The 56421-nt window shown below is 71.9% G+C and carries 49 protein-coding genes and 1 pseudogene (2 of these 50 only partly in view); 24 read left to right on the forward strand and 26 right to left on the reverse strand.

What is annotated here, in order from left to right; all coding sequences use genetic code 11:
* Positions 1-215 carry the final stretch of an outer membrane exchange protein TraA gene (gene traA, locus K8612_RS11215; RefSeq protein WP_223762270.1) on the forward strand. The gene continues 1810 nt to the left of window position 1, outside the view, so the window shows 215 of its 2025 coding nt (coding positions 1811-2025); its start codon lies off the left edge, out of view; the stop codon is at positions 213-215.
* Positions 212-1840 carry an outer membrane exchange protein TraB gene (traB, locus tag K8612_RS11220; RefSeq protein ID WP_223762271.1) on the forward strand — a complete coding sequence of 543 codons (1629 nt, stop codon included), beginning with the start codon at positions 212-214 and terminating at the stop codon, positions 1838-1840. Before traA ends, traB begins: the two co-directional genes overlap by 4 nt.
* 9 nt (positions 1841-1849) lie before the next feature.
* Here traB and K8612_RS11225 read toward each other — a convergent pair whose 3' ends face one another.
* The 3 genes from K8612_RS11225 to K8612_RS11235 form a co-directional block, all read right to left on the reverse strand.
* Positions 1850-2689 carry an Ig-like domain-containing protein gene (locus K8612_RS11225; protein WP_223740870.1) on the reverse strand — a complete coding sequence of 280 codons (840 nt, stop codon included), beginning with the start codon at positions 2687-2689 and terminating at the stop codon, positions 1850-1852.
* A 115-nt stretch (positions 2690-2804) separates the two neighbouring features.
* Positions 2805-6815, reverse strand: coding sequence for a protein kinase (locus tag K8612_RS11230; protein ID WP_223762272.1), 4011 nt, complete (start codon positions 6813-6815; stop codon positions 2805-2807).
* 109 nt (positions 6816-6924) lie between these two features.
* Positions 6925-8808 carry a lipase maturation factor family protein gene (locus K8612_RS11235; protein ID WP_223762273.1) on the reverse strand — a complete coding sequence of 628 codons (1884 nt, stop codon included), beginning with the start codon at positions 8806-8808 and terminating at the stop codon, positions 6925-6927.
* Positions 8809-8947: 139 nt separating this feature from the next.
* On the opposite strand from K8612_RS11235, the gene K8612_RS11240 reads away from it, so the two are divergent.
* Entirely contained in the window at positions 8948-9601 is a 654-nt protein-coding gene (locus tag K8612_RS11240) for an MBL fold metallo-hydrolase (RefSeq protein WP_223740868.1), read from the forward strand.
* 5 nt (positions 9602-9606) lie between these two features.
* Here K8612_RS11240 and K8612_RS11245 read toward each other — a convergent pair whose 3' ends face one another.
* Positions 9607-10401: a hypothetical protein gene (locus K8612_RS11245; RefSeq protein ID WP_223740867.1), complete on the reverse strand. Its 795-nt coding sequence runs from the start codon at positions 10399-10401 to the stop codon at positions 9607-9609.
* Positions 10391-11293 carry a dimethylarginine dimethylaminohydrolase family protein gene (locus K8612_RS11250; RefSeq protein WP_223740866.1) on the reverse strand — a complete coding sequence of 301 codons (903 nt, stop codon included), beginning with the start codon at positions 11291-11293 and terminating at the stop codon, positions 10391-10393. Before K8612_RS11250 ends, K8612_RS11245 begins: the two co-directional genes overlap by 11 nt.
* Before the next feature lie 183 nt (positions 11294-11476).
* Between K8612_RS11250 and K8612_RS11255 the strand changes: the two genes are divergently transcribed.
* On the forward strand, positions 11477-13087 hold the full coding sequence (locus K8612_RS11255; RefSeq protein ID WP_223762274.1) for a sodium:proton antiporter: 1611 nt from the start codon (positions 11477-11479) through the stop codon (positions 13085-13087).
* 22 nt (positions 13088-13109) lie between these two features.
* Here K8612_RS11255 and K8612_RS11260 read toward each other — a convergent pair whose 3' ends face one another.
* Both K8612_RS11260 and K8612_RS11265 read right to left on the reverse strand, forming a co-directional pair.
* Positions 13110-13772 (reverse strand): SRPBCC domain-containing protein, encoded by a 663-nt coding sequence (locus K8612_RS11260; protein ID WP_223762275.1) that lies wholly within the window; start codon positions 13770-13772, stop codon positions 13110-13112.
* Complete coding sequence (locus tag K8612_RS11265) at positions 13769-14419, reverse strand: 2OG-Fe(II) oxygenase (RefSeq protein WP_223740863.1); 651 nt, start codon at positions 14417-14419, stop codon at positions 13769-13771. Before K8612_RS11265 ends, K8612_RS11260 begins: the two co-directional genes overlap by 4 nt.
* Before the next feature lie 290 nt (positions 14420-14709).
* Between K8612_RS11265 and K8612_RS11270 the strand changes: the two genes are divergently transcribed.
* Entirely contained in the window at positions 14710-16989 is a 2280-nt protein-coding gene (locus tag K8612_RS11270; protein WP_223762276.1) for a di-heme oxidoredictase family protein, read from the forward strand.
* Between the two features lie 77 nt (positions 16990-17066).
* Here K8612_RS11270 and K8612_RS11275 read toward each other — a convergent pair whose 3' ends face one another.
* Entirely contained in the window at positions 17067-18386 is a 1320-nt protein-coding gene (locus K8612_RS11275) for a hypothetical protein (protein ID WP_223740861.1), read from the reverse strand.
* 313 nt (positions 18387-18699) lie between these two features.
* On the opposite strand from K8612_RS11275, the gene K8612_RS11280 reads away from it, so the two are divergent.
* Positions 18700-19407: a hypothetical protein gene (locus tag K8612_RS11280; protein ID WP_223740860.1), complete on the forward strand. Its 708-nt coding sequence runs from the start codon at positions 18700-18702 to the stop codon at positions 19405-19407.
* 79 nt (positions 19408-19486) lie between these two features.
* Positions 19487-21196 (forward strand): GTPase, encoded by a 1710-nt coding sequence (locus K8612_RS11285; RefSeq protein WP_223762277.1) that lies wholly within the window; start codon positions 19487-19489, stop codon positions 21194-21196.
* 222 nt (positions 21197-21418) lie between these two features.
* Here the strand turns inward: K8612_RS11285 and K8612_RS11290 are convergent.
* Positions 21419-21874: pseudogene (locus K8612_RS11290) on the reverse strand (M23 family metallopeptidase); the annotation flags it as partial.
* A 318-nt stretch (positions 21875-22192) separates the two neighbouring features.
* Here K8612_RS11290 and K8612_RS11295 point away from each other — a divergent pair.
* The 6 genes from K8612_RS11295 (at position 22193) to K8612_RS11320 (ending at position 27646) form a co-directional block, all read left to right on the forward strand.
* A complete protein-coding gene (locus K8612_RS11295; protein ID WP_223740858.1) occupies positions 22193-22840 on the forward strand; it encodes a TetR/AcrR family transcriptional regulator in 648 nt (215 codons plus the stop codon).
* A gap of 20 nt (positions 22841-22860) precedes the next feature.
* Complete coding sequence (locus tag K8612_RS11300) at positions 22861-23760, forward strand: sterol desaturase family protein (RefSeq protein ID WP_223762278.1); 900 nt, start codon at positions 22861-22863, stop codon at positions 23758-23760.
* Positions 23761-23922: 162 nt separating this feature from the next.
* Positions 23923-25512: a glucose-6-phosphate isomerase gene (locus K8612_RS11305; protein WP_223762279.1), complete on the forward strand. Its 1590-nt coding sequence runs from the start codon at positions 23923-23925 to the stop codon at positions 25510-25512.
* Between the two features lie 154 nt (positions 25513-25666).
* The gene (locus K8612_RS11310) at positions 25667-26248 is read left to right on the forward strand and encodes an SAM-dependent methyltransferase (RefSeq protein WP_223740855.1); all 582 of its coding nucleotides are present in this window, start codon (positions 25667-25669) and stop codon (positions 26246-26248) included.
* Between the two features lie 57 nt (positions 26249-26305).
* Positions 26306-27076: an SDR family NAD(P)-dependent oxidoreductase gene (locus K8612_RS11315; RefSeq protein WP_223740854.1), complete on the forward strand. Its 771-nt coding sequence runs from the start codon at positions 26306-26308 to the stop codon at positions 27074-27076.
* Positions 27077-27118: 42 nt separating this feature from the next.
* Positions 27119-27646 (forward strand): hypothetical protein, encoded by a 528-nt coding sequence (locus K8612_RS11320; RefSeq protein ID WP_223762280.1) that lies wholly within the window; start codon positions 27119-27121, stop codon positions 27644-27646.
* Here K8612_RS11320 and K8612_RS11325 read toward each other — a convergent pair.
* From K8612_RS11325 to atpG, 10 genes are all read right to left on the reverse strand, one after another.
* Positions 27636-28655 carry a cytochrome d ubiquinol oxidase subunit II gene (locus K8612_RS11325; RefSeq protein ID WP_223762281.1) on the reverse strand — a complete coding sequence of 340 codons (1020 nt, stop codon included), beginning with the start codon at positions 28653-28655 and terminating at the stop codon, positions 27636-27638. The genes K8612_RS11320 and K8612_RS11325 overlap by 11 nt on opposite strands.
* The gene (locus K8612_RS11330; RefSeq protein WP_223762316.1) at positions 28645-29991 is read right to left on the reverse strand and encodes a cytochrome ubiquinol oxidase subunit I; all 1347 of its coding nucleotides are present in this window, start codon (positions 29989-29991) and stop codon (positions 28645-28647) included. Before K8612_RS11330 ends, K8612_RS11325 begins: the two co-directional genes overlap by 11 nt.
* A 36-nt stretch (positions 29992-30027) precedes the next feature.
* Positions 30028-30525, reverse strand: a complete 498-nt coding sequence (locus K8612_RS11335; protein ID WP_223762282.1) for a hypothetical protein — start codon at positions 30523-30525, stop codon at positions 30028-30030.
* Positions 30522-30926 (reverse strand): phage holin family protein, encoded by a 405-nt coding sequence (locus tag K8612_RS11340; RefSeq protein WP_223740849.1) that lies wholly within the window; start codon positions 30924-30926, stop codon positions 30522-30524. Before K8612_RS11340 ends, K8612_RS11335 begins: the two co-directional genes overlap by 4 nt.
* Before the next feature lie 193 nt (positions 30927-31119).
* Entirely contained in the window at positions 31120-32151 is a 1032-nt protein-coding gene (locus K8612_RS11345; protein WP_223740848.1) for an ADP-ribosylglycohydrolase family protein, read from the reverse strand.
* A 414-nt stretch (positions 32152-32565) separates the two neighbouring features.
* Entirely contained in the window at positions 32566-32835 is a 270-nt protein-coding gene (locus K8612_RS11350; protein ID WP_206787250.1) for a hypothetical protein, read from the reverse strand.
* A 119-nt stretch (positions 32836-32954) separates the two neighbouring features.
* Complete coding sequence (locus K8612_RS11355; RefSeq protein ID WP_223762283.1) at positions 32955-33359, reverse strand: F0F1 ATP synthase subunit epsilon; 405 nt, start codon at positions 33357-33359, stop codon at positions 32955-32957.
* A gap of 29 nt (positions 33360-33388) precedes the next feature.
* Complete coding sequence (locus K8612_RS11360; protein WP_223740846.1) at positions 33389-33946, reverse strand: hypothetical protein; 558 nt, start codon at positions 33944-33946, stop codon at positions 33389-33391.
* 7 nt (positions 33947-33953) lie between these two features.
* Positions 33954-35399, reverse strand: coding sequence for a F0F1 ATP synthase subunit beta (atpD, locus tag K8612_RS11365; protein ID WP_120587022.1), 1446 nt, complete (start codon positions 35397-35399; stop codon positions 33954-33956).
* A 332-nt stretch (positions 35400-35731) separates the two neighbouring features.
* The gene (atpG, locus tag K8612_RS11370) at positions 35732-36628 is read right to left on the reverse strand and encodes an ATP synthase F1 subunit gamma (protein ID WP_223762284.1); all 897 of its coding nucleotides are present in this window, start codon (positions 36626-36628) and stop codon (positions 35732-35734) included.
* 286 nt (positions 36629-36914) lie between these two features.
* On the opposite strand from atpG, the gene K8612_RS11375 reads away from it, so the two are divergent.
* Complete coding sequence (locus tag K8612_RS11375) at positions 36915-37562, forward strand: vancomycin high temperature exclusion protein (protein WP_223740844.1); 648 nt, start codon at positions 36915-36917, stop codon at positions 37560-37562.
* A gap of 115 nt (positions 37563-37677) precedes the next feature.
* Positions 37678-37953: a hypothetical protein gene (locus tag K8612_RS11380; RefSeq protein WP_223740843.1), complete on the forward strand. Its 276-nt coding sequence runs from the start codon at positions 37678-37680 to the stop codon at positions 37951-37953.
* Between the two features lie 106 nt (positions 37954-38059).
* Here K8612_RS11380 and K8612_RS11385 read toward each other — a convergent pair whose 3' ends face one another.
* Positions 38060-39310 (reverse strand): SMI1/KNR4 family protein, encoded by a 1251-nt coding sequence (locus K8612_RS11385; protein ID WP_223762285.1) that lies wholly within the window; start codon positions 39308-39310, stop codon positions 38060-38062.
* A gap of 214 nt (positions 39311-39524) precedes the next feature.
* On the opposite strand from K8612_RS11385, the gene K8612_RS11390 reads away from it, so the two are divergent.
* Complete coding sequence (locus K8612_RS11390; RefSeq protein WP_120599536.1) at positions 39525-39884, forward strand: co-chaperone YbbN; 360 nt, start codon at positions 39525-39527, stop codon at positions 39882-39884.
* A gap of 7 nt (positions 39885-39891) precedes the next feature.
* On the opposite strand, the gene K8612_RS11395 is transcribed toward K8612_RS11390, so the two are convergent.
* Positions 39892-41757, reverse strand: a complete 1866-nt coding sequence (locus K8612_RS11395; RefSeq protein ID WP_223762286.1) for an ABC transporter ATP-binding protein — start codon at positions 41755-41757, stop codon at positions 39892-39894.
* Between the two features lie 37 nt (positions 41758-41794).
* Entirely contained in the window at positions 41795-42751 is a 957-nt protein-coding gene (locus tag K8612_RS11400; RefSeq protein WP_223762287.1) for a universal stress protein, read from the reverse strand.
* A 435-nt stretch (positions 42752-43186) separates the two neighbouring features.
* Here K8612_RS11400 and K8612_RS11405 point away from each other — a divergent pair, with 435 nt between their 5' ends.
* A complete protein-coding gene (locus K8612_RS11405; RefSeq protein ID WP_167548270.1) occupies positions 43187-43348 on the forward strand; it encodes a hypothetical protein in 162 nt (53 codons plus the stop codon).
* Positions 43349-43437: 89 nt separating this feature from the next.
* On the opposite strand, the gene K8612_RS11410 is transcribed toward K8612_RS11405, so the two are convergent.
* Positions 43438-43647: a CsbD family protein gene (locus K8612_RS11410; protein WP_223740838.1), complete on the reverse strand. Its 210-nt coding sequence runs from the start codon at positions 43645-43647 to the stop codon at positions 43438-43440.
* 304 nt (positions 43648-43951) lie between these two features.
* On the opposite strand from K8612_RS11410, the gene K8612_RS39230 reads away from it, so the two are divergent.
* Together K8612_RS39230 and K8612_RS11420 are read left to right on the forward strand one after the other, a co-directional pair.
* Positions 43952-45736, forward strand: coding sequence for a methyl-accepting chemotaxis protein (locus tag K8612_RS39230; RefSeq protein WP_304503971.1), 1785 nt, complete (start codon positions 43952-43954; stop codon positions 45734-45736).
* A gap of 166 nt (positions 45737-45902) precedes the next feature.
* Positions 45903-46262: a VOC family protein gene (locus K8612_RS11420; RefSeq protein ID WP_223740837.1), complete on the forward strand. Its 360-nt coding sequence runs from the start codon at positions 45903-45905 to the stop codon at positions 46260-46262.
* A 6-nt stretch (positions 46263-46268) separates the two neighbouring features.
* On the opposite strand, the gene K8612_RS11425 is transcribed toward K8612_RS11420, so the two are convergent.
* The 3 genes from K8612_RS11425 to K8612_RS11435 form a co-directional block, all read right to left on the reverse strand.
* The gene (locus tag K8612_RS11425; RefSeq protein WP_223740836.1) at positions 46269-47114 is read right to left on the reverse strand and encodes a hypothetical protein; all 846 of its coding nucleotides are present in this window, start codon (positions 47112-47114) and stop codon (positions 46269-46271) included.
* Positions 47115-47142: 28 nt separating this feature from the next.
* Positions 47143-48591 (reverse strand): dGTP triphosphohydrolase, encoded by a 1449-nt coding sequence (dgt, locus tag K8612_RS11430; protein ID WP_223762288.1) that lies wholly within the window; start codon positions 48589-48591, stop codon positions 47143-47145.
* Positions 48592-48667: 76 nt separating this feature from the next.
* Positions 48668-50251, reverse strand: a complete 1584-nt coding sequence (locus tag K8612_RS11435) for an NAD(P)/FAD-dependent oxidoreductase (RefSeq protein WP_223762289.1) — start codon at positions 50249-50251, stop codon at positions 48668-48670.
* Between the two features lie 214 nt (positions 50252-50465).
* Between K8612_RS11435 and K8612_RS11440 the strand changes: the two genes are divergently transcribed.
* The 5 genes in view from K8612_RS11440 to K8612_RS11460 are tightly spaced (at most 12 nt apart) and all read left to right on the forward strand, a layout consistent with a single transcriptional unit that may run on beyond the window.
* The gene (locus tag K8612_RS11440; RefSeq protein WP_171423634.1) at positions 50466-50951 is read left to right on the forward strand and encodes a chemotaxis protein CheW; all 486 of its coding nucleotides are present in this window, start codon (positions 50466-50468) and stop codon (positions 50949-50951) included.
* Positions 50948-52759: a protein-glutamate O-methyltransferase CheR gene (locus tag K8612_RS11445; protein WP_223762290.1), complete on the forward strand. Its 1812-nt coding sequence runs from the start codon at positions 50948-50950 to the stop codon at positions 52757-52759. Before K8612_RS11440 ends, K8612_RS11445 begins: the two co-directional genes overlap by 4 nt.
* 12 nt (positions 52760-52771) lie before the next feature.
* The gene (locus tag K8612_RS11450) at positions 52772-53386 is read left to right on the forward strand and encodes a chemotaxis protein CheW (protein ID WP_223762291.1); all 615 of its coding nucleotides are present in this window, start codon (positions 52772-52774) and stop codon (positions 53384-53386) included.
* Positions 53383-55026 (forward strand): methyl-accepting chemotaxis protein, encoded by a 1644-nt coding sequence (locus tag K8612_RS11455; RefSeq protein WP_223762292.1) that lies wholly within the window; start codon positions 53383-53385, stop codon positions 55024-55026. Before K8612_RS11450 ends, K8612_RS11455 begins: the two co-directional genes overlap by 4 nt.
* Positions 55027-55029: 3 nt before the next feature.
* A protein-coding gene (locus tag K8612_RS11460; protein ID WP_223762293.1) for a response regulator crosses the window boundary here: on the forward strand, positions 55030-56421 show its 5' portion. The gene runs 762 nt beyond the window's last position; the window shows 1392 of its 2154 coding nt (coding positions 1-1392); it begins with the start codon at positions 55030-55032; the stop codon falls past the right edge of the window.

A 56421-nucleotide genomic window follows, 5' to 3' on the forward strand; every position in this document is an offset into this window, starting at 1 on the left:
GCTGCGCCGACAGCGGCGACTGCCTGGGCGTCGAGTTCTGCTCCGCCGAGACCCAGCAGTGCGAGCGCGGCCGCCGCAAGCCCGGCACCGAGCCCCAGGGCGGCGCCTTCTGCTGCGGCACCACCGCCGAGGACACCCCCACCGGCAGCACCGCCATGCTGGTCACCCTCGCCCTGGGCTTCCTCTTCCTGCGCTCCGCCCGCCGCGTCCGATGAAGCCCTCCCGCTCGCCGCTGCTCCCGCTGCTGCTGGCCCTCGCGCTGTCCACCGCCGCCCACGCCGCGCCGGATCCGCGCTTCAACATCCAGGTCTTCCGCCCCTCCGGCGCGCCGCAGGACCTGGTGATGGTCACCCAGTCCCGGCCCCTGTCCCACCTGTCCGTCTCCGCCGGGCCCTACTTCAGCTACTCCCTCAACCCGCTCTCGCTCGTCCCCAGGGACGGGGACCTGGGCTCCATCAGCCTCGTGGGCAACCGGCTCCAACTGGACGTCATGGCCACGGTGGGCCTCTTCGACTGGTTCGAGGTCGGGGTGGACATGCCGCTCGTGCTCCTGCAGGGCGGCCAGAACCTGGAGGTCATCGGCACCGAAGGGCCCGTGGAGAGCTTCGCCCTGGGCGACCTGCGCCTCATGGGCAAGGTGGCCATCCCCGGCTTCCGCCGCTCCGCGGAGGGCCACGGCTGGGGCGCGGCGCTCACGCTCAACGTCAGCTTCCCCACCGGCGTGCAGGAGGCCTTCGCGGGCGACGGCGAGCTCACCTGGGCGCCGGGCCTGGTGCTCGACTACCGCTTCGAGTCCGGCATCCTGCTCGCCTTCAACGGCGGCTTCTGGAAGCGGCCGGACGTCATCTTCAGCGGCGTGCAGTTGGGGGACATGGCCCCGTTCGGCCTGGGCACGGAGGTGCCCCTGTTGCGCGGCAGCGGCATCACCGCGCTCGGCATGGTGAACGGCGCGTTCGGCCTCAAGAAGGCCCCCGGCCAGGAGCGGCAGATCCCCGCGGAGCTGCTCATCGGCCTGCGCTGGTACAGCTCGCTGGGCGTCACCTTCACCTTCGGCGGCGGCCTGGGCTGCGGCTGCTCGCTGGCGTCGCCGAACCTGAGCTTCTTCACGTCCATCCTCTGGGTGCCCGCCAAGACGCGCGAGTGGGAGGCCATCGAGCGCTTCAAGGAGCCGCCCGCGCCGCCCCCGCCGCCCGTGGACCCGGACTTCGACGGCGTCATCGGTGAGCGCGACCGCTGCCCCAATCTGGCGGGCCCGGTGGAGAACAGCGGCTGCCCGGACACCGACGCGGACTCCGACGGCGTGGTGGACCGCATCGACAAGTGCCCGGACGTGCCGCAGGGCAAGCGCGGGCGCGACGGCTGCCCGCTCGCGCGCACGTCGGGGAACAAGATCGTCATCCTGGAGCAGGTGAACTTCGCCACCGACCAGGACGTCATCCTCTCCGAGTCCTACCCGGTGCTGGAGGAGGTCGCGCGGGTGATGGAGGAGAACCCGAGGATGGACCGCATCCTCATCGAGGGTCACACCGACTCGCGCGCCAGCGACCAGTACAACCTGGACCTGTCCAAGCGCCGCGCCGCCAGCGTGAAGCGCTTCCTCATCGAGAGCGGCGTCGCCGCGGAGCGCGTGTGCTCGCAGGGCTTCGGGCGCAGCATGCCCGTGGCCGACAACGCCACGGAGGAGGGCATGGCCCTCAACCGCCGCGTGGAGTTCACCATCCAGCCGCCGAGCGACGGGCCCCGCCCGCCCTGCCCGGATGACGTGGAGGCCGCGTCCAAGAAGAAGGGCGGCAAGCGCCCCGCGCCGAAGTCCCCGGCGCCGCCCAGGAAGAAGCCGTAGAGGGCGGCGCTACTCGACGATGAAGTCCGCGGCCGTGCGGCGGCGGCCGGCCACCACCGACACCACCGCGCGGCCCTTGCCCACGGCCGTCACGCGGCCCTCGGGCGACACCGTCACCACGGCGCTGTTGGAGCTGAACCACTCCAGCGGCACCTTCTCCAGCGCCACGCCGTTGCGGTTGTACGCGCGGGCCTGGACCATCACCGACTGGCCCTTCTTCTTGAAGGTGTACGAGGTGAGGTTCAGCCCCAGGCGCGCGAAGTCCGGCGGCACCACCTGCACGGCGATGGCGCGGTGCAGGTGCCCCAGCGTCGCGGAGACGGTGGCCACGCCGGCCGACGCGGCGATGAGCTCGCCGTTCTCCACGCGCGCCACGGCCTCGTTGCTGGAGCGGAAGTCGGGCGCCGCGTCGGGGATGACGTGGCCCGCTTCATTGCGCGCCACCACGCGCAGCTTGATGGTGCGCCCCACCTCCACGAAGTCCGCGCCCGGCGCGCGCACGTCCAGGGACGCGAGGATGGTCAGCTCCAGCGGCAGCGCCGCCTTCGCCCGTCCGCCCTGCACGCCGATGATGGTCTTTCCGGACTTGCGCGCCACCACCGTGCCGTCCTCCAGCACGGAGGCCACCTCCGGCGCGGAGCTGGTCCAGCGCAGGCGCGTGTCCATCATCTTGCGCCCGTCCGCGTCCAACACCGTGTAGCTGAGCGGCAGGTTCTGCCCCTGCGTGCGCAGGTAGCGCAGCTCCGGCTGCTCCAGGGTGATGGTCGTGGGCGTCGGTCCACACGCGCCGAGCACCCCCAGCGCGAGGAAACCCAACAGGGAAAAGGAGACGGGACGTGAGGTCTTCACGAAGGCAGGCACGGGGCAGGTGGGGAATGGCCGAGTCTACCGGTGGATCACCCGGCGGGCGTGAAAACCGTGAGCGCCCGCGACGAAGTCCGCCCGCCCGCACGCCTGCTGACGACTACTGCCCACTTCCCCGGCGCGGGGCCCGGGCCTCCATCGCCCCCAGCACCTGCGCGGCCAGGGCCTCCCCCTCCCGCCAGCCCGCCACCCGGGCGCGCTCCCTCGCCTGCTCCAGCCGCTCGCGCGCCTCCGGCGCCCGGCCTCCCGCCACCAGCAGGCGCCCGGCGTTGTAGTGGATGCGCGCCACCTCCTGGGCGTCCCCGCCCTGCTCGGCCAGGGTGAGCGCGCGCTCCAGGTCCGACAGCGCCTGGGCCGGCTCGCCCGCGAGGACCCGCAGGCCCGCGAGCTGCGACAGCGCTCGCGCCTGGCCCACCGCGCTGCCCACCGACCGCGCCTGCTCCGCCGCGCGCGTGAAGGCCACCCGCGCCCGGTCCAACTGCCCCAGCCGCTGCTGCAGCCGGCCCAGGAGCAGGTAGTGCTCCCAGAAGAAGTCCGCGAGCTGCGGGGTCCGGCTCCCCATGCGCTGGAAGGCCCGCGCCAGCAGCTCCACCGCGGCCGTCGTCTCGCCCCGGGCCTCGCGCACGCGCGCGAGCTCGCCCAGCACCAGGGCCTCGGCCTCCGGCTCCGCGCCCGCCGGGCCCTGCGCCATGGTGAGGCGCACCTCCGCGTCGTCCACGCGCCCCAGCTTCAGCTCCGCGACGGCCAGGCGCCGCGCGGCCTCCGCCCACCGGCCGGGCGTCTGCATCACCGGCACGCGGTCCAGCCACGGCGTCACCAGCCCGTCCACGGCGGCGGGGTCCACCTGCGTGAGGCACCCCGCCGCGCGCGCGAGCACGTCCAACTGCCAGCGCACCACCGCCGCCGTGGCGCCGGGCGCCCGGCCCAGGGCCCAGCGGTAGAACTCCACCGCCGAGCGCCACTCGCCTCGCGCCGCGAACCAGTCCCCCGCCCGCTCGCACGCGGCCGGCGCGCCGGCGGCGTCCGCGCCCAGCAGGTGGTCCGCCACGCGCACCTCGCGGGCCGGCTCCTGCGCGAACGCCTCGTCCTCCAGCGTCTCCGCCAGCGACTGGTGCGCGCCGCGCAACTGCGAGGGCGACAGGCGCTCGCGCAGCACCTGCCGCGCCTCCTCGCTCATGAAGCGGAAGATGCCGGGCTGCCCGGGCACGGGCACCACCCACTCCGCGTCCTCCAGCACCCCGGCGCCCTCCGAGGCCGTCAGCGACGCGCGCACCAACTCCGCGCGGAAGAGCGAGCCCTCCACCGCGGCCCGCTGGAGGAAGCGCAGCGACGCGGCGGGCAGCAGCTCCAGCCGCGCGCCCAGGGCCTGCCCCAGGCCTTGCGGCAGCGCCGCGGGGGACAGCGGGCCGTTGGCCTGGAAGCCGCCCTCCGTGCGCTGCAACACGCCCACCGACACCAGCAGCCGCACCAGCGCCAGCGCATGCGCGGGATTGCCGCGCACCCGGTCCGCCACCGCCCGCTCCAACGGCGGCGACAGGGCCATGCCCAGGCTCGCGGTGAGCAGCGCGTTCAGCTCCGACGGCGACAGCCCCTCCAGCACCGTCACGGGCAGGGACGCCAGTGCCGTGGGCACCGCGTCCACGTCCCCCGTGGCCACCAGCGACACGCGGTCCTTCGCCGCGAGCAGCCCCGCGAGCAGCTCCAGCGAAGGGCCGTCCACGCGGTGCACGTCGTCCACCAGCAGCAGCAGGCCGGACGGCTTCGCCACGCGCTGGATGGCGTCCACCACCGCGCCGTCGCCCGCCGGCAGGTGCCCCCCGCCCGGCGGCGCGCCCCGCGCGAGCCTCCGCCAGAGCGCGGCGGCCTCCGTTTCGGAGAAGCCCAGGCCCGACAGCGGTGATGCGTCCGTCCCCGTGGCGGCCCGCGACAGCGCGGCGAACACCGTGCGCCACAGCCCCAGCGCTCCCGCGGAGCGGGGGTCTCCGCCCCACGCGTACACCACGCGCGGCGAGGCGCCCGTGGCCAGCTCCGCCACCGCCTCCAGGAAGCGGCTGCGTCCCACGCCCGAGGGCCCCACGAAGAGCCGCGCGCCGCCTTCGCCCCGGCACGCCGACTCCACCACCAGCGCCGCCTGGGTCAGCGCCTCGTCGCGCCCCACCAGCGCGTCCACGCGGGTCGCGGCGCCGGACTCCACCCGCCACGCCGTGCCGCCGGGCAGCTCGCGCGCCATGCCGATGCGCACCCCGCCCGCCTCCACCAGCAGCGCCTTCACCGACGCGCCCACGAGCAGCTCGCCGGGCACCGCCGCGTCCGCCAGCGCCCGCGCCCGCTCCAACCCCAGGCCGGACAGCCGGGCCGCCCCGGCCTCCGCGCTGGTGCGCACCACGCCGGACTCCAGGCCCCGCCGCAGGTTCAGACCGGCGCTCCCCAGCTCCTCCGCGCACCTGAGCGCCCGCGTCGCGTCCTCCGCGTGCGCCTGCGGCAGACCGAAAGGCAGACACCAGTGCGTGTCCGACAGCGCCACCGCCTCCACGTGGTGGCGCGCCGAGGCCTGCACCACCGCCTCGCGCAGCCGGGCCGCGTGGGCCGGCTCTCCCGCGACCACCAGCAGCGTGAGCCGGCTCATCCGCGCCTGCGCGTCCATCGCGCGGATCTTCACCGTGGGGCCCGGGGCCTCGTCTCCCAGGGCCGGGGGCCCGTCGTCGTCCGCGTCGGTGGCGGACGGCGGCCCGGCCAGCGCGGAGGCCAGCGGCGCGGGCACCTCCATCGTCGGGTCGGTGGGCGGCTCGTGCACGGCGCCGTCGCCTCGGCGCGCGGGGGCCTTCGCCGTCGGCGCGTCGGGGAGGTCCTCGTCGCCCAGGTGCACGGGCGGCTCGCGCAGCGCGGGCATCATCGGGAGCCGGGACGCGGCGCCTCCGGAGGCGGGCGTCCGCGCCAGCTTCGGCGCGTCATCTCCGGACACGGGCGTGAGCAGCTTCGGCCCGGCGTCGCCGGACGGGGGCGTGAGCGAGTTTCCGCACGCGGGGCAGAAGCGGCTGGTCGCGGGGGTGGACTGGCCACAGCGCGGGCACGACACGTTGGAGGGCTCGCGCACCTGGGGCAGCCCGGGCTCGCCGCTGCCCGCGTCGCGCAGCCGCGCCAGCACCACGTCGCCCACCAGCCGCGTCACCACCGCGGGGACGCTCTCCTCCGGGGCCTCCGGCGTCTCATCCAGGTAGGACTGGAGCGCGCGGGCCACTTCCGAACAGCGGGCGAAGCGCTGACCGGGCGCGCGGTGGAGCATGCGCAGGATGATCTGCTCCAGGAGCGGCGACAGCCCCTCCACGAACTGCGAGGGCCGGGGCACCGCCGCCAGCGCGATGCGCCGCATGGCCTCCGCGGGGTTGTCCGTGTCGATGAACGGCCGGCGCGTGCACAGCTCCCACAGCACCACGCCCAGCGCGAACTGGTCGCTGGTGCCGGAGACGGGCTCGTTGCGCACCTGCTCCGGCGACATGTAACGCAGCTTGCCCTTGAGCACGCCCGTGCGCGTGCGGCTGGCGCGGATGGTCGCCTTGGCCACGCCGAAGTCCACCACCTTCGTCAGGCCGTCCAGGCGCACCATGATGTTCTGCGGGCTGATGTCCCGGTGCACCAGCTCCAGCGACTGGCCCTGGCTGTCACGCGCGTGGTGCGCGTGGTCCAACCCCAGCGCCGCGTCGCGGATCATCTGCGCGCAGACGCGGTGGGGCAGCGGCGTGCCGGCCCGCTGCGCCGCCTTCGCCAGACGGCCCAGGTTCTCGCCCTCGATGTACTCCATGGCGATGTAGAACGTGCCCTGCCACGCGCCGACCTCGTACAGCGAGACGACGTTCGGGTGGTTCAGGTGCGCCGCGACCCGGGCCTCGTCGAGGAACATCTCCACCGAGCCGTCGTGCTCCAGCAGGTCCGGCAGCAGGCTCTTGAGGATGACGGGGCGCTCGAAGCCGCTCACGCCCACCTGACGTGCCAGGAAGATTTCCCCCATGCCCCCCACGGCCACGCGGCGCAGCACCGCATACCTGCCGAAGATGAGGGAAGACGGGGAAGCACCGGACACCATCGCCCTTGAACCGTACCCAGCGATCGCCATCCCCCGCCAGTCCCCGGCCCCTCGCTTTCGCACGGGGAGCCATTAGCCGCTCCTCCTCCGTGTGGGGTCCTGGCGTACCGCGCGCGAGTCACGTCGACCCGGCCCTGTTTCAGACGTACCAGGTCAGCCGTCCCGCCTGCTCGGACGACCCGGGCGCGAGGGTCAGCGGCGACACATACAGCCCGCGCCGCTCCCGCGTCCACCAGGCCCCGGTGCGCTGGCGCTCCGCCCGGGAGGTCATCCGGTAGTCGTGGAGCACCGCCCGCACGAGCCGGGGCGGATGCTCCGGGAAGGGATTGGACGCGAACAGGCGCAGCACCTCCGGCGAGCCCTCCAGCAGCCGCTCCATCAAGGCCAGGAACCACGACGGCGGCGACCCCAGCGCGGCGAACCACATCTGCCAGTCCAGCCGGGGCTGGTGCGGGGCCACCTGACGCGGTGGCCGGTCCACGCCCGACGTCTTGTAGCGGAACGGGTACTCCACCCAGTGCACGCCGTCGTTCGAGCCCTCCACCGTGATCTCCGGCCGGTCCACCGTCATCACCGCGAACAGGCCATAGGAGTTCACCGAGTGCAGCGGCATCAGCCGGTCCTCCAGCCAGTCCACCGCCCGCACCAGGCGCTCCGGGCCGCGCGGCCACCACCCCATCCGGCGAAGCTGCTCCATGGTGCCCAGCGTGAGCAGCGGCACCGCCGCGGCCACGGACAGCACGGTGCCCGGCACCGAGGGCCACCGCGCGAGACCGGCGTCGCGCCACAGCCGCTCCGGCAGCACGCGCCGCAGGGCCGCGTCGTCCAGCAGCCACAGCCCCAGGACCAGCGACTGGACGTTGAAGAAGCCGTAGTTGCCCGTGGCCATGATGGCCGCCTGCAACGCGGAGAAGGCGCCGAAGGCGGCCTGCCGCACGCGCCGGGGGCCGAAGGCCAGGAAGGGCACCACCGTCTCCGACGCCAGCACCGCCGCCGTGCCCGCGTGGCGCACCCGGCGCGGCAACTGGTGCGCGGCCCAGCCGCCGCGCGTGGGCAGGGGCGCGGTCTCGAAGTACACGTCGCACGCGCTCAGCTCGCGCCACGTCCGGTCGCCCGAGTGGAACTTGCTGATGCCCGACCCGAAGTAGAGCCGGAACACGAGCGCGCGGAAGAGGAACACCTCCAGCGCGGACACGTCCCGCTTCCCCAGCCCGGGCCTCACGCCGGCTGGCGCGGTGAGCGCGCCCAAGAGCCCCATCTCCAGGAGCAGCACGTCCCACTGGAACGACAGGAACTCGCGCCCCAGCGACACATAGGACAGGTACAGCGCCCACAGCGCGGCGGCGCTCGGGCGCGGCGCCACGTTGAGGAGCAGCGCCACCGACAGGGCCTGCCCCACGCGGCAGCCGCGCACCAGCGCCGCGTCCGACGCGTCCTTCCAGAACACGGAGGGGGGGCGCCAGCGGCCCTGCTCGGCCTGGCGCTCGGACTGCGCCACGTCGCGGATGGGACGGATGCCCTTCTCCCCGTAGAGCCCCAGCACCTGCCTCCCCAGCGACGTGAAGGCGACGAGGAACGTGCCACCCAACAGCCGCATGAAGGCCCAGCGCACCAGCCGGTGCTCCGCGGGCTCCGTCACGCGGCTGAACAACCACGTGTCCCAGCGCGACGCGCTCCGGCGGTGGTGCGCGATGACCGAGTACACCGCGCCCGCCACCTGCCGGACGCCGGGCGTGAGCCCCAGCCGCGCGGCGAGGCGCGTGCTCCAGCGGGGCGACCAGGCGAGCATTCGGAAGACGGCCTCCGCGCCGGACGAGCGGCGCCCCGACGGCTCCACCAACTGCATCGCCCGGCGCATGTCCTGCTTCGGGATGCCCAGCAGCTTGAGCAGCCATCCGCTCCCCCGCGCGAAGCGCACCCGGCCGCCGGTGTCCTGGCGCCAGCGCGCCACCCAGCGCTTGCAGAAGCCGCAGTCCCCATCGAACACCACCAGCGGTCGCATCTCGCGGCTCATCGCGCGCATCGGGTCGCTCCTTCGTCCAATGACAAAAGTGCGCGCGGAGGGCGGGATGCGAAGGGGCCAGGAGGGCTCGCTGGAGGGGCAGACGGGCGGCGGAGCGCGCCCCCCTGTCATCCGGGGACAGGTGCCTAGCTTTGTCCGCATGAGCGAGCCCAAGGCCCAGGCGAAGAAGACGGATGAAATCGTCCCCGGCGTGCACCACTGGACCGTCTCCGACGACCGGCTCGGCGGCATCCGCAGCGACGCCTACGCGGTGGTGGACGACGACGGCACCGTCACCCTCATCGACCCGCTGCCCATCGACGAGCAGGCCCTGCGCAAGCTGGGCGACATCGACGCCATCGTGCTCACCGCGGGCAACCACCAGCGCTCCGCGTGGCGCCTGCGCAAGGCGTTCGGCGTGCCCGTCTGGGCGCCCGAGGGCGCGCAGGGCCTGGAGGAGAAGCCGGACTTCGAATACGTGAACGGCACCACGCTGCCGGGCGGCCTCAACACCTTCCAGACGCCGGGGCCCACGGAGGCCATGTACACGCTGTGGCTCCAGAAGAGCCCGCACGCCGTGGTGTTCATCTCCGACCTGCTGTCACACGAGGGCCGGCGCACGCCCACCTTCGTCCCCGGCGAGTACCAGGACGAGCCGCTGCGCACGCGCACCAGCATCCAGCGCATCCTGGACCACCTGCCCATCCAGACCGTCTGCTTCGCGCACGGCGCGCCCATCCTCAAGGACGGCGCCAGCGCCCTGCGCAAGGCCCTGGAGCAGGACGACGAGTTCCCGCACGCCCCCGCGCCCTGAAGCCCTCAGCCCGGAGGCACCTCGCGCACCAGCACGTGGCCGTCGTCCTGGCCGGGCGGCACCAGCTCCAGCCGGGCCCCGGCCTCCGCGCGGTCCAGCAGCGTGCCCAGCGACAGCAGGTCGGTGACGGGGATGCGCACGGCGGGCAGGGCCGCGTCCCCCCGGAGCATCGCCCGGGCCACGCGGGCCTCGTCGGAGAGGTCCGTCTCGTAGACGAAGGTGCGCTCGTCGTACTCGTGTCCGCCGGGGACGCGCCCGACCAGCCGCATGGGCCCCAGCCGCGAGTGCACGCGCACGGCGGGGTTGTCCCACTGGGTGACGCCGCGCAGCCGCTTCGCGCGCACCATGCCCAGCGTGAGCAGCTTCACCCACGCGGACGCGCTGCGCCCCGGCAGGAAGCTGAACAGCGACACGCCCACGAACAGCCCCGGCGTCAGCGACGGCGCCACGTAGCAGGCCGCGCCAATGGCCGGCTCCTCGTCCGCCAGCAGCAGCCGCTCCCGCGCGGGCGCCTTGAGCAGCCGCGCCGGACAGCGCAGCAGCCCGATGGCGCCGGGCAGCAGGTACAGGTCCGACAGCACCCAACGCGGCACCCCGATGCCGCCGAACGCCAACTGGTTGAGCGTGAGGTACTGCCGCGCGAGCTCCGCGTTGTGCTCCGCCAGCAGGTGCTTCACCGGGATGCCGTACGGCGACAGGTCCAGCGACGGGACATGCACGCCGGAGCCCAGCGCCTGCAACGACAGCTCCGGGGCCGCGGCGAAGAACGCCTGGGCCAGCGACGCGAGCTCACCCGCCATCGGCTTCCAGGTCCTTCGCCACGACGTCCAGCCGGTACTCCGGCGGGAGCGTGACGCGCGAGGCGTCCACCGACGCGCGCGACACCAGACAACGCGACGAGCCGCCGCCCTTCTCCGTCAGCTCCGGCATGGGCATGGACACCACGCGCATGCCCAGGCGCTCGTAGGTCTCCGCGATGTGCGCGGGCATCACCGTGGGCGCGAGCAGGTCCCTGCCCAGCGGCAGCCCGTTCGTCGCGTAGCGGCGGATGTCCGCCTCCGTCACGCGCACCAGCCGGTCCGCGCCGAAGCGCTGCTCCAGGAGCGCCACCGACTCCGGCGCCATCACGTCCGGGCACACGACCAGCCGGTCCACCGCCGGCAGGGGGAGCACCGCCATGTTCCCGTGGAAGGCGGGCTCGCGCACCTGCACGCGCAGCACCTCACCGGGGAAGGACCGCTGCGCCGCCTCCAGCCCGTCGAGCGTCGTGCGCCCGCCCCAGAACAGCAGCGTCACGCCGTCGAACGTGGCCACGTCGCCGTGCGCCTCCCAGATGCCCACGCCGGGGTCCACGACCTCCAGGCCCAGGCGCTTCGCCAGCGGCGCCCAGTGGTCCCGCTCCGCGAAGCGATGCGCGCTCATCATCCGGGGCAGGAGGAACAGCGGGGCCTGGCCCTCGCGCGCCACCACCTGACCGCACTCGGCCGCGTAGGGCATGCCCGTCAGCGCGTCCGACGGCGAGGGCAGCGCCACCACCGTGCCACCCCGGGACTCGATGTGCCGGGCGAGCGTCAGCCACTCCCGCCGCGCGCCGCGCGCATCCGCCGGAGCGGCCTCTCGGCTGCGGAAGTTCGAGCGGCCTCGCAACGCCCAGCCCCGGCCCGGGGGCGACATCAGGAAGAGGTCCATCATCCCTCGCTTCTAGCCACCGCCCCACGGCCCCACAACGCATCCGTCTCCAGGCCCGGGAAAACAGTCTGGCAAAATGCAACGCCTGCCCGTCCCCTCTCATTTTCCCCCCGAAAGGGGGTTGCCCCACCGCCCCGCGCGCGTGGCATCCTCGCCATTTTTGAGCACAAACGGGGCTGGGGATTCATGCACTTCGAGTTGGCCTTCGTGCTGCTCTTCTCCATCGCGACAGCGGTGGCGATCGCGGCGCGCTACTTCAAGTTTCCGTACACGGTGGCGTTGGTGCTGGCGGGCCTGGGCCTGGGCATCGTGCAGGCCTTTGAACCGCCGCACCTGACGAAGGAGCTGCTGTTCGCGGTCATCCTGCCGGGGCTGCTGTTCGAGGCGGCGTTCCACGTGGACTTCCGCAAGTTCATGAAGAACAAGCTGGCCATCACCTCGCTGGCGATTCCGGGCCTGGTGGCGTCCATGGCGCTCACGGCGCTGTTCTTGTCCCCGGCCATGAGCGGGCTGAACGCGCTGGAGGGCTTCGGCCTCATCCACGCGATGGTGTTCGCGTCGCTCATCGTGTCCACGGACCCCATCGCGGTGGTGGGCCTGTTCAAGGCGCTGGGCGCGCCCAAGCGGCTGGCCATCCTGGTGGAGGGCGAGAGCCTGCTCAACGACGGCACCTCCGTGGTGCTCTTCACCCTGGTGGTGGGCGTGGCCGGTGGCCAGGCGTTCACCGCGGGCGGCGCGGTGATGGACTTCATCAAGGTGGCGGGCATGGGCGCCGTCATCGGCGCGGCGGTGGGCTTCGTGGTGGGCAAGGTCATCCTGCGCGTGGAGGACGCCATGGTGGAGATCACCTGCACGGTCATCGCCGCGTACGGGTCCTTCGTGGTGGCGGAGCACTTCCACTACTCGGGCGTCATCGCGGTGGTGGTGGCCGGCATGGTGTGCGGCAACTGGGCGGCCCAGGAGGGCATGGGCCCCACGGTGCGCATCGCGGTGGAGAGCTTCTGGGAGTACCTGGCGTTCGCGCTCAACTCGGTGGTGTTCCTGCTCATCGGCCTGGAGGTGCAGCTATCGTCGCTGCTCGACTCGTGGCTGCCCATCCTGCTGGCGTACGGGGCGGTGCTGCTGGGCCGCGCGGTGGTCGTCTACGGCGTGTCCGGCCTGTTGCGCTTCACGTCGGAGAAGCTGCCCTGGAAGTGGAGCGCGGTGCTCACCTGGAGCGGCCTGCGCGGCGCGGTGTCCATGGTGCTGGTGCTGGGCCTCCCGAACGACTTCGCCCACCGCGAGCTGCTGGTGAACATGACGTTCGGCGTGGTGGTGCTGTCCATCATCGTCCAGGGGCTCACCATGGCGCCCATGCTCAAGGCGCTGGGCATCACCGGCATCAAGGACGTCTACCAGGAGCAGTACGAGCTGGCCCGCGGCAGGCTGGGCGCCATCCACGCGGCGCTCGCGTCGCTGGAGGCCATGCGGCGCGGCCGCGAAATCCCGGTGGACACGCTGGAGCCCCTGGAGCGCGACTACCAGCAGAAGGCGCAGGCGGTGGAGCAGGAGCTCATCACGCTCAAGCAGCAGTCCAACCGCTTCCACGACGAGGAGAAGCAGGAGGCCATCCGCCGCGTCCTCGTCGTGGAGAAGGACGCCCTCTTCAGCGCCTACCAGCAGGGCACGCTCAACAAGGAGGTCTTCGAGCACCTCACCGCGGAGCTGGACGAGCGCATCGCCAAGGCGAAGGACGCGGAGTCCCACGTCCCGGAGGAGGAGGCCCGCACGCCTCCGCCGCAGGCCCTGGCCTCCTGAGCGCCCCCGGGGGGCGGCGGCGTCAGCTCGCGCCGCCCTCCACCCGCGACTGGAGCACCGCGCCCAGCACGTCCGCGGTGTCCTCGCGCAGCCGCGACAGGTGCGTGTAGAGCAGGTCCTCCACGTGGGCCACCGCCTCCTTCGGCGCGCCCGACTCGCGCAGCCCCGCCAGCACCGTGTACGCGGCCACCGCCAGCGGCCCCACGTAGCCGCGCGACTCCTCCCAGAACTCCTCGAAGCACGGCACCGCCTCGCCCGCCACCACGCGCCCGAGCCGCCCCAGGCACGCCTCCCAGTAGGCGCGGTGCGCGTCCCGGGCCGCGTCGTCCGCGAACGGGCCCTGGCGAAGCTGGAGCCGCGTGCCGTCTCCGGCCGGATGGAAGGTCAGCTCCGCCCGGGTGCGCCCCGGCGGCACCGGCCCGCCGCCCTCCCAGTCCATCTCCAGCGCCAGGAACCGCCCCGGCTCCACCTGCACGATGCAGCCCACCTGAGAGAACACCCGCCCCGCCGAGTCCCGCAGGCCCACCCGGTAGGGCTGGCCCAGCGCGCCGGGGTCCGGCGCGTGCGTGCGGTAGCAGCCCGGCGGCGCGCCGAACCAGCGGCGGATGAGCGCGGGCTCCGAGAAGGCGGGGAACACGGCGTCCGGCGGCGCGGGCAGCGTCCACTCCAGCGTCAGGTCGCTCACGCCCGCACCCCCGAGCGCGTGCGCAGCTCGAAGCGGGGCACGTTGGCCAGTTGCTCTTCCGGCGCGCGGTACTGCTCCACCACCAGGCTGATCCGCGACTCCCGCATCGACTCCGCGCCGGAGGTGATGGCCTCCACCTCATGCAGCAGGTCGCCCCGGAACATCACCAGCGCGTTCTCTTGCGGCGCGAGCTCCGCCACCCTGCCGCCCCGGTGGTACAGCCGCAGCGCCCCGCCCCGGAGTTCCTTCGGAACCTGGACATACAGCACGCTCACCGCCACCGGACAGCCGATGCTGGGGCCGTAGAACTCGAGGCTCCGGTCGATGTGCGCCGCGACGTTCCGGCCCTTGCCCACCAGCAGCGGGTTGAGCAGGAAGGCGTTGCACTCCGGCAGGAGCGTCCTGGCCAGGTACGGCGCGAACGCCGGGAAGCGCTCGTGGACCTCCGGCAGCGCGTCCCGGCGGAACGTCAGCGAGAAGCCGTACGTGCCGGAGAACTGCCCCGACAGGTTCGACTCCCCCAGCAGCGACGAGCCCAGGATGGCCGAGCGGATGGAGGCCATCGTCTCCTCGGGGAGGACGTCCGGAGTGCGGTGGAAGAAGGTGTCGAGCCGGAAGGCTCCACCCCACGGTGGCTGGAAGCGCATGGCCCCGGAGTCTACCCACCCACGCCGCGCCGCCCCATCCCCCGCCGTCACTCGGGGCCGGGCCCTTTCACGGCGTCTGGCAACACGACGCGTCAATCCCTGACAACACGGCGCGTCACGCTTTGCATCAATTTCGCTTATTTATCATTTATCACGTCTAAGTCGAATTCTCCGGACTCCCACCTTGCGGCTCCCAGGGCGTTCAGACTTTCTTCGGACAAGCTACGAAGTCCCCTTCGCAGCGCACGCCGTCCCACGCCCCATCCACCCCCACACCGGAGTTCGCAACCATGAGCCGAAGCAGACTCACGGGAATCGCGCTCGCATTCCTGGCCGTCAGTTGTCTGGCGGTGCAATCCGCAGAAGCCGCCACGTATGGCGTCACGCCATCGGGCTCCTCCGCCGTCTTCTACGTCGACACGACGGACTGGGCGGACATCCACTACGTGCTCAACGGCGGCGGACAGCAGAACATCCGCATGACGGTGACGGGAGGCCGCAACCAGTACACCGTCACCGGCCTGAGCACCGGCAACACCATCGACTATTTCTTCACGTACTGGGACGTGTCCTGTGCCTGCGCGCGGGACACGGCCTGGACGCGCTACACGCACACCGGCACGGGCGGCACGGACGCGGGCACGGGCACCGACGCGGGCACGGGCACGGACGCGGGCACCGGCGTGGACGCCGGCCCTCCGCCCAACGGCGACGCGGGCCCGGTGGTGCCGCTGTTCACGAGCAGCACGGCGCTGGAGGCGGCCACGGTGGAGAACACCTCCACGGCCCTCATCACCCGCGTGGGCGACCGCGTCCGCGACCGCCACATGCGCGAGGACCAGTACCAGGCCTACGACCACTACCTGAAGCTGTACTTCGAGAAGCGCACCCACTGGATTGAGATCGTGGACGAGGTCGCCAAGGGCGGCAGCGTCATCACGGTGAACCTGTACACGATTTATCCGTATGACTCGCCGGACTTCCGCGCGTTCTTCCGCGGCATCAACACGGTGGCCGAGTACTGGCACAACGCGGACTTCACCAAGGTCAACGACTACAAGTACACGGCGTCGGTGAACTTCAACGCCAAGGAAGGCCGCGCCATCCGCAACGGCGACCGGATGGAGCTGGAGGTGGGCGTGTTCCTCCAGCAGCCGGTGGAAGGCCGCTTCAACTACTACTCCACGGGCATGCTCTACATCGTGGGCCAGGGCGGCCTGGTGCCCTTCGAGGGCCAGGGCAGCCTGCGCGACTCCTTCCCGCTGCCGGAGAAGGCCTGGTCGGGCGGCCGCGGCACGCTGCACACGCCGTTCTCCAACGAGCCGGACAACCGCTTCCTGCAGATGCCCACGAACCTGGCGCCGGTGAACGCGCAGCCCTTCGTGGAGGGCCGCCGGCTGCACCACACGAACTTCCGCGACGGCAGCCACTCCGAGCCGGACAACCCCGTCTTCAGCGCGCAGGCGAACAAGCTGGGCAACAACTACGTCAACGTGTCCTGCGTCTCCTGCCACAAGCAGAACGGCCGCGGCCTGCCGCCCTCCACCACGAACACCACGCTGGACAACTACGTGGTGAAGGTGGGCAAGGTGAACAACGGCGTGGTGTCCGTGGATCCGGCGCTGGGCTTCCGCCTCCAGCCGCGCGCGGTGAGCGGCACGCCGGAGGCGGACGTGCGCATCTCCAGTTGGACGACGACGGCGAGCGGCACGCTGAACGGCGGCGCGACGTACAGCCTGCGCAAGCCCAACTACAGCTTCCTCAACGTGACGCCGACGAACTTCTCCGCGCGCATCACGCCGCAGTTGATTGGCATGGGCCTGCTGGAGGCGGTGCCGGAGTCGCAGATCGCGGGCCTCGCGGACCCCAACGACGCGAACGGCGACGGCATCTCCGGCCGCATGCAGACGGTGAAGGACCCGGAGACGGGCGTCACCCGCATGGGCCGCTTCGGCTGGAAGGCGGCGGCGGCGCGCGTGAAGCACCAGGTGGCCGAGGCGCTCAACAGCGACATGGGCGTGACGTCCAACGTGTTCAAGACGCAGGACTGCGGCACGTCGCAGCAGGGCTGCACGGGCACCAGCGCGGAGCTGTCCGACGCCGACCTGGACAAGCTCACCCGCTACATCGCGCTGCTGGGCGTCCCCGCGCGCCGCGACCACTCGGACGCGACGGCGCTCCAGGGTGAGACGGTGTTCACCAACGCGGGCTGCGCGAAGTGCCACGCGCCCACGCTGACCACCAGCCCCTACGCGGCGATGACCGAGTTCCGCGGCCAGACCATCCGCCCGTACACGGACCTGCTCCTGCACGACATGGGCGCGGGCCTGGCGGACAACCTGCCGGAAGGCCAGGCCTCCGGCGCCGAGTGGCGCACGCCGCCACTGTGGGGCATTGGCCTGACGGCGGGCGTGTCCGGCGGTGAGGCGTACCTGCACGACGGCCGCGCGCGCAACGTCACCGAGGCCATCCTCTGGCACGGCGGCGAGGGCGAGGCCGCCAAACAGGCCTTCGTGAACCTCAGCGCCTCCGACCGCAACGCGCTCCTGAAGTTCGTCAACTCGCTGTAAGGCGTCAGGCCGGCTTCAAACACAGACGCCGGGCGGGAGGGGCCAGCCGTGCCCCTCGCGTCCGGCGTCGTGTCGTCTCAGGGCGCGAGCGGCGACGCCTCGTAGCCCACGGTGCCGGCGGCATTGCCGTCGTAGGTGCTGGCGCTCTGGGTGAAGGTGGCGTTCTTGAAGACGAAGACGCCCCAGCCGGCGCCCTGCGACACGAGCGAGCTGGTCAACTGCAACTGTCCCCGCCCCAGGGCGCTCCCCACGGAGATGCTGGCCCGGATGTCACCGGTGCGCGTGAAGTAGTCACAGCAGAAGGGGTCCGAGCCGCCGTGGGTCACCCGCGCGTGGGCGAGGACGTTGTCCGGGTTCAGGGAGAGGATGGAGATGCCCTTCCAGTACCCCGGCGTCTCCGTCCTGCCCGTGAACACGATGGGCGCCTCCGCCGTCCCTCGCGCCACCAGGGAGCCCGTCTCCGTGATGCGGAGCCCGGACTCCGCCTCGAACTGGAGGCGCACCCCCGGCTCCAGGGTGAGCGCCCCCGCGTACTCCACGGTCGTGTCCGGAAGGCCGGTGGAGACGCCATAGGGCACGTCCAGCTTGCGCAGCGTCTGCGCCGTGGCGGTGTCCGCCTCCGGCGCCGCCACCAGGTGGACGGCGTTGTCGCCGTTGGCCTCCGGCTGGGTGGGGCTGTTCCCGGAGTAGAGGCTCTCCCCGTCCAGCGCGCCCGCGGTGGACACGCTCACGACCACGGGGGCGCCCACGTTGCCCCGGAAGAGGTTCCGCGAGAAGCCGGGCAGCCGCGCCTTGTTGAAGACGAACAACCCCAGCGTGCCGCTCTTCTCCACCGTCGTGTGGGCGATCCTCACCTGGCTGCCGGCGCCCAGGTTGGAGCCCACCACCACGGCCGCCCGGGCCTCCAGCCTGCCGCCCGGCCCGTAGAAGAAGTCACAGCAGAAGGATTGCTCGCTGCCCGCGTAGGAGATGACCACGTGCTCCAGCGCGTTTTCGGGGGTGTTGGACTTGAAGGCGAGCCCCTTCCAGAAGCCCGGCGTGGGCGTCGTCCCCGTGAAGGTGATGGGCGCGGCCTCGGTGCCCACCGCGTGGAGGGAGCCCGTCGCGGTGACGAGCAGTCCCGCGTCGGGGCCGAAGCGGACCACCGTGCCGGGGGCGAGGGTGAGCGCGCCGCTCACCTCCACGACGCCCGTCACCGCGTACGAGCACCGCTCCTCCCCCGGCGCCCAGGCCGTCGTGGAGGTCACGTCATTGGAGATGGTCCGGACACAGCCGCTGGGGGAGGGGTCCTCGCCGGGGTCCTCCCCCGGCCCGGCCGGGTCTCCGCCGCAGGCCGCCAGGACGGAGGCCACCGCGAAGGGAAGGAGGTGAGGAAGGCCGGTCAGGTATCGCGTCATGAATGCCACCCAGGAAGGAGCCAGCGGCGACGGCCGCGCTCGAGCAAGGGGGATACGCCGGCCCCGGCCGCTATTCTCACGAAGCGCGAAGCAGCTCCCCGGGCTCACGGTGCGCGCATGAACGCGCCCCCCTCCTCCACCGCGAGAACACATCCGCGGAGGCCGCCTGACACCCGGCTGGCCCAGGCGACTGCGCACGGGCGCACGCTCGGCGTCCGGGATGCGCGATGGCAGACAGGTGAGGGGGACTCCCCACTCCCAGCCTCGTGAAGCGTTCCGACCTTTCTGGCGTTCCTTTTCCCGGAGAACGCCCATGGCGCAGCATCCCGCCCCTCCGCCTCCCCTTTCCGACAGTGAGCTCCAGGTGGAGGCGGTGGCCTTCATGGAGGCCCGGGGACACTGGCTGACCGCCGTCGCGGCGCGGCGGGTGGCGGCGGTGCGCGAGTTCTTCCGGCAGCACGCCCACCTGCGGCGCGACTTCCTCCGGGAGCGGGCCGAGGAGGAGCGTCGGGAGGGGCGGCTCGCGCTGGAGCTGTTCTCCCGCGCGGTCCAGCGCGTCCGGTGGCTGCTCACCACCGGCGACGGGCCCACCACGCGCATCCACGGCGCGGAGGCCGGGCGCGACCTGGGCCTGCTGTTCGCGGGCACCGACTCCGGACTGGATGGCCTGACGTCGGAGCAGGAGCAGCGCTGGAACCTCAACCACCCGCACCCGCTCCCGCCCACCGGCTTTCGCACCCGCCGGCTCGACGACGACGGCCCTCGGGAGGATCCGACGCACCACCTGGCCTTCTACGCGATGTTCGGCGCCTCCAACGACAGCTCTCCCGAAGCGCAGTGGAACAAGCTGATGGGCACGCTCGGCGACCTGGGCCCTCCGGAGGATCAACACCTGGCCTGGGACGGCATCGACCTGGGGCGCCAGTTGGGCGACCCGCGCTTCGACGTGAATGCCTGGCTCTGGAAGACCGTGGGGGACACGGCCCAGGTCCCGCGGGCCGCGGAGGCGGTCGCGGGCTGAAGGGGGAATGCACGCTGGCGCACCGTCACCGCACATCCCGGTAGCCAGCACGCGCGCGCCACGCCACGCTGGCCCCTCCGTGGACGACACCCGCCTCCCCGACCCCGAAGCCCTCCGCCCGCTGCTCACCGACGCGCTGTCGCTGCCCGCGCTCCAGCCCCATGGCCCGCGCCTGGAGCGGCTCCTGGAGGACTACGCGCGGGGCGTGGCCCGGAAGGACGCGCCGCTCGTCGTCGCGCTGGTGGGCGCCACCGGCGCGGGCAAGTCCACCCTGCTCAACGCCCTCTCCGGGCAGAACCTCTCCCGCGAGGGCGTGGACCGCCCCACCAGCACCGCCTCCACCCTCTTCGCGCCGGAGGGCACGGCCACGGACGAGCTGGCCCGCACCGGCGCGCGCGTGGTGCGCTACACGCCCGGGCCCCAGGGGCTGTGGAGCGGCCAGGTCTTCATCGACACGCCGGACCTGAACAGCGTGGCCACCCAGCACCGCGACGTCGCGCGCGCCGCGCTGGACAAGGCGGACGTGGCGCTCGTGGTCATGCACCGGGGCAGCGTGGCGGAGGCCACCCAGGTGGAGTTCCTCACCGAGTTCGCCCGCCGCCGCGCGCTCGTCTTCATCCTCAACTTCGCGGACGAGCTGTCCGCCGAGTCGCGCGAAGCGCTGAAGTCCCAGGTCCGCCGCGTGGCCACCCAGCACTACGGCCTGGCCGCGGAGGACGTGCCCGTCTTCGCCATCAGCGCGAGGGCCGCGAAGGACGGCCAGGACGTCTCCGGCGAGTTCGGCCCGCTCCTCTTCCACCTGCGCGGGCTGGCCACCCAGGCCGTGGCCGCGCGCGTGCGCCACACCAACGCCCTGGGCGCGCTGGAGGAGCTGGCCTCCACCGTCCAGAAGGCGCTCGACGACACGGACGCGCTGCTCGCGAGGACGCGCACCGCGCTGGACGCGGGGCTCGCGCGCGCGGCGCAGGCGCTCCAGGCGGACTTCGACGCGCGGCTGTCCCTGGCCCACGGGCACCTGGCGTCGGAGGTCCGCAGGCAGGCCGCGGGCCGCTTCTGGGGCCCCGCCGCGTGGGGGCTGCGGCTGTCGTTGTGGGGGGCGTCCGGGATGGGCGTGGGGGCGCTCGTCGCGCGCCGCAGCCTGCCCGCGGGGCTCGCGGTGGCGGCGGCCTCCACGGTGGTGGACGCGGTGAGGGACCGCACCCGCGCCCGCGCCGCGGAGGTGGCCGTGGTGGAGCCCTTCGAGGACGACTTCCTCGCGGAGTCCGCCGCGCGCACCGCCCTGGCGGAGGCGCGCAGCGTGGCGCGCACGCAGGGCCTGGAGGCGGAAGCGCTGGGCGTGCCGGACGTGGAGGTGATGCTGGCGGAGCTGCGCGTGGCCCGCGCGGGCGCCTGGCGCTACACGGCCTCCACCGCCGTCGCGGAGGCCGTGGCCCGCTGGTGGCGCACGGCCCGGTGGCTGGTGCTGCCGCTCATCAACCTGCCCCTGCTGGCGCTGCTGGGGCACGTGGGCTACCGCGTGGTGCGCGGCTACGTCGAAGGCCCCCTGCTGCCGTTGGAGTACTTCGTCAACGCGGGGGCCTTCTTCGGGCTGCTCGCGGGCGCCGGAGCGCTGCTCGCGTCAGCGAGTCTCGTCGGAGCCGCTCGCCATGCGGGGCGCGCGGGCCGGAGCCGGTTTGTCGAGGCCCTCGCCGCCCTGGGCGGGAGGCTGGGAGAGGCCGTCGATGATGGACTTGGCACCGGGCGGCAGGCCGCGCGTCGCATCCTGGAGCGGATTCGCGCTGTCGGGTGACATGGACATGACGGCCTGGCCCGGGACGTGGACGCCGCCGTTGGAGGCCATCATCGGCTGCGCGGAGTCCTTGCACAGCGGCGCCGACACCAGCGTGTCACGCACCGGGTCGCCATAGCCCACGATGCGCGCGGGCACGGAGGGGTTGTTCCACCCGGCGCCCTGCTCCTTGGCGACCTTGAAGTGCAGGTGCGCGCCGCACGCCCAGCCCGTGGCGCCGGAGAAGCCGATGAGCTGGCCCTCCTTCACCTTCTCACCGGCCTTCACCACCACGGCGCTGAAGTGCAGGTACTGCGTCTCCAGCCCGTCGCCGTGGGAGATGACGACGTAGTTGGCCAGCGGCGCGAACTGCTCGCCGCACCCGCCCTGCCTGCTGTCACCGCGCGCCATGCGCACGACGCCGTCATGCGCCGCCACGATGGGCGTGCCTTCCGGCATCCGGAAGTCCCACGCGAACGTGTCGTTGTGCTGGTGGCTGCCCGTCTCATGGCCCTGGCTCACCGTGTAGATGCGGCCACACGCGAAGGGCACGCCCACCTCGGGCATGTTCGCGGCCGCCGTGGCGGAGGGAGGGAGAACAGGCGCCGAAGCGAGGAGGGAGCCGACGAAAAGAGCGGAGATGTTCATATCGGGGCGGGCGGACAACCAGCGCAAGTGCTTGCGGTATTTCCCAGACATTTTTGCCTGATCCCGAACGGATCACTAGCAGCCGAGCCGCGCCCCGCTCTGTCTCAAGGGGGCGATTCTTGACCACACTCCAGAGGGGAGATGTATCAAAAGCACAGGAGCGCCTGGCTCCCTGCCTGTCCAGTTGGCGGGCTTTGCGTCTCTCGAGCCTTGCCGCTCCAATGCCTGTCACCTGACCGGCCTTGAAGACAGACGCCCGCCTGCACGGACGCCCCACGGGCAGGCCTGGACGGCGGTGGTCCGGCACCCCGGAAGGCCCCTTCCAAAAAGTGACTGGTCACTTTTTAAGTTGGCGGTTATCGTCCCGGCATGTCCCCGAAGTCCGCCCCCAGGAAGGCCGCGGCCCCGGCGCGCCGCACGCAGGCGGAGCGCCGCGAGTCGACGCGCCGCAAGCTGCTGGACGCCACCATCGAGGCGCTGGTGGAGCAGGGCTACGCGCGGCTGACGACGGTGGAGGTGGCGAAGCGGGCGGGCGTGTCGCAGGGGGCGCTGTTCACGCACTTCGAGACGAAGGAGGAGCTGCTCGCGGTGGCGGTGGAGCACCTCTTCCCGCGCCTCATCCAGGACTTCCTCGCGGGCGTGGGCGCGCGTCCGTCCGGGAAGGACCGGGTGGGGGCGGCGGTGGACATGCTGTGGGCCGCGTACCAGCGGCCGGAGCTCCAGGCCGCCATCGAGCTGTACGTCGCGGCGCGCACCAGCCCGGAGCTGCAGAGGGCGCTGGCGGCGGTGGACGGTCCGCACCGCCAGAACATGCGCCGCGTGGCGCGCGAGCTGTTCCCGGACGTGGCCGCCACGCACCCGGACTTCGACGACGTGGTGGAGCTGGCGCTGGACGCGGTGCAGGGCGCGGCGGTGGGTGGGGCCGCCCGTCCGGAGGACCCGGCGCACCGCCGCATGCTGGACACGCTGGCGCGCTTCATGCGCGTCGCGTTCGCCCCACCGCACCCGAAGGTCTGATTCGCAGGAGGTCCGCAGCCATGGACATGTCGCACATCCCCGACCTCATCACCCCGGCCATCCCGGTGTTCGTCATCACCGTCATCGCCGAGGCGCTCTGGGTGCGAAAGCTGCGGCGGGAGCGCGGCGAGCACATCAAGGGCCACACGTGGAAGGACACGCTGGCCAGCCTCTCCATGGGGCTGGGCAACGTGGCGGTGAGCGTGTTCTGGAAGGGCGTGGCGTTCGCGGGCTACGCGGCGCTCTACCACCTGACGCCCCTGCGCCTGGGCCACGGGCTGGTGGCGTGGGTGCTGCTCTTCTTCCTGGAGGACCTCTGCTACTACGCGTTCCACCGCGTCCACCATGAGAGCCGCTTCTTCTGGGCGTCGCACGTGGTGCACCACTCCAGCCAGCACTACAACCTGTCCACGGCGCTGCGGCAGACGTGGACGCCGATGACGGGCTGGGTGTTCTGGGCGCCGCTGGCGCTGCTGGGCTTCTCCCCGGAGATGATCGTCACGCAGCAGGCGGTGAGCCTGCTGTACCAGTACTGGATCCACACGGAGGCCATCGACCGGCTGCCGCGTCCCATCGAGTGGCTGTTCAACACGCCCTCGCACCACCGCGCGCACCACGCGTCCAACGCGGCGTACATCGACGTGAACTACGCGGGCATCCTCATCCTCTGGGACCGGCTCTTCGGCACGTTCGTCCCGGAGACCGAGCGCCCCATCTACGGGCTGACGAAGAACCTGACCACGCACAACCCGGTGCGCATCGCGTTCCACGAGTTCGCCGCCATCGCGAGGGACGCGGCCCGCCCCGGACCGCTGAGCCAGCGGCTGGGCTACATCTTCCGCAACCCGGCCTGGAAGCCCAAGGGAGCCCTGCCGGCGCCGGAGCCCGCGTCCGTGGAGGCCGCGCACCCGGCACCGTAGGGACCGCGCGCCTCCGGGTGGAGGACAGAAGCGACGTCCAGGCAACGCGGCGCGCGACATCGTTGCGTCCGGGCCGTGCGGGCCTTGCTACGGTGCGCCGCGACGGTCGGTTCTGGCGGGCGCCGCGCATGAGGTCGGCGCCCCTTGCAAGGGAGTCGGATCATGACGGAGCGCGAGTTGTGGGAGCGGTACCAGCGGCACCTGTGCGTCGTCCCCTCCGTGGGGCTCACGCTGGACATCTCCCGCATGAACTTCGGCGCGGACTTCCTGGACGGGATGCGCCCGCGCATGGACGCGGCGTTCCAGGCCATGGACGCGCTGGAGAAGGGCGCCATCGCCAACCCGGATGAGAAGCGCCGCGTGGGCCACTACTGGCTGCGCGCCCCGGAGCTGGCGCCGGACGCGGAGCTGAAGACGGCCATCACGGACATGCAGGCCCAGGTGGCCGCGTTCGCGAAGGACGTGCACGCGGGCAAGGTGAAGCCCGCGAAGGCCGCGAGGTTCACGCAGGTGCTCATCGTCGGCATCGGCGGCTCCGCGCTGGGCCCGCAGTTGGTGGCGGACGCGCTGGGCAGCGGCCGGGACGCCATGCAGGTGCACTTCCTGGACAACACCGACCCGGACGGGATGGACCGGGTCCTCAACGGCCTGGGCGAGCGGCTGGCGGAGACGCTCACCGTCGTCATCAGCAAGTCCGGCGGCACCAAGGAGACGCGCAACGGCATGCTGGAGGCGCAGGCCGCCTACGAGCAGCGCGGCCTGGACTTCGGCGCGCACGCGGTCGCGGTGACGGGCGACGGCAGCGAGCTGGACACCTACGCCAGGGGCCACCAGTGGCTGCGCACCTTCCCCATGTGGGACTGGGTTGGCGGGCGCACGTCGGTGATGTCGGCGGTGGGGCTCTTGCCGGCCTGGTTGCAGGGGCTGGACGTGGACGGCTTCCTCGCGGGCGCGAAGGCCATGGACGCGGCGACGCGCGCGCGTGACGTGGCGGCGAACCCGGCGGCGCTGCTCGCGCTGATGTGGTTCCACGCGGGCGGCGGCAAGGGCCAGAAGGACATGGTCATCCTGCCGTACAAGGACCGGCTGATGCTGATGTCCAAGTACCTCCAGCAGTTGGTGATGGAGTCGCTGGGCAAGGAGCTGTCGCTGGACGGCCAGGTGGTGAACCAGGGCATCGCCGTCTACGGCAACAAGGGCTCCACGGATCAGCACGCCTACGTGCAGCAGTTGCGCGAGGGCGTGAACAACTTCTTCGTCACCTTCGTGGAGGTGCTGAAGGACCGGGACGGGAAGTCCCTGGCGGTGGAGGGTGACAACACCAGCGGCGACTACCTGCTGGGGTTCCTGCTGGGCACGCGCCGGGCGCTGTTCGAGAAGGGCCGCGAGTCGATGACGCTCACCGTGCCGGACGTGAGCGCGCGCACCGTGGGGGCGCTGATCGCCCTGTACGAGCGCGCGGTGGGCCTCTACGCGAGCCTGGTGAACATCAACGCCTATCACCAGCCGGGCGTGGAGGCGGGCAAGAAGGCCGCGGGGCGCGTGCTGGAGCTCCAGGGCAAGCTGCTCGCGAAGCTGAAGGCGGCGAAGGCGGAGGCGCGGTCGGCGGAGCAGTGGGCGCAGGACCTTGGCGCGGCGGACGAGGTGGAGACGGTGTTCAAGCTGCTGGAGCACCTGTCCGCGAACGGCGACCACGGCGTGAAGCGCTCGGGCGGCGCGCGTCCGGCGGAGGCCCGCTTCCAGGCCGGGTGACAAAGCCCTGCCCGCGGGGGCAGGCACCGCTCCCGCGTCCGGCGAGGCCCGGACTGCCCCGGGGTCGACACCTTCATGGCCCCGGGCGGACGGGATGTGGAGGGTCCGGGGGGGTTCCATCCTGAAGGCACGACATCCCCCAGGTGCCCTCTCGATGAAACCCTCCTCCGCCTTCCTGCTGGCCCCTCCCGTCCCCTCTCAAGAAGCCGAAGACCCGTGGCGCTTCGACGCGCTGGGCTGCGTGCGCAGCCGCTACGACGTCACCATCGACTCGCTCCCCCGCGCGCGCTACCGCTCCGGCCTGGAGATTGGGGGCGCCACCGGCCTGCTCACGGAGAAGCTCCAGGCGCGCTGTGAGGCCCTGCTCTCCCTGGAGACCTCCGAGTCCGCCCAGGCCCGCGCCATCCACCGCTGCCGCCACCTGTCCCACGTGCGCTTCGAGCGCATGAACGTGCCGGACCGCTACCCCGAGCAGACCTTCGACCTCACCCTCGTGTCCGGGCGCGGCGCCTACTGGAGCCTCCCGGAGCTGGCGCTCGCGCAGCAGCGCATCCTGGAGCACCTGGAGCCCGGCGGGCACCTGGTCCTGGTGCACTGGACCGGCCAGACGCGCGACATGCGCTGCGGCGGCCACGAGGTCCATGACGCCTTCCGCCAGCTCACCCCCAGGCACCTGCGCCACCTGCGCGGCGAGATGGAGGGCACCTGGCGCCTGGACATCTTCGAGCGGCTTTGAACGCCCCGGGTGAATCCCGTCCCCCACCCGGCCCTGGCCGGCGGTAGAAGGGGCGGCATGGAACTCGGAATCACGGGGAAGACGGCGCTCGTCACCGGCAGCAGCCGGGGCATCGGGCGGGCCATCGCCATGGTGCTGTCGCGCGAGGGCGCCCGGGTGTGCGTGTGCGCGCGCCACCCGGAGCAGTTGGATGCGCTCGCCAAGGAGCTGCGCTCCGAGGGCGCCCAGGTGGCCACGGTCGTCACCGACGTGGCCACGCAGGAGGGCGCGTACCTGGCGGTGGACTCCGCGGTGCGCGCCTTCGGTTCGCTGGACATCCTGGTGAACAACGTGGGCGGCAGCGGCGGCGCGGGCGCCTTCGACGCGGCCAGCACCCAGCAGTGGAACGACGTCTTCCAGCGCAACCTGATGTCCGCCGTGTGGTGCAGCCAGCGCGCGGTGAACATCATGCGCCAGCTTGGCGGCGGCAGCATCGTGCACATCAGCTCCATCTTCGGCCGCGAGTACGCCACCAGCGCGCCCTACAGCGCGGCCAAGGCGGGCCTCATCGCGCTCACCAAGGAGATGGCGGTGGACCTGGCGTCGCACCGCATCCGCGTCAACGCCGTGGCCCCGGGCTCCATCTTCTTCCCCGGCGGGAGCTGGGACCGGCGCCAGCAGCACGACCCGGAGGCGGTGGCCAAGATGGTGCGCGAGCAGATTCCCTGGGGCCGCTTCGGCACGCCCGAGGAGGTCGCGGACGTGGTCGCCTTCCTCTGCTCCGAGCGGGCGAAGTGGGTGACGGGCTCCACGCTCCCCGTGGACGGCGGCCAGGGCCGTGCCTACTGAGCCCGGTTGCGGTATGCAGTCCGCGCGAATGAGGCCAACGCATTGCTGAAGCTCTACAAGAAGGACGGCGACACCCTGCGCTACTGGGAGGCGTGGGAGCACGAGGGCGTCGTCACGGTGCACTGGGGCAGCGTCGGTGACGGCGGCGAGCAGAAGACCGTCCCCGTCCCCCCGGACGAGGACCCCGACATGGTCATCGCCCAGGAGGCCGAGCCCCAGGTGGACGCCGGCTACGACGAGCCCGAGCCGGACGCCATGGCCGTGCTGCTCGTCGAGTACACCGTGCAGGGCAAGGGCACCGGCCACGACTTCGAGCAGCGCAACGCCGTGGAGGAGCTGCTCACGGACGCGCTCGGCTGGACGGGCAACGGCGAGGTGGAGGGCGGCGAGACGGAAGAGGGCTGCATGCGCGTGCACTGCCGCGTGATGGACCCCGACACGGCCGCGCGCACCGTCGTGGAAGCGCTGGACGCGGAGGAGCTGCTCGAAGGGGCCCGCGTGCTGGTGGCGCGAGGCGACGAGAAGCCCCGCGTCGTGCACCCGCCGCTGTTCCCCGTGCTCAAGACCTAGACGTTGGCACCTGGCCCCGGGGCCCGAAGACGCGGAACAGCAGCACCAGCGAAGGCACCACCGTCACCAGCCCCACCCCGAGCGCCACCAGGAGCAGCCGCTGCACCACCGGCTGCGCCGCGGCGCCCTGGAGCGTCAGGTCCGGATAGACGAGGTACGGCGCCTGCGACACCGCCCACCCCAGCACGATGAGCCCGCCCTGCGTGGCCGCCGCCACCCGCGCGGCCCGGAAGCGCCGCGTCCACAGGAGCGCGAACGCCGCCACCGCCGCCACCGCCGTGCCCGCGTGCAGCGCCAGGGCGAACGGCGTCTGGAGCAGGCCCGTCCACACCCGGGGCGCGCCCTCGCGCGACAGCAGCAGGACGGCCAGGGCCAGCGGGAACAGCAGCCCGCCCGTCACCAGCGCCCGGCGCCGGAAGTCGTCCGCCAGCTCCGGCGTCCGCGCCTCGTGCGTGAGGTACACGGCCGCCAGGAACGCGAACAGCCCCAGCGTCAGCGCGCCCACGGACAGCGCGAAGGGCGACAGCCACGACGCGAAGAAGCCGCTCACCACCGCGTGCCCCCGCATGCGGATGGAGTCGCTGGCCACCGCGCCCACGCACATGCCCAGCAGCAGCGGCGCGACCACGCTCGCCACGCTGAACACCACGCCCCAGCGGCGCTCCACCGCGTCCCCGCGCGTGTCGTAGGCGCGGAAGGTGAACGCGGTGCCCCGGAACACGATGCCCAGCACCAGCAGCGTCAGGGGCACGTGCAGCGCCACGCTCAAGGCCGCGAAGGCCCGAGGGAAGCCGCTGAAGAGCAGCACCAGCCCCACGATGAGCCAGACGTGGTTCACCTCCCACACCGGGCCGATGGCGCGGGCGATGAGCGCGCGCTGCTCCGCCTTGCGGGGCCCGCGCGCCAGCAGGTCCCACACCCCGCCGCCGAAGTCCGCCCCGCCCAGCAGCGCGTACAGCACGAACGTGCCCGCCACCGCGAACCCCAGCACCGTCGTCTCAATGGGCATGGGCCGCCTCGCCGTCCACGTCCGCGCCGGGCTCCCGGGGCCTGGGCAGCGTGCCCGCCACCTGCCGCCAGAGCACGAAGAGCACCGTCACCCCCAGGAACAGGTACACCGCCGTGAAGGTGAAGAACGGCGCGGCCAGGTGCGGCACCGGCGTCACCGCCTCGCCCGTGCGCATCACGTCCCGGACGATCCACGGCTGCCGGCCCCACTCCGTGACGAGCCACCCCGCCTCCAGCGCCACCAGCCCCAGCGGCCCGGACAGCAGCCACGCGCGCATCATCCCCTTGCCGTGCGGCCACTCGCGGCCCCGCCACCGGCGCCACAGCGTCACCAGCGCGAGCAGCGCCATCAGGCTGCCCGTGCCCACCATCACCTGGAAGGCCAGGTGCACCTTGGCGACCGGCGGCCAGACGTCGCGGGGGAACTCCTTCAGGCCCTTCACCTCCGCGTCGGGGTCCGCGAACGCGAGGATGGAGAGCCCCTTCGGCAGGTCGATGGAGCCCGACACCGTGCCCTTCTCCGCGTCCGGCCAGCCGCCCACCCGCAGGGGCGCGCCCGCCTCCGTGTCGAAGTGCGCCTCCATCGCGGCCAGCTTCACCGGCTGCGCGCGCGCCACGTGCTTCGCGGACAAATCCCCCACCAGCGGCTGCGCGAGCGCGGTGACGCACGCGAGCGGCAGCGCGATGGACAGCGCCTTCTTGTGGAACGCGGCGCCCGGGTGCTTGAGCAGGATGAAGGCGTGGATGCCCGCCATCGCGAACGCGCTGGCCTGATAGCAGGACAGGAGCACGTGCGCCGTCTGGTACTGCCAGCCGGGGCTGAACATGGCCACCAGCGGCTGCACGTCCGTGGGCCCCGAAGGCGTGGGCGTGAAGCCGGACGGGTTGTTCATGAACGTGTTCACCAGCGTGACGAAGAACGCGCTCGCCGCGCCGCTCACCGCCACCATTACGCCGCTGAACAGGTGCAGGCCCGGCGACACGCGCTCGCGGCCGTACAGGTAGATGCCCAGGAAGATGGCCTCGGTGAAGAAGGCCACGCCCTCCAGGCTGAAGGGCAGGCCAATCACCTCTCCGTAGCGGCCCATGAACTCCGGCCACAGCAGGCCCAGCTCGAACGAGAGCACCGTCCCGCTCACCGCGCCCACCGCGAACAGGATGGCGGTGCCCTTGGCCAGCTTCTCGCTGAGCTTCCGGTAGTCCGCGTCTTTCGTGCGCCGGTGCTTCAGGTCGCTCAACACCATCAGCACCGGCAACGCCACGCCGGCCGCCGCGAACACGATGTGGAACGCGAGCGACAGTCCCATCTGCGCGCGCGCATAGAGCAGGTCCGTCATGAGCATCAGTCTGTTTTATGCGCGCATTTTGCGCATTCAGTAATTCTTATTCTTCTCCACAGGCACCTTGGTGACGGTGCGCGAGGGCACCAGGGTCTGGATGGAGTTGCGGGCCACGGCGGTGGCGAGCGAGGTGGCGAAGATCATGACCACCTTGCGGCCCAGCTCCGCGCCCAGCGGCTTGTCCTCGATGCTGGTGGCCACGCGGTCCGGGTGGGCCCAGGCGCGCTCCAGGGCCTTGCGGCGCTGGCGGCGCACGCGCTCGTCGTGGTGGCGGGCGCGGTAGATGGCGAGGCCCACGCCCAGGCCCACCACCACCAGGGCGGCGGCGCCCACGGTCATGAGCAGGTCCTTGTTCTGGTTGACGTGGTAGCGCACGTCCGTGGCGCGGGTGCGGCGGCGGTCCAGCTCCTCCAGGGTGAGGAGCAGCTCGTCGCGGATGCGGTCCGCGGTCTGCTCCACCTGCTCGCGGTCGCCCATGCGCCTGGTGATGGCGTGGTCCACGTGCGCTTCGGTCTCGGAGGCCTGGCTCATTGCAGCGTCTCCCGGGTCATCTGGAAGTCCGTCTTCAAGCGCTCCTGGGTGTGGACCAGCGGCTTCTTGGGAATCCGCTTCGTGCCCAGGAACAGGAGGAGTCCGGCCACGGCCAGCAGCACCGCGCCCACGATGAGCACGCCCACGGCGGCCCCCAGGGGCAGCGCCAGGCCCAGCGCGACGAAGAGCACCGCCAGGGACGTGAGGGCGAGCACGGCCCCCGCGCCCAGGAAGATGCCCGCCAGCCTGGCCGCCTGCAGCTCCTGCTTCAGCTCCTTCTTGGCGTGCATCACCTCCGCCTTCACCAACAGGCGGGTCTCCGACAGCGCGTGCCGGATGAGCTCCGGGGTGGAGAGCGTCTCCAGTTGGCTGCGCTCCAGGCGTTCCGATTCGAGGTCCACGACCGTGCCTCCGACAGGGTGACTCCCAGGGCATCACCGACGGCCGCCTGCCTGGCGTCCCGGCTGTCCCCGGTCTGTCCCTCAAGGTGGTCAGGAAGGGTGTGTGGGAGAAGTCCCGCCGCACACCCCGGCCGCGTCCGGCTGCCTGCCTGGTGCCCCCACCCCTCCGGGCGGGCCGGCTGGGGGCGGGCGGCTAGCGGCGGGTCTTCTGATGGGCGATCGCCGTGGCCAGCGTCTCGCGCACCTGGCGGGCGCGGAACAGGCGGTCCGCGGTGTCCAGCAGGTTCTCCGCGTACAGCACCTGCTTGCGCAGGCGGGCCGGGATGGCGCGGGTGCCCAGGTGCGCGCCCAGCAGGGCGCCAGTGAGGGCGGCGGCCACGTCCGCCTCGCCGCCGCAGCGCAGCGTGAGGACCACGGCCTCCCGGAAGTCGTGCGGCACCTTCAGCGTGGCGTACAGCGACGTGAGCAGCACCGGCACCACGTGGCACGGCAGGCCGTCCACGCCCTTCAGCTCGCTGGGGGGCACGCCCACCTTGCGCAACTGGTTGAGGGCGCGCTGGGTGTCCCAGGTGAGCAGGCGCGGCAGGTGGCGGATCTCCTCCGCCAGGTTCTTGTCGTGCACGGCGGCGGACAGCGCCAGGGCCTCGCAGAAGGCCGCGGGCGTGAGGGCCTCCTGCTCCATGCCCAGCGCCACGGCCTGCGCGAACGCGGCCGCGGCCGCGGCGCAGACGGGGTCCTTGTGCGTGATGACGGTGAGCACGCCCGCGTCGTGCGGCAGGCGGGCGCGCTGGCCGCTTTCGAAGAGCCCCACCACCAGCGCGCGGCTGAGCACCGACGGGCACTTCGTGCCCAGCGGAGCCCCCGCGCTCATCCACGGCGTGCCGCCCGCCAGCCGCTGCAGCGCTTCGGAGAGGCTGCGCGGCGGCTGGAGGATGATGCCCTCCTGCCACAGCCACGCCAGGTGCAGCGCCGCACTGCGGCCGTCCACCTTGCCCTCGCGGATGACGCTCTCCGCGGCGGCGAGCAGGAGCTGCGTGTCGTCGCTGAACTGGCCCTTGGCGAACTTGCCGCGCGGCCGGGGCGCGAAGTCCTCCGCCAGGCCGGGCAGCCGCGCCAGGCTCGCCGGGGGGATGCCCCTCAGCGGAAAGCCGAGCGCATCCCCGATGGCGAGCCCCAGGAATGCCGCATGAAAACGGTCCTGGCGGTCTGCGGGAGTCAGCGGCATCGGAGGGGCGGAGATTACCCGAGCCTCAGCCAAGGACGAGCACCGAGATGAACGCTGCGATGGCGCGCGACGCGACGGCGGATCGATCATGGGGCCTTGACGTGCACGAAGCGGGTGCGGTGGAGCGCTGGACAAGAAAGGTCCCGCTGGATTGCACCGCGCGCATCGCCACTGTCCGCCTCCTCCGCCGTCACCGCGGCGCAACCGGGGGCGCGGTAGCTATCGCATCCCGCTGCGTTTCAGCAAGCAGGCGAGCCCGTGGAAACGCGCGAGCCCGCATGCATGTCCAACTTCGAATGCTGCGCATGGACCGAAAGGGACGCACGGGTGGACTCGTGCGCGTGGAGTGCCCACGGGCTCAGGTGTTCACCTTGACGTGAGCGACTTCACTTCGTCCATGCGCGTGCGCGCGGATCACGCGTCGTCGCGGCCCAGGTTCACCACCGCCATCAGGCGCGCCACCACGGCCTCCGCGCCCTGGTGCAGCCGCGCGCCGTCCCACAGCGCGGGGGACGTGTGGCCGCCGCGCTCGCGCCAGTCCTGCTCCACCTCTTCGTAGGTGAGGTTGCGGAAGCGCACGCGGTCCTCCAGCGCGTGGTCCGTGACGAAGCGGCGCGCGGTGGCGGACGGAGGATCCGCGATGCGGTGGAACAGCTCCAGGACGGGCGAGTCGGGCGTGCTCATGACTTGCGCCGCATCATGCTTCGTCCGGGCCCTGGAACGCGAAAAGGGTGGAGCGCCGGCCCCCGTGGCTCGCGGGGCTTCGGAGCACCACCCTTCCCGGAGAACGCGCGGGGAAGCCCCTAGCGGGACTCGGAGGCGCTGATGCGCGCGGCCTCGCGGCGCACCGCGGCCTGCTCCAGCGCGTAGCGCGCGTCCGCGCTGCTCAGGTCCTTGAGGCGCGCCTGGGCCTCTTCCATGCGGCGGCGGGCGCTCGCCACGTCGATGCCGGTGACGTGCTCGGCGGCGTCCGCCAGCACCAGCACCTTGTCGTTGCTCACCTCCACGAAGCCGCCGGCCACGAAGTAGCGGTCCTGCTTGCCCGCCTCGATGAGGGTGAGCGTGCCCGGCTCCACCAGCGACAGGAACGGCGTGTGGCCGGGACGCACGCCGAACAGGCCCTCTCCGCCCGGCACGATGGCCTCGTCGGCCTGCACGGACAGGATGCGCTTCTCGGGGGTGACGATCTCGACAGTCAGCTTGGCCATGAAGGTCCTCGTGCTACCGCACTACCGCATCAGAAAGTCAGCCGCTGGGTCTTCACGCCCACCGGCTCGAACTCCAACACCCCGGCGTCCGTCAGGCGCGGGCCCTTGCCCGGGATGCCCAGCGTGCCCTCCAGCCACTTGAGGTGGTGGGCCAACTGCCGCACCTCCGACAACTGCTTCGTCGTCATCAGCTCCGTCAGCCGCCGCTCCTGGAGCTTCTGCCCGGTGCGGTCGAACTGGGCGGCCACCATCACCCGGGCCCACGCCAGGCTGTGGCCCTTCGTCTTCTTCCTGCTCATGCTGGGGGGCGCCTTGCCCTTCTCCACCAGCGGGTAGAGCACCCAGACCTTCTCCCCGTCATTGGACGCGAAGTAGAGGTCGTCCACCGTCCCCACGCACACGTCCGCCGACCAGAGGGGCCCGCTCTCCTTGAGCATCTCCAGCCGGCACTTCCCCACGCCCACGTCCACCAGGCGGACGCTGTAGAGGCCGTTCGCGCTCACCCGTGCCCGGCTGCCGCGCTCCCCCGCCAGGGCGGAAGGCGCGGCACCACACATGAGCAGGGCGAGCGCGACGGTCAGGCGCATGGGTGTCTTACGCCGCCGCCAGCTTGCGGGCCTTCTCCTGCGCCTCCTCGATGGAGCCGACCATGTAGAAGGCGGACTCCGGGAGGTCGTCGTGCTTGCCGTCCGCGATCTCCTTGAAGGAGCGGATGGTGTCCTGGAGCTTCACGTAGCGGCCGTCCAGGCCGGTGAAGACCTTGGCCACGAAGAACGGCTGGGACAGGAAGCGCTGGATCTTGCGGGCGCGCGCCACGGACAGCTTGTCCTCTTCCGACAGCTCGTCCATGCCGAGGATGGCGATGATGTCCTGGAGCTCCTTGTAGCGCTGCAGGATGCCCTGGATGCGGCGGGCCACGGCGTAGTGCTCGGCGCCCAGCACGTCCGCGGACAGGATGCGGCTGGTGGAGTCCAGCGGGTCCACGGCGGGGAAGATGGCGAGCTCCGCGATGGAGCGGTTGAGCACCGTGGTCGCGTCCAGGTGGGCGAACGCGGTGGCGGGGGCCGGGTCCGTCAGGTCGTCCGCGGGCACGTAGATGGCCTGCACGGAGGTGATGGAGCCCTTGGTGGTGGAGGTGATGCGCTCCTGCAGGCCGCCCATCTCCGTGGCGAGCGTGGGCTGGTAACCCACCGCGCTGGGGATGCGGCCCAGGAGGGCGGACACTTCCGAGCCGGCCTGGGTGAAGCGGAAGATGTTGTCCACGAAGAGGAGCACGTCACGGCCCTCCACGTCGCGGAAGTACTCCGCCATGGTCAGCGCGGAGAGGGCCACGCGGGCGCGGGCGCCGGGCGGCTCGTTCATCTGGCCGTACACGAGGACCGCCTGGCTCTTCTCCAGGTTGTCGGTCTGGATGACCTTGGTCTCCTGCATCTCGTGGTACAGGTCGTTGCCTTCGCGGGTGCGCTCACCGACGCCGGCGAACACGGAGAAGCCGCCGCGCTCCACGGCCACGTTGCGGATGAGCTCCTGCAGGAGCACCGTCTTGCCCACGCCGGCGCCGCCGAACAGGCCGATCTTGCCGCCACGGGTGTAGGGGGCGAGCAGGTCGATGACCTTGATGCCGGTCTCGAACATCTGCACGCGCACGTCCTGCTCCGTGAACGGCGGGGGCGCGCGGTGGATGGGCCAGTACTCGGTGGCGTTCACGGGGCCCATCTCGTCCACCGGCTCGCCGGTGACGTTCATGATGCGGCCCAGGGTGGCCTTGCCCACCGGCACCTGGATGGGGGCGCCCGTGTTGCTCACCGGCATGCCGCGGCCCAGGCCCTCCGTGGAGTCCATGGCGATGCAGCGCACGGTGTTCTCACCCAGGTGCTGCGCGACCTCGATGGTGAGGTTGTCCTTCTCCGCGCCCAGGTTGGGGTTGGTCACCTTGAGGGCGGCGTACACCTCAGGGAGCCCGCCGGGCGGGAACTCCACGTCGACCACGGGGCCGAGAACCTGCGTGATCTTGCCAGTCGTCGGGACTTGAGCGCTCATGGGACTCCTCTGCCTTGTCTCGTGTGGCGAGCGGCCGGGGCGCCGCCGCCCGTCAGGAAATCGAACCCCGAAGAGGGGTGTGGGCGGGCCCCCTTTACCGGGGGGTGCCCGGCAGGGTCAAGCCTCCCGGGTCCGCCTGCGTAAGTCCCGCTTAGCGGAGCGGTGTCCCCAGCGCCAGTCCCTTGCGCTTCCCCTGTGACGCGCCTGCTCGTTGGGGAGCCTCGAAGGGGGGAGTCTGGAACGACGAAGGGCCCGTGCCCGGCGCTCGTGGGAGCGGGGAGCAGCGGGCCCAGCGTCTGGAGCCGAGGGGGTGCGACCGGCCGGGAGGCGGACTACTTGAGGGCCTCGGCGCCGGAGACGATCTCCATGAGCTCCTTGGTGATGACCGCCTGGCGGGTGCGGTTGTAGAGCAGGGTGTAGCTGGAGATCATGTCCGTGGCGTTGTTGGTGGCGTTCTCCATGGCGCTCATGCGCGCGCCCTGCTCGCTGGCCACGCTCTCCAGCAGCGCCCGGTACAGCTTGATGTTCACCGCCTGGGGCACCAGCCGGTCCAGCACGGCCTGGCGGGACGGCTCGTACTTGAAGTCCACCAGGGCCGGGGCGGAGGTCACGGCCTCCGGGGCGGGGGTGGCGGGCTTCGCCGCCGTGGCGGGCTGCAGCGGGAGGAGCTGCGACACGACCACGTTCTGGGTGATGGCGGAGACGAACTCGTTGTAGACGACGTAGACCGCGTCGACCTCGTCGTTGAGGAAGGCGGCGGCCAGCTCCTCCGCGACGTTGGCGGCGGAGCGGTAGTTCAGCGTCGCGTACAGGCCGGCGAAGTCCTTGCGGATGGACTGGCCGCGGTTGCGGAAGAAGTCGTTGCCCTTGCGGCCCACCGTGGAGACGCGCACCTGGAGGTTGCTGTTCTCGTACAGGTAGCGGTTGGCGCGGCGGATGACGTTGGAGTTGAAGCCGCCGGCGAGGCCGCGGTCGGACGTGAGGAGCAGCAGCTCCACGCGGCGGATGGGGCGGGTGGCGAGCAGCGGGTGCGCCAGCTCCTGGTCGGCGGAGCGCACGGCCAGCTCGGAGATGATCTGCTCCAGCGTCTGCGCGTACGGACGGGCCGCGAGGATGGCGTCCTGCGCCTTCCGCAGCTTCGCGGCGGAGACCATCTTCATGGCCTTGGTGATCTGCCGCGTGTTCTTCACCGAGCGGATGCGCTTGCGGATGTCGCGAAGGGACGCCATGGACCGGAAACTCCTCGTAAGACGTGCGGCGCGTGCCCCGTGACAGCCCGGGCTGGCCTTCAGGGACGGCGGGCCCCCTATATAGGCGGGGCGGAGGCCGGTCAACGGCGGGGTGCCCGGACCCGGGGCCCCTGCCTGCCACCAGGGCCCGTGCCCGGAGCCCGCCGCCACCGCCGTCCGGGGGCCGGGCGGGCGTGACCAGTTCCCGCCAGAGGGCCGCCCGTGGTGCTTTCCGACCGGGGGGCGCCGGAAGAGAATGGCCCCTTCCGACTGTTGCGCGAGGTCCATGAAGGCTGGCGGCACGACCAGGGTGTGGGTACGCAGGGGCCTGGGGCTGCTCGGGTTGGCCCTGGCCGTCCTGCTGGGTCTGTCGCACTTCGTGCGCCTGCGCTACCAGGGCCGCATCGTGCCGCTGGCGGTCGCGCCGGAGGCCCCCATCGCCCTGGTGTTCGGGGCGGGGCTGGCGCCGGGCGCGGTGCCGTCGCCGGTGCTGGCGCAGCGGCTGGACGCGGCCATCGCGCTCTGGCGGCAGGGCAAGGTGCGGTCGCTGCTGGTGAGCGGGGACAACTCCGCGCCCTTCCACAACGAGACGCGGGCCATGCGGCGCTACCTGCTGGAGCGCGGGGTGCCGGAGGACGCGGTGGTGGGGGACGAGGCGGGGCTGTCCACCTACGACAGTTGCCTGCGGGCGCACTCGGTGTTCGGCGCGGACCGGGCGGTGCTCGTCACACAGCGCTTCCACCTGTCGCGGGCGCTCTTCATCGCCAACTCGGTGGGCATCGACGCGTGGGGCGTGGCGGCGGACGAGGGACGGGCGACTCCCTGGCGCTACACGGTGCGCGAGACGCTCTCCCGGGTGCTGGCGCTGGGGATGGTGCTGCTGGAGGTGGAGCCCGGCAGCCCTGACGGCCAGCCGCCGACGGCTCCCCGCTGACGAGCGGTTGGGCCCGGCAGGCAGGCGGGCGGCGTCCATTGCCGCTCCTGTCCGGGGGTCCCATTTTCGTGGGGACACGGAAGCTTTTCTCAACCGTCCCTGTCGAGGAGACCCCATGAAGTTCAACAAGCTCGGAGACGAGGATGTGGGCGAGTCCACCTCGCTGCGCCACCGCAACCCGGAGACTGGAGAGGACGAGATCAACATCTCGGACCAGGACCTGGCGCTGTCGCCGCCCATGGAGGAGGAGGCGGATGCGCGGGACATCCTGCCGGATCAGATCCAGCGCTTCGGCCGGGCTGATGAGGAGGAAGAGGAGCGCGAGCTGACCGCGCAGCCTGACGAACCCGGACCGCGCGCCCAGTCGCCGGACCTGCTGCCCGAGGGGTAGCCGGGCCGACCACCGGATGCGGCTGTGAACAGGGCGCGCCCCAGTGCATGGGACGCGCCCTTTGTTTTCAGTCGAGGCCTCGACGGGAGGCCCCGCGCGGCCAGGGCTAACGGCGCGAGGACTTCTTCGCGGCGGCCTTGCCCGTGGCCTTCTTGGTGGCCCCGCGCTTCTGGGCAGCGCCCTTCTTCGAGGCGGCGCCCTTCTTCGAGGCGGCGCCACGCTTCTGGGCCACACCCTTCGCGGCAGAGCCACGCTTCTGGGCAGCGCCCTTCGCAGCGGCCTTGCCCGTGGCCTTCTTCGCGGCAGCGCCGCGCTTCTGGCTCGCCCCCTTCGCGGCGGACTTCTTCGCGGTGGCACCCTTCTTCGCAGCAGCCCCCTTCGCAGCGGACTTCTTCGCGGCAGCCTTGCCCGTGGACTTCTTCGCGGCGGCGCCCTTCTTCACGGCGGCCTTGCCCGTGGCCTCCTTCGCGGCGGCAGCCTTCTTCGCGGCAGCCTTGCCCGCGGCCTTCTTCGCGGGGGCGGACGGCGTCTCGGTGACGGCCTTCTCGCGGCGGGCCTTCTTCACGGCGGGGCGCTCGGGCTCCTCGAACAGCTCCTCCTGCTCGGGGGCCTCCTCACCGGTGTCCTCGGCCATCTCCGCCTCCAGTTCCTCCTCGCCGGACACCTCGGCCTCCCCGGCTTCGAGCTCGTCGGCGGCCTCCGCGGCTTCGAACTCCTCGTCCTCGCCCGCGTCACGGGCCAGGGCGGCCAGGTCGCTCGAGTAGTCGCCGCCACGTCCGGCGGGGGCCTCCTCCTCGTCCTCCGCCTGCGCGGCCGCTCCGGACAGCGCTCCCTGGAGCACGGCGTTCATGGCCCGCGCGAACGTCCGCTCCCCGAAGCTCTCCACCTCCTCCACGGGCGGAATCAGCACCTCGAGCATGTCCTTGAGCCGGCGGTACAGCCGCATCTCCCGCTTTTCGCCGTCCCAGGTGCCGAAGACCCAGGTGTCCCCGTCCAGCGCGTCCACCCAGCCGGGCAGCGGCCCACCGTCCCCCTGCTCCACCATCGCGGACTTGCGCGCGACGAACAGGTGCCGGTGCGCCCCCTTCAGCCCGAAGCGCCAGACGCCCGCGGCGGGCAGACCCACCACCATCAGCCGGCTCTTCTCCAGGACGCTGGGCGCTCCCTCGCCGCCGTGCAGCGGGAACAGCCGCACCTCGCCCTGGAACTCACCGCCGTTGAGCGCCTGGTACAGGTCCGCCAGGTCCTCGGGGAACGGGACGCCGCACTCCGTCTCCGCGCGGCGGACCTCCTCCGCCTGCACACCCTCCGAGGTCGCCTTCGCCGACTTGCGCAGTGCCTCCAACCACTCGTGCATGACCCCTCCACGACATCGACAGCCACCAGGGCTCGCACCTTATGGCGCCTTGGGCCCCCGTGAGCAGTGTGCATGTCGGGTTTCGTCCACCCGACGCCTGTAGACATACCTGGACAACCTGACACGCCCGCCCCCTCCATCCCTCCTGGCCGCCCGCCCCGGGTCCAGGCAGCCCGGATGGAAGGCCCGCCCCCCGGGCGTTAGGAAGGCCCCCATGGCGCATCCCGTAAGCATCGAGGCGACGACCGAGACCTTCGACTCGCTCGTCATGGAACCCCGCGACGAGCTGGTGGTGGTGGACTTCTGGGGGCCCGGCTGCCCGAACTGCGACATCTACGCGGCCGCCGAACCGGAGCTCCTAAAGGAGCTGGACGGCGCCCCCATGCGCGTCGTCAAGGTCAACGCCTACGAGCACGAGGCCCTGGCCACCCGCTTCGGCCTGTACGGCATCCCCACCTTCCTGCTGTTCCGCAACGGGAAGCTGCTGGGGAAGATGAGCCAGTACTACGGCAAGCCGTACTTCCTGGGCGTCATCCGGGACCACCTGCCCGGCGGCGCCAAGGCCCAGGCTTGAGAAGCCCTCAGTCCCGGTAGCCGCGCGCCTGGAGCCGGAACAGGTGCGCGTAGCGCCCGTCCAGCGCCATCAGCTCGTCGTGGCTGCCCAGCTCCTGCACCGTGCCGTTGTGGAGCACGGCGATCTGATCCGCCATGCGCACCGTGGAGAAGCGGTGCGAAATCACGATGGCGATGCGGTCCGCGGCCAGCGCCTGGAAGCGCTCGAAGAGGGCGTGCTCCGCCTCCGCGTCGATGCTGGCCGTGGGCTCGTCCAGGATGAGCACCTCCGCGTCGTCGCGCATGAAGGCGCGCGACACCGCCAGCTTCTGCCACTGGCCGCTGGACAGCTCCTGGCCCTTCTCGAACCAGCCGCCCAGCATCGTGTCGTACTGCGCCGGCAGCGCCGCGATGACCGTGTTCGCCCCGCCCTGCTCCGCCGCCCGTTCGATGCGCGGCCGGTCCTCCAGCGCGGGCACGTGGCCCAGGCCGATGTTCTCCGACACGCTGAACTGGTAGCGCACGAAGTCCTGGAACACCGCCCCGAAGCGGCCGCGCAGGTCGTCCGCGTCCATGCGCGCCGTGTCCACGCCGCCGTACAGAATCTGTCCCTCGGTGGGCTCGTACATGCGCAGGAGCAGCTTCACCAGCGTGCTCTTCCCCGCGCCGTTCTCCCCCACCAGCGCCAGCTTCTGGCCGGGCTTGAGCGTGAGGTTCACGTTGCGCAGCGCCCACGCGTCCTTGCCCGCGTAGCGGAAGGACACGTCCTTCAGCTCGATGGCGTTGGCCCTGCCGCGCGGCGGTGAGACGGCGGGCAGCAGCCGCGGCGTGTTCTCCACCGTGGGGATGTCCAGGTAGGCGAAGAGGTTGCTCATGAAGAGCGCGTCCTCGTACATGGAGCCCACGCTGGTGAGGATGCCCTGGAACGCGGCCTGCCCCTGCCGGAAGACGGCCAGGTACAGCACCATGTCACCCACGGAGATGCCGCCGGCCGCCGCGCGGCTGGCCACGAAGAGATAGCAGCCGTAGAAGGCCGCCAGCGACAGCAGGCCCAGGCCCAGGCCCCACACCATGCGCTTGCGCGCGAGCGCCCGGTCCTCCGCGAAGAACTTCTGGAACAGGTCGCGGTATCTCCCCATCACCAGCGGCCCCAACCCGAAGAGCTTCACCTCCTTCACGGTGCTGTCGCGCGTGAGGATCCACTCCAGGTAGTTGAGCTTGCGGCCCTCGGGCGCGCGCCACGAGTACAGCCGGAAGCCCTCCGCCGCCAGCCGCGCCTCCGCGATGAACGCGGGGATGGACGCGGCGAGCAGCACCACCACGCTCCACGGCGACAGCGCCACGAGCAGCACCGCGTAGGTGGACAGGGTGATGACGTTGCGCACGATGCTGAACGCCTGCATCACCAGCGACAGCGGGCGCGCGTTCGCCTCCCGCCGCGCGTTCTGCATCTTGTCGTAGGTGTCCGAGTCCTCGAAGTGCTTGAGCTCCAGGTCCAGCGCCTTCTGGAGGATGCGTTCGTTGAGCAGGTTGCCCAGGTGCGCGCGCAGCAGGTCCTTCGTGAGCGTCAGCCCCCGGTCCACCACCGCGGAGGCCACCATCAGCGCGAACTCCGTGGCGACGAGCCCCACCACGCGCGAGCCCGCCGCCGCGTCGCCCTTCGCCGCGGCCACCACCGTGTCGACGATGAGCTTGCCCACCCACGCGATGCCCGCCGGCAGCACCGCCGCCACCAGCGTGAGCGCGCCCAGCACCACCGCGCCCCGGGGGCTCGCCCGCCAGAAGAGGTGGAAGGTGCCCGGGAGCTGCTTGAAGAGGACGCCCGCGTTCTTCAGGCGGGCCCGGAGCGTAGGCGGCGGTGTCGGCAGGGGGCGTGACAAGGTGCCGCCCCTCATAACGCTCCAGCGCCCGCCGCGCTGGACTTCCCTGCCTTCAGGAGGCCGGCGTGCCCCCGCCGTCCGGCAGGGGGGTGGGCGGGGCGGCGTGCCGTGAGATGAGCACGTCGCAGCGCGAGTGCCGCAGCACGCCCTCGGTCACCGCGGTGGGCGGGTTCGCGGAGGACATGCCCAGCGTGAGCAGGTCCGCGTCACCCTCCCGGGCCTGCGCGAGGATGCACTCGCACGGGTCCCCGAAGCGCACGTGGCTCTCCATCACCCGGCCCGTCTCCCGGTACGGCGCCAGGAAGCGCCCGAGCGCCCTTCGCGCCGCGTCCTCGCGCTCCTGCCGCAGCCGCAGTCGAGACGTCAGGGAGGTGTCCTCGTGGAGCAGGGCCGCCTCCTCCTGGCGCAGGTCCACCACGTGCAGCACCTCGATGGGGGTCGAGACCGGACACAGGCGCATGGTGAGCTCCAGCGCGCGGCGGGACTCGCGCGAGAAGTTCACCGCGACCAGGGGCCGGTGGTAGACGCGGCCCGGGCGCGGCATCACCACCAGCACGGACGCGTCCACCTCCCGCACCAGCCGCATCACCATGGCGTCCTCGGGCAGCGGCTTCACCGGCTGGGTCGGGTGCGGCCGGCCCACCACCAGCACCTCCACGCCCTGGTCCTTCGCCAGCTCCGCCGCCTCGTGCGGGGCGTCCCCGGTGCGCAGCTCCTCGCGCACGTCCACGTCCGGCCGCTGCCGCAGCCGCTTCACGGCGGACGACACCGACCGGCGCAGGCACCGCTCGCCGTCCACCGTCCCGTCCGGGCCGGCGTGGCCATCCAACGGCGGGCTCACGTGCAGCACGCTGAAGGCCGCCCCGTGCGCGAGCGGGAGCCGCAGCGCGCGGGCCAGCGCGAACTCGGACTGCAGGGAGAAGTCCAACCCCACCGCCACCCGCCGCAGCCCCCGCTGGGCGCGCAGGAGTCCGTCGGGCAGCAGCGGCTGGCTCCTCCTGGAAGACACGTTTGGCCTCATCTCGACTCCCTTCCCCTTCACCACTGGGACGCACCGCGGAAGAGCCCCCCGCCTGACGCGGGCCCTCATGGACATACATTCAGACCCGTTGGTGGATGTGCCACCCGTCCTTCGCGGCGACGCTGCGTCCGCAGCCGGGCGGAGGGGCACGCGAGCGGCGGGGGCAGGCGGACAGGCCTTCCATCCCCTGGACGCCATCCTGTTTCTGTAACGTTTTCAGGGCGCCGCACCGCTTCGTTCAAGGACTCCAGGGCAGGCGTGCGTCCAGGGCCGCTGTTTCAACGGTTTGAGACGTTCACCGCAGGACCCTGGGGAAGGGGGGCGCTTTCGGAGGCTCGGCCAGCCCTTTGCAAAGACCTCTGCCCGGCCTCTCACGAGGCCATGGGCGGCGGGTCGGACGGCAGGACGCAAGGGAGCGGGAACATGCGAGGGGTCATCACCGGACGTGAGGTGGTTTCCAACCTGGGACTCATCTACCGGGAGTTCGGAACAGCCTGTGTGTTGCGCTGTCTCTGGGTGATGCTCAGCGGGAAGTCCACCACCTTCCTGGAGGTGGCGTGTCCCTGCGAGAAGATGCGGCAGTGAGCACGCGCCGCTGAAGACAGCCCGGGCCGCGGGAAGCACGAAGGCTTCCGCGGCCCGAACGGTTTCAACGGGGTTTCAGCGAGGTATCGCTAGCGCTGATACGGATCCGCGTCACCGCGACGCACTTCCTCGCGCTCGTCGGCCTTGTCCTTGATGGCGTGCTTCACGTCCTCGACCACGCCCTTGATCTTTCCCTTGAGCGTGTCCGCCTTGCCCTCGGCTTCCAGCGAGCGGTCGCCGGTCGCCACGCCCACGGTCTCCTTCACCTTGCCCTTGGTCTTGTCAGTCCACTCGCCCATGGCGTCCTCCTGACGTCGGTGTGTGAAGCGTTGTGGAGGACAATGTGCTCACGTCACGGGCGCGCGCCAGGGTGCTGCCGGCTCGTCCGCACGGCCGCCCTCCTCGGGGTCGGGACAGGCCGGAATGTCAGGCAATGGACAGCGCGCGGCGCGCGGTGAAACGACACGCGCCCTGCCCTCCCTACCCGCTGCGTCCCTGTTATCCACGGAGACCCGGGAGTCTGTGTCACAAGACGGCGGCGTTGCATTGACGCATCCGCGCTTCGCCCTCAGGCTTGAGCCGTTCAACCGGATCCGTCACCCGATGACACTGCCATCCCCCTCTTCGACCCAGGCGCTGCTCTTCAAGCTGCTCTTGCTGCGCACGCTGGTCGTCACGGTGGCGGTGGCGCCGGCCATCTACGTCGACATGCAGTTGCTGGAGGTGGACGCGAGCAACGTCGGGTTCGTGCTGGGCGTCGTCACGCCCATCGTGATTGGCGGGCTGGCGTTGGTGGTGCCCATTGGCGCGGTGGGCGCGCTGCTGCGGCACGCGGTGGAGGCGGAGGTGGGCCCCGCGGAGCGGCTGGGGCGGCTGTTGCGGCTGCCGGGCGTGCTCACGTTCGTGGAGGCGCAGTCGGGCTGGTTCCTGGGGGGCATCTTCTTCAACGGCGCCATTGGCCTGGCGCTGGACCGGCCGCCGCGCGTCATCCTGGTGGGCGTGGCGGTGGCGATGAGCGCGGGGCTCTTCAGCGCGCCCATCCTGTACATGCTCTACGAGAAGGCGCTGGCGGCGGTGACGCTGGAGGCGTTCCGCCGCGCGCCGCACGAGCGCCCCGTTGGCGAGGGGCTGTTCCTGCCCCGGCAGAGCTGGTTCCTGCCGGCCATCGTCGTGTCCGCGCTGTTGATTACGTGCATCACGAGCATCGCCACGTTGCAGTTGCGGCTGGAGAAGAACCTGTCCTCGCTGGCGGACGACCTGGAGCTGTCGGGCGAGTACCGGGGCGCGGCGCGGGTGCGCTCGCGCATCCAGCCGTTGCAGCGGGACCTGACGCTGCCGGTGGCGTTCCTGGGCGGGTTCGCGGCGCTGGGGGCCATCTTCACGGCGGCGTGGGCGGCGCGCCGGCTGGCGCAGGGGGCGCGGGCGGTGGGGGCGTCGCTGGACGCGCTGGTGGAGGGCCGCGCGGCGCCGCCGCAGTGGGTGTCCACGGATGAGTTGGGTGATTTGTCCGCGCGCACGTGGCTGCTCTACGAGCAGTTGCAGGAGCTGCCCCGGGCGCTGAGCTCGTCCGCGGGGCACCTGGCGAAGGCGGGCACGCGGCTGACGGAGGCGAGCGACCAGCAGAACCAGACGCTGTCGCGGCAGGCGTCCGCCATCCACCAGGCGCGCACGACAGCGCAGGAGATCCAGCAGATGTCGAAGCTGGCGGCGAGCCGCGCGGGGAGCGTCCTGCAGGTGGCGGAGCGCGCCGCGGCGATGGGCAAGCTGGGCGAGGAGTCGCTGGCGGGCACGGAGCAGGGGCTCGACGACATCCGGGGCCTGACGCACGGCTTGAACCGGCAGGTGGTGGACCTGGGCACGCGCGCCCGCGAGGTGGGCCGGGTGTCGGAGGTGGTGAAGTCGCTGGCGGACCAGTCGCACATGCTGGCCATCAACGCGGCCATCGAGGCGAGCCGCGCGGGCGAGCAGGGCCGGGGCTTCGCGGTGGTGGCGCGGCAGATGCGCGAGCTGGCGGACCAGTCCATCAAGGCCACGGGCCAGGTGCGCGGGCTGCTGGAGGGCATGGAGACCGCCACGGGCGAGGCGGTGGTGACGGCGGACAAGAGCTCCGCGGGCGTGGAGGCGGCGCTGGTGCCGCTGCGCAAGAGCGGCGAGCGGCTGCGGGAGCTGATCAAGCTGACGCACGAGTCCGCGTCGGCGGTGCGGCAGATCGCCGAAGCGGTGGCGCAGCAGCACGCGGGCGTGGATCAGTTGTTCAGCGCGGTGAGCGAGATGGACGAGCTGATGGCCGCGACGCTGCGGCAGTTGGGCACGACGCAGGAAGCGGCGACGGCGGTGGCGCAGGCGACGGGGCAGGTGTCGGAGCTGGCGGAGCGCTACGTTTCGTAGGCTGGCCTTCCGTCTGTCATTGCGTTAGCCTTCACGCCGGTCGGAAAACGGCGGACCGGTTCGGTGAGCCCCGGTCACTTCCATGGTGGAAGCACTTGTCCGTCTCCCTCGGGAGTCAGGACCCACGGCCCTTCGAAGGCACTCGTGTGCCTTCGCGAGGTCCACCATGAAGCTGAACCACCTTGATCTCCAGGTCCCCGACGTCCAGGCCACCGCCCGCTTCTTCACGCGCTACTGCGGCTTCACGTCGCACGCGAAGAACCCTGACTCGCCCGCCATCGCCATGCTCGGCGGGACGGATGGCTTCGTGCTCATCCTCCAGCGCCGCAAGCGCGACGCCGACGTCTTCCCCGAGGACTTCCACGTCGGCTTCCTCCAGGACTCCGAGGCCCCCGTCCTCGCCTTCCATGAGCGCGTGAAGGCGGACGGCCTGGAGGTGTCCGACGTCATCCGCAACAACCGGGGCACCCTCGTCTACTGCCGCGCCCCGGGCGGCATCCTCGTGGAGGTGAGCTGCCGCCCCTGAAAAGGATCAGCCGGTGCTCTGCGAGGTGGGCCCTCCCCGGGACGTGGACCTCCACTCCCGGGAGTGCCAGTCGAGTTGCTGGGGACGCGGCAGCTTCCATTCGAGCTGACGCACCCGGGGCAGTTCGACGGGCCTCGGTCGCGTGGCCGTCACCTTCCGGCTCACGATCCGGGTCAGGCGCATCAACTGGTCCCGGTCGAGCCGGACGCGGCCGTAGTGGGAGCGCTGGATGGCTTCCAGTTCGGCCGCGTCGATGCGGGAGCCATGATGGGCGATGTACTGCGCCAGCCGAGGCCCCAGCGCGTAGTGGAGCTTCCTCGCCGTGAGCAGGGACCGGACCACACAGAGGCCCTCGTAGGGGTTCTCCTCCAGGTTGATTTCGAGCACCTGCTCGCGCACCGCACGGAAGAAAGCGTCTCCGTATACCTGGCGAGCACGCCCCTTCCGGGTGTCCAACTCCGCGGTGACGGCCTCCACGTTGAGGAAGGTCGTCCTCGGCAGGTGCGCGAAGTCCCCTCCGGGAACGAGCCGCTGCTGGAAGGCCCACGTGGACTCCAGGGTCCAGACGTCCACCGGGAGCTTCTGGACCTGGAGTCGCAGCCCCCCGAACCGGTTGACCCGGACCAGCTCCCGGGAGAACACCTGCCGGAGCGCATCCCCCGTCGCTCCCGCCACCACCAGGTCGACGTCCCGGGGCGCCGCCGTCGCCGACACAGCGAGCAGGTCCCGCAGCGTGCCGCCGAAGACGAAGACCTGCCAGTCATGCTCCCGGAAGACGTCCAGGAGCGTCCGCATCGCGCCGTGCCAGGGATGGGGCACACGGGTGACGAAGTCGCTCAGACGCCTGCGCAAGACGCCGACAGGATCGTGGATGACCGCGCTATCCGTGGGTGAGCCGCGCATGGAGGTCGCAAGCGAAGGTGTCTGTCATTCCACAGACGTAGTCCGTCACCAACTGGTAGCGGTGGTACAGCGGAGGAAGGCTTGAGCTCTTGGAAGCGGATTCGAACGCGGTCCGGTAGTTCCTCGACAGCAGATTGTAGACCTTGCCTTCAGGGCTCTTGTTGAACTTCTTCCAGGCTTTGCTCGTGGTGTCCACCGGGTCCGGACAGCCATGGGCCCCCTCCCAGAAGATGTCCATCAATCCATGGATGACGCGGCGGCCCAGCGTCTCCAGGCGGAGCGTCTCCGGAGCGTTGTAGACGTGCTCGCGCCCGAACTTCTTGCACACCTCGATGAGGCGGGCCGCTCCACTGGCACTGATGAGGTCGCCCTGTGTCAGCGCCTCTCCCTGCATGAGCCGGGCGTAGTGCCGCCGGAAGGCCGCGAGGACCTCCTTCTTGGCCTCGCCAATGACCAGCGTCCGGAAGTGCTGCGCGAGGGCTTCGTCCCGAGCCCGCCCCGCCAGCGGCGTGTCCGCTTTCTCGATGTACTCATGGACACTCTTGAGGATGCGCTTCGCCAGGCCCGAGTCGTCGTTCCCCTCCAGGAAGGCTTCGACCTCATGCCAGCTCACGATGCCCTTCTTCACCCCATCCTCGAGGTCCACGGTCGCGTAGACCATGTCGTCACAGGCTTCGACGAGGTACGCGATGGGGTTGCGCGCAGTGCCCGTCCCGGTGAGCGACCGGATCCGGTCCACGAGGGGCTGCTCCGAGGCGAAATAACCGGGCTTCTTCCTGTCGGCGGGCCCCGTGTCGGACGTCTCATCCGAAGCGGCCGTGTACTTCATCGCCGCCGACAGCGTGCCCACCGTCAGGTTCAGCCCGTAGGAGTCCGCGAGCAGTTGAAGGCGCGACACGATGCGGAGCGTCTGGGCGTTTCCTTCGAACCGCAAGAAATCATTCCGGAGCTGGCCGTCACGCGCAGGAGCCGTCTCCGCCCCGGGGTAGAGCCCCTTCCCCGTCTCCCCGAAGCTCTTCTTGAACCAACTGCTGATGGCCTCCTCGCCCGCATGACCGAATGGAGGATTTCCCAGGTCGTGAATGAGGCCGCACGTCGCCGCGATGGCTTCGATGTCGAGGACCCGTTGGCTGGAATCGATGTGGCCCTCGCGCCACATCCAACGGGCCGCGCCACGCGCGAGCCCTCGGGCCAGCGTCGAGACCTCCATGGAATGCGTCAGGCGCGTCCGGACCGCGTCGTTCGGATCCAGCGGAAACACCTGGGTCTTGTCCTTCAGGCGCCGGACCGGCGTCGAGAAGACCGTCCGGTCATAATCCCTATCGAACTCGGTCCGCCCATCGTCCTCCAGCGGCGCGGAGGCCCGTCCCCCCATGGCCTCGCGGATCCGCGTGTCACACAGCAAGGTCTTCCAATCCAACGCCATGGTGTCCCCCCCGTTTCGACGACGGCGCCGAACCTACCGGGGAGGTCTGACATGGAGTGAAGGCCGGCGCGCCCCCTCAGCCGCTCCGGGCCATCCGGAGCGGCGCCTCTTCTCCGGCGTCCTCCATGGGCGGCACGTACGGCCAGCCCTTCAGCGGGCCCTTGCCGGCTTCACGCGTGAGGTAGTCCGCCGCGATGTTCGCGCTCTCCATGATGGTCAGGAGCCCGCTGCCCGGGTGCGTGCCTCCGCCCACGAAGTACAGCCCGTCCACCTGCGCGTTCTTCACGCGGGGCCGCAGCGGGCCCAGTTGCATCCAGGTGTGCGACAGGTTGAACACCGCGCCGCGGAACACGTTGAAGTCGTCCCTCCACGTCTCCGCCGTGAAGTAGCGCTCCGCCTTCACGTGCTCGCGCAGCCCCTTGATGCCCACCTTCTCCAGCATCTTCGGGATGCGCTCGCGCAGCGTCGCCTCCGTCTTCGCCCAGTCCACCGGGCGCGCCGTGTTGGGCGTGGGCACCAGCACGTACAACGTCGAGTGCCCCTTCGGCGCTCCCGTGCCGTCCGTCACCCCCGGGTTGCACACGTAGAAGGGCGGGTCGTCCACGTCCACCGTGCGGTCCTCCAGCGCGTCCTTGTCCGTGCGCCTCGCGCTCTCCGACAGGTAGATGAGGTGGTGCGGCAGGTCCGCGTACGTGGTGTCCAGCCCGTAGTACGCCATGAACGTGCTGCACGAATACTTCGCCCGCTCCAGCGCCCCGTCCGACAGGCGCGTGCCCTCGCGCAGCTCCGGGGCCAGCAGCTTCTGGGCCGCGTAGGCGAGGTCCGCGTTCACCACCACCGCGTCCGCGTCCAGCACCTCGCCGCTCGCGAGCTTCACGCCCACCGCGCGCCCGGCCTCCGTGCGAACCTGCTCCACCGCCGTGCCCATCCGGAACGTCGCGCCCAGGTCCTGGGCGCACTTCATCATCCCTCGGGACAGCTCCCGGAACCCGCCCTGCACGTGCCACACGCCGAAGCACAGCTCGATGAACGGAATCACGCTGAACACCGAGGAGCACGTCGTCGGGTGCAGCCCCAGGTACTTCGACGGATACGCCAGCGCGTACGTCATCCGGTCGTCGTGGAAGAACGAGTCCAACTGCTTGTACAGCGTCTGCCACGGCTTGAAGCGCAGCGTGGGCGCGAGCCGCCAGGGCGCGTAGTAGTCCAGGCTGCCCGCGTTCGTGCAGATGAACTTCTCGTACGCGAGCGCGTACTTCCGCCGCCCGTCCTCCATCCACTCCTGGAGCGCGCGCCCCTTCCCCGGCCCGAACCGCTCCAGGTCCTGGCCCATCCGCTCCAGGTCTCTCCGCGTGTCCAGGTGCGTGCCGTCCCAGAAGTGCACGCGCGTGTTCGGGTCCACCGGCACCAGCGTGACGTAGTCCTCCAGCCGCTTCCCCGCGCGCCAGAAGATCTGCTTCAGGATGCCGGGCAGTTGGAGGATGGACGGGCCGGTGTCCACCGCGTACTCGCCGCTTTCGCCCAGCGTGAGCCCCTTCATCCGGCCGCCGGGCACCGCGTCCTTCTCCACCACGGTGACCCGGAAACCCTGCCCCGCGAGGTTGATGGCGGCCGTCAGGCCCCCCGGGCCCGCGCCCACGACGATGACGTGCTGAACCATGTGCCTCACGATGCCCGGCCCCGTGCCTGCTGGCGACTGTCCCTTGAGGACGGCCCGCACGAAAAAGCGTTTCCTCCCGGGACTCCTGGCGCTCCGCCGGGCGTTGGCTCCAGGCCGCCCCCCGCTCCCTCCCCCCCGGAGCGTTCTCTGGAAGACGGGCCAACATCCTGAATCCCCAGGGCGCCCTCCCTCCTGTAGCCTGCGACGCGCATCCATGAATCCCCCCTCGGAGGCCCGCCCACAGGAAGTCCTGCTGTTCACCCTGGAGCGGCAGCGCTATGGCCTGCCCGTGGAGGATGTGCGCGAGCTGGTGCGCGCCGCGCGCCTCACGCCCCTGCCCCGGGCCCCCGACGTGGTGGAGGGCCTGCTCAACCTGCGCGGCGAGCTGCTGCCCGTGCTGGACCTGCGGCGCCGCTTCCGCCACCCCGCTCGCGCCCTGTCCCCCATGGACCACTTCATCGTCGCCTCCGCCGGGGGACGGCCGGTGGCGATGCGCGTGGACCGGGCCGAGGGGCTGCACGCCGTCACCCCCGGGGAGTGGGACCCGTCCCCCAGGGAGCTGCCGGGCGTGGGGTACGTGGCCGGGGCCGCGAAGCTCCCGGACGGGCTGGTGCTCGTGCACGACCTGCGCTCGTTCCTCTCCGAGGCGGAGGCCCTGCAACTCGACACCGCGCTCGGAGCCCTTCCGGAGCCCGCTTGATTGGCGGCGTCCTCCCCCCGGGCTTCAAGGAGGTGCTCGCCCTGGTGGAGGAGCGCGCGGGGCTCGCCGCGCCCAGTTGCCTGGCCGCCGCGCTGGAAGGCATCCAGCGCGCCATGGCCCGCGCCGACCAGGACGACGTGGAGGTCTACCTGCGCGAGCTGTCGTTCGACAACGCGCTGCTGGACGACCTGCTCACCGAGCTCACCATCGGGGAGACGTACTTCTTCCGCACGCACGAGCACTTCGACCACCTGCGCCGCGTGGTGCTGCCGGAGCTGCGCGAGCGCCAGGGGCCGGACCACCTGCTGCGCGCGTGGAGCGCGGCGTGCTCCTCCGGCGAGGAGCCCTACTCCATCGCCGCGCTGCTGATGGCCGAGGGCTGGGAGGACCACATGACGGTGCGCGCGACGGACGTGTCGCGCACCGCGCTCCAGCGCGCCCAGAAGGCCCGCTACACGGACTGGTCCCTGCGCGGCCCCTCCGCGGACCGCATGCGCCCCCACCTCAAGCAGGAGGGCCGCTACTACCTGCTGTCGCAGGACGTGAAGCGCCACGTGCAGTTGGGCTACCTCAACCTGGCGCTGGAGACGTGGCCCTCGGCGGAGAGCGGCCTGTGGCAGTTGGACGTCGTCTTCTGCCGCAACGTGCTCATCTACTTCAACCGCGCCACCATCGAGGGCGTGGCGCGCAGGCTCCATGCGTCGCTGAACGACGGCGGGTACCTGTTCACGGGGCCGTCGGATCCGCCGCTCGGGGACTACGCGCCGTTCGAGCCCGTCCTCACGGAGTGGGGCGTGCTGTACCGCAGGCCCCTGGCCGGCTCGAACGCCGGGCACTTCGTGCCGCTCCAGCCCTTGGCGCCGCTGCGCGCGGATGGCACGCCCTTCACCGTGGGCCCGCCGGGCGCGGCCTCCGCCGGACGTCCCGGAGCCGGTTCGTTCCCCGTCCCTGGCGCCTCCCCGTCGCCGGGGCTCCGGCCGTCCCTGGAGGGAGGCGTCGCGCCGGGAACGCCCGGCGGCGGTGCTCCTGCCTCGAGCCTCGGTCCTTCCGGCGGCGGTTCGCCCTCGTCGAGCCTCGGAACTTCGGGCGGCGGTGCTCCCGCTTCGGGTCTCAGGCCTTCCGGCGGCGGTGCGCCCTCGTCGGGCCTCGGAGCTGCGGGCGGCGGTGCTCCCGCTTCGGGTCTCGGGCCTCCCGGCGGCGGTGCGCCCTCGTCGGGCCTCGGAACTTCGGGCGGCGGTGCTCCCTCGGCGGGGACACCGGCGGGTCGCGCCGGCGAGGCCTCCACGTCCGGGACCCGCACCCGCTTCACGCTCAGCGTGGAGGCGTTGGAGGCCGTGCGGGCGGCGCTGGCCCGCGGCGACTGGCGCGAGGCCGCCCGGCGGGCCGGGGCCTGGTCGGCGGACCCGGAGGGCGCCCTGGCCGCGGTTCGTGCACTGGCCAACCTGGACCCGCGCGCGGCGCTGTTCGCCTGCGCGGAGGCCGCGGTTCGTCACCCACTGGTCGCCGGTCTGCGGTATCTGGAGGCCTTGCTGCTCCTGGGACAGGCGCGGCTGACCGACGCGGAGAAGTCCGCCCGGCAGGCGCTCTACCTGGAGCCGGGGCTCGCGGTGGGCCACCTGCTCCTGGGCCACGTGCTGCGCCGGCAGGACCAGGCCGCCGCCGCCGCCCGGGCCTACCGCGAGGCGGAAGGGCTGTGCCGGAAGCTGTCGCCAGAGGCGCTGGTGCCGCTGGCCGAAGGTGAGCGGGCCGGGGCGCTGGCGGACGTGGCCCGCGCGGAGTGGCGGCGCCTGGAGCGGACCGAAGTCTAAAGAGGCGAGCGGATGCCGAAGCGCGAGGGAAACATCGACTGGGACAAGGTCCGGGCCCGGCTGGAGGCGCTGGAGCGCGCCACCGAGGCGCGCGACGCCTTCACCGACGCGGCGGCCCTCGCCGCGCTCGACGCGCGCGCCCTCTCCCTGGCCCGCCCGCCGGAGCTGCCCGTGCTGCCCGGCAGCCAGCGGGAGATGGTGCGCTTCCGGGCCGCGGGCCAGGTGTATGCCCTGGAGTCGCGCTTCATCCTGGAGGTCCTGCGCGCACCGGAGCTCACCCTGCTGCCGGGCGCGCCGCCGCTGTTGCGCGGCCTGACGCTGCTGCGCGGCGAGGTGCTGCCCGTGGTGGAGCTGGCCCCGCTGTTCGGCCGGCCCGCCGCGCAGGGCACCGGCCCCGTGCTGGTGGTGGGCACGGCCCGCGCGGAGCTGGGCCTGCGCACGGATGAGGTGGTGGAGGTGGCGGTGCTGACGGGCACGGAGCTGTTGCCCGCGCCCCCCTCCCTGGAAGAGGAAGCGGGCGCGCTGGTGTCCGGCGTCAGCCCCGACGGCACGCTCGTCCTGGAGGGAGAGGCCCTCCTCGCCGACGAGCGTCTCGTGTTCGAGCTTTCCGAAGAAGGAGTCGCATGAGCATCGGGAATCGCATCGCGCTGGGCTTCGGGCTGTCCCTGCTGGTGCTGCTGATCATCGCCGGCGTGGCCTTCCAGGGCGCCCAGCAGCTCACCACCACCACTGAGGGCCTGCTGGAGGCCCACAACAACTACAAGCTGCTGCGCGAGGTGCGCGCGCTCGTCGTGGACGCGGAGACCGGCCAGCGCGGCTTCATCCTCACCGGGGATGACACCTACCTGCGCCCGTACCAGAACGCCCTGGCCGAGCTGCGCACGGACCTGGACGCCCTGCGCCCGGCGATGGCCCGCTACCCGGATCAGCGCGCGCGCTTCGCGAAGCTGGAGCCCCTGGTCCTGAACAAGCTGGACGAGTTGGCGGACACCATCCGCGTCCGCCGCGAGCAGGGCTTCGAGGCGGCCCAGGCCATCGTGAAGACCAACCGCGGCCAGAAGGAGATGGAGAGCATCCGGGAGATCATCTTCGAGATGCGCGACACGGAGGAGGAGCGCTGGAAGCAGTACTCCGACGCCGCCACCCAGGCCGCGCAGCGCAGCGTCTGGGTGCTGGCGCTGGGCACCCTGCTGGGCCTGGCCATCGTGGGCGTGGGCAGCTTCGTCATCACCCGCGGCATCACCGACCCCCTGCGCAAGCTCACCTTCGGCGCGGAGCAACTGGGCAAGGGCGACCTCACCCACCGCATCGACGTGCGCGGCAAGGACGAGATGGCCGACCTGGCCGGCGCCTTCAATGGCATGGCGGAGCGGCGCCAGCAGGCGGAGGTGCAGTTGGCGAAGCAGGCCGAGCAGCGCGAGCACACGCTCAAGACCGTGGCGGAGTTCGTCAACCAACTGGCCGGCGCGTCCTCCGAGATCCTCGCCAGCACCACCGAGCAGGTGGCCGGCGCCCAGGAGCAGGGCACCGCCGTCACGGAGACGGTGAGCACCATCGAGGAGATCACCAAGACGTCGGAGGAGGCCGCCGGCCGCGCCCGCGCGGTGAGCGAGTCCGCCCGTCACTCCGAGGAGGTGGGCCGCTCCGGCCGCCGCGCCGTGGAGGAGGCCGTGTCCTCCATGGGCGCCGTGCGCGACCAGGTGGAGTCCATCGCGTCGCGCATCCTCGCCCTGGCCGAGCAGGCCCAGGCCATTGGCGACATCATCACCACCGTCAACGACATCTCCGAGCAGACGCACATGCTCGCGCTCAACGCCTCCATTGAAGCGAGCCGCGCGGGCGAGCACGGCCGCGGCTTCGCCGTGGTCGCCTCCGAGGTGAAGGCCCTGGCGGACCAGTCCAAGAAGGCCACCGCGCAGGTGCGCCAGATCCTGGGGCAGATCCAGAAGGCCACCCACGGCGCGGTGATGACCACGGAGGAGGGCACCAAGAGCGTGTCCGCCGCCACGCGCGTCGTCACGGAGGCGGGCGCCACCATCCAGCAGTTGGCGGACCTGCTCACCCAGGCGTCGCTCACGGCCGCCCAAATCGCCGCGTCCGCCAACCAGCAGGCCACCGGCATCGGGCAGATCCGCCAGGCGATGCACGACGTGAACCAGGCCACGCAGCAGGGGCTCATCTCGTCGCGGCAGACGGAGCGCGCGATGCAGGACATCAACGCCATGGGCCAGAAGCTCAAGGGGCTGCTCGGGGAGTTCGGGCGCTAACCCATGGATCGCGACAGGCTGGCGCAGGCGCTGCTGGACTCGTTCCTGGAGGAGCTGGAGGGGCACGTGGTGTCCCTCAACCGCGACCTGCTCGCGCTGGAGCAGGCCCCGGCGCGCGCGAAGGAGCTCATCCCCGGCATCCTGCGGACGCTGCACAGCGTGAAGGGCGCGTCACGCGCGGCCAGCGCCAGCATGGTGGAGAACGCCTGCCACCGCATGGAGGAGGTGCTGGAGCCGCTCATCCACGGGCGCGCCGCCACGCCGGACCTCTTCGAGCTGTGCTTCGCCACCGTGGACGCGCTGGACGACGCGGGCCGCCGGCTGGCCTCGCGCCAGGAGCTGGCCGGCTCGCCGCTGGAGACGCTGCTGCCCCAGTTGGAGCAGGCCGCGCACGGCACGCCCTCCCGGCCCCCGCCGGCGCCCGCCCCGAAGCCGGAGCCCGCCGCCCCCGCCTCCGCGGAGAAGCCCGCGGAGGCCGAGCCGGAGCCCGCCCTCCCCTCGCAGGCCAGCGGCGAGACGCTGCCGGTGCGCGTGTCCGGGCAGAAGCTGGACGCGCTCCTGGGCCGCAGCGGTGAACTGCGCGTGGCGATGCTGCGCCTGGAGGGCCACGCCGAGTCCCTGGAGGCGCTGCGCGACGACGTGACGGGGCTGCGCGAGCGGGTGCGCGGCACACAGTCCGAGGCGACGCTGCGCCGCGTGGAGCTGGAGCTGGCGCGGGTGGCGCGCGTGCTGGCGCAGGACCGCCGCGCGCTGTTCCAGTCCTCCACCGGCCTGGATGATGAGGTGCGCCGCGCGCGCATGCTCCCCTTCGAGGAGGGCTGCACCGGCCTGGAGCGCGCCGCGCGCGACGTGGCGCACGGCCTGGGCCGGCGCGTGCGCATGGAGGTGCACGGCGGCGGGCTGGAGCTGGACCGCTCCCTGCTCCAGTCCCTGCGCGAGCCGCTGCTGCACCTGGTGCGCAACGCGGTGGCGCACGGCCTGGAGGCGCCGGAGGAGCGCGTGCGCCACGGCAAGCCGGAGGAGGGGCGCGTGGTGCTGTCCGCGCGGCTGCGCGGCAGCCGGGTGGAGGTGGCGGTGGAGGACGACGGGCGCGGCCTGGACCTGGAGTCCCTGCGCGAGCGCGCGCGGGCCCGGGGCCTGGAGGCGCCCGAGGACGACGAGGACGCGGCGCGGCTGGTGTTCCTGCCGGGCCTGTCCACCGCGGCGAAGGTGACGGCGGTGTCCGGCCGGGGCGTGGGCCTGGACGTGGTGCGCGCCCAGGTGGAGGCCCTGCGCGGCAGCGTGGAGGTGGCCTTCAAGGCGGGCCAGGGCACCCGCTTCACGCTGGACGTGCCCCTCACCCTGAGCACCCTGCGCGTGCTGCTGGTGTCCGTGGGCGGGCAGGTGCTGGCGCTC

Origin of the sequence: Corallococcus sp. AS-1-6 (assembly GCF_020037015.1) — a bacterium.
In the GTDB taxonomy this organism is placed as follows: domain Bacteria; phylum Myxococcota; class Myxococcia; order Myxococcales; family Myxococcaceae; genus Corallococcus.

Coding starts and splice junctions, on each gene's coding strand:
- traB (WP_223762271.1), top strand. CDS start 212: ATGAAGCCCTCCCGCTCGCCGCTGCTCCCGCTGCTGCTGGCCCTCGCG.
- K8612_RS11230 (WP_223762272.1), bottom strand. CDS start 6,815: ATGGCGATCGCTGGGTACGGTTCAAGGGCGATGGTGTCCGGTGCTTCC.
- K8612_RS11235 (WP_223762273.1), bottom strand. CDS start 8,808: ATGCGCGCGATGAGCCGCGAGATGCGACCGCTGGTGGTGTTCGATGGG.
- K8612_RS11240 (WP_223740868.1), top strand. CDS start 8,948: ATGAGCGAGCCCAAGGCCCAGGCGAAGAAGACGGATGAAATCGTCCCC.
- K8612_RS11245 (WP_223740867.1), bottom strand. CDS start 10,401: ATGGCGGGTGAGCTCGCGTCGCTGGCCCAGGCGTTCTTCGCCGCGGCC.
- K8612_RS11250 (WP_223740866.1), bottom strand. CDS start 11,293: ATGATGGACCTCTTCCTGATGTCGCCCCCGGGCCGGGGCTGGGCGTTG.
- K8612_RS11255 (WP_223762274.1), top strand. CDS start 11,477: ATGCACTTCGAGTTGGCCTTCGTGCTGCTCTTCTCCATCGCGACAGCG.
- K8612_RS11265 (WP_223740863.1), bottom strand. CDS start 14,419: ATGCGCTTCCAGCCACCGTGGGGTGGAGCCTTCCGGCTCGACACCTTC.
- K8612_RS11270 (WP_223762276.1), top strand. CDS start 14,710: ATGAGCCGAAGCAGACTCACGGGAATCGCGCTCGCATTCCTGGCCGTC.
- K8612_RS11275 (WP_223740861.1), bottom strand. CDS start 18,386: ATGACGCGATACCTGACCGGCCTTCCTCACCTCCTTCCCTTCGCGGTG.
- K8612_RS11280 (WP_223740860.1), top strand. CDS start 18,700: ATGGCGCAGCATCCCGCCCCTCCGCCTCCCCTTTCCGACAGTGAGCTC.
- K8612_RS11295 (WP_223740858.1), top strand. CDS start 22,193: ATGTCCCCGAAGTCCGCCCCCAGGAAGGCCGCGGCCCCGGCGCGCCGC.
- K8612_RS11300 (WP_223762278.1), top strand. CDS start 22,861: ATGGACATGTCGCACATCCCCGACCTCATCACCCCGGCCATCCCGGTG.
- K8612_RS11305 (WP_223762279.1), top strand. CDS start 23,923: ATGACGGAGCGCGAGTTGTGGGAGCGGTACCAGCGGCACCTGTGCGTC.
- K8612_RS11310 (WP_223740855.1), top strand. CDS start 25,667: ATGAAACCCTCCTCCGCCTTCCTGCTGGCCCCTCCCGTCCCCTCTCAA.
- K8612_RS11315 (WP_223740854.1), top strand. CDS start 26,306: ATGGAACTCGGAATCACGGGGAAGACGGCGCTCGTCACCGGCAGCAGC.
- K8612_RS11325 (WP_223762281.1), bottom strand. CDS start 28,655: ATGCCCATTGAGACGACGGTGCTGGGGTTCGCGGTGGCGGGCACGTTC.
- K8612_RS11330 (WP_223762316.1), bottom strand. CDS start 29,991: ATGACGGACCTGCTCTATGCGCGCGCGCAGATGGGACTGTCGCTCGCG.
- K8612_RS11335 (WP_223762282.1), bottom strand. CDS start 30,525: ATGAGCCAGGCCTCCGAGACCGAAGCGCACGTGGACCACGCCATCACC.
- K8612_RS11345 (WP_223740848.1), bottom strand. CDS start 32,151: ATGCCGCTGACTCCCGCAGACCGCCAGGACCGTTTTCATGCGGCATTC.
- K8612_RS11350 (WP_206787250.1), bottom strand. CDS start 32,835: ATGAGCACGCCCGACTCGCCCGTCCTGGAGCTGTTCCACCGCATCGCG.
- K8612_RS11355 (WP_223762283.1), bottom strand. CDS start 33,359: ATGGCCAAGCTGACTGTCGAGATCGTCACCCCCGAGAAGCGCATCCTG.
- K8612_RS11360 (WP_223740846.1), bottom strand. CDS start 33,946: ATGCGCCTGACCGTCGCGCTCGCCCTGCTCATGTGTGGTGCCGCGCCT.
- atpD (WP_120587022.1), bottom strand. CDS start 35,399: ATGAGCGCTCAAGTCCCGACGACTGGCAAGATCACGCAGGTTCTCGGC.
- atpG (WP_223762284.1), bottom strand. CDS start 36,628: ATGGCGTCCCTTCGCGACATCCGCAAGCGCATCCGCTCGGTGAAGAAC.
- K8612_RS11375 (WP_223740844.1), top strand. CDS start 36,915: ATGAAGGCTGGCGGCACGACCAGGGTGTGGGTACGCAGGGGCCTGGGG.
- K8612_RS11380 (WP_223740843.1), top strand. CDS start 37,678: ATGAAGTTCAACAAGCTCGGAGACGAGGATGTGGGCGAGTCCACCTCG.
- K8612_RS11385 (WP_223762285.1), bottom strand. CDS start 39,310: ATGCACGAGTGGTTGGAGGCACTGCGCAAGTCGGCGAAGGCGACCTCG.
- K8612_RS11390 (WP_120599536.1), top strand. CDS start 39,525: ATGGCGCATCCCGTAAGCATCGAGGCGACGACCGAGACCTTCGACTCG.
- K8612_RS11395 (WP_223762286.1), bottom strand. CDS start 41,757: ATGAGGGGCGGCACCTTGTCACGCCCCCTGCCGACACCGCCGCCTACG.
- K8612_RS11405 (WP_167548270.1), top strand. CDS start 43,187: ATGCGAGGGGTCATCACCGGACGTGAGGTGGTTTCCAACCTGGGACTC.
- K8612_RS11410 (WP_223740838.1), bottom strand. CDS start 43,647: ATGGGCGAGTGGACTGACAAGACCAAGGGCAAGGTGAAGGAGACCGTG.
- K8612_RS39230 (WP_304503971.1), top strand. CDS start 43,952: ATGACACTGCCATCCCCCTCTTCGACCCAGGCGCTGCTCTTCAAGCTG.
- K8612_RS11420 (WP_223740837.1), top strand. CDS start 45,903: ATGAAGCTGAACCACCTTGATCTCCAGGTCCCCGACGTCCAGGCCACC.
- dgt (WP_223762288.1), bottom strand. CDS start 48,591: ATGGCGTTGGATTGGAAGACCTTGCTGTGTGACACGCGGATCCGCGAG.
- K8612_RS11435 (WP_223762289.1), bottom strand. CDS start 50,251: ATGGTTCAGCACGTCATCGTCGTGGGCGCGGGCCCGGGGGGCCTGACG.
- K8612_RS11440 (WP_171423634.1), top strand. CDS start 50,466: ATGAATCCCCCCTCGGAGGCCCGCCCACAGGAAGTCCTGCTGTTCACC.
- K8612_RS11450 (WP_223762291.1), top strand. CDS start 52,772: ATGCCGAAGCGCGAGGGAAACATCGACTGGGACAAGGTCCGGGCCCGG.
- K8612_RS11455 (WP_223762292.1), top strand. CDS start 53,383: ATGAGCATCGGGAATCGCATCGCGCTGGGCTTCGGGCTGTCCCTGCTG.